Source organism: Nitrosarchaeum sp., assembly GCF_025699065.1.
Lineage (GTDB): Archaea > Thermoproteota > Nitrososphaeria > Nitrososphaerales > Nitrosopumilaceae > Nitrosarchaeum.
This window is the reverse complement of record NZ_JAILWF010000009.1, coordinates 1-57,671: the sequence shown is the minus strand read 5'-3', so window position 1 is coordinate 57,671 and position 57,671 is coordinate 1. Positions and strand designations below refer to the sequence as shown.

At 33.4% G+C, this 57,671-nt stretch carries 63 protein-coding genes (1 of these 63 running past the window's edge); 25 read left to right on the top strand and 38 right to left on the bottom strand.

From position 1 onward, the window contains the following. From K5782_RS09560 to K5782_RS09515, 10 genes are all read right to left on the bottom strand, one after another. Nucleotides 1-152 carry the 5' end (the start) of a hypothetical protein gene (locus tag K5782_RS09560; RefSeq protein WP_297466066.1) on the bottom strand. It extends 367 nt beyond the left edge of the window, so only the first 152 of its 519 coding nucleotides appear in the window; it begins with the start codon at nt 150-152; its stop codon lies off the left edge, out of view. Between the two features lie 3 nt (nt 153-155). Next, nucleotides 156-1,118, bottom strand: a complete 963-nt coding sequence (locus K5782_RS09555; RefSeq protein WP_297466065.1) for a hypothetical protein — start codon at nt 1,116-1,118, stop codon at nt 156-158. A gap of 184 nt (nt 1,119-1,302) precedes the next feature. Continuing rightward, nucleotides 1,303-2,349 carry a hypothetical protein gene (locus K5782_RS09550; protein ID WP_297466064.1) on the bottom strand — a complete coding sequence of 349 codons (1,047 nt, stop codon included), beginning with the start codon at nt 2,347-2,349 and terminating at the stop codon, nt 1,303-1,305. After that, complete coding sequence (locus tag K5782_RS09545) at nt 2,339-3,262, bottom strand: hypothetical protein (protein ID WP_297466062.1); 924 nt, start codon at nt 3,260-3,262, stop codon at nt 2,339-2,341. Before K5782_RS09545 ends, K5782_RS09550 begins: the two co-directional genes overlap by 11 nt. Nucleotides 3,263-3,509: 247 nt before the next feature. Further along, nucleotides 3,510-3,698: a hypothetical protein gene (locus tag K5782_RS09540; protein ID WP_297466061.1), complete on the bottom strand. Its 189-nt coding sequence runs from the start codon at nt 3,696-3,698 to the stop codon at nt 3,510-3,512. A gap of 3 nt (nt 3,699-3,701) precedes the next feature. Further along, nucleotides 3,702-4,757 carry a PEFG-CTERM sorting domain-containing protein gene (locus K5782_RS09535; RefSeq protein WP_297466060.1) on the bottom strand — a complete coding sequence of 352 codons (1,056 nt, stop codon included), beginning with the start codon at nt 4,755-4,757 and terminating at the stop codon, nt 3,702-3,704. Nucleotides 4,758-4,948: 191 nt separating this feature from the next. Further along, complete coding sequence (locus K5782_RS09530) at nt 4,949-6,442, bottom strand: HAMP domain-containing sensor histidine kinase (protein ID WP_297466059.1); 1,494 nt, start codon at nt 6,440-6,442, stop codon at nt 4,949-4,951. A gap of 277 nt (nt 6,443-6,719) precedes the next feature. Continuing rightward, nucleotides 6,720-7,085, bottom strand: coding sequence for a hypothetical protein (locus K5782_RS09525; RefSeq protein WP_297466058.1), 366 nt, complete (start codon nt 7,083-7,085; stop codon nt 6,720-6,722). Between the two features lie 83 nt (nt 7,086-7,168). After that, nucleotides 7,169-8,173 (bottom strand): matrixin family metalloprotease, encoded by a 1,005-nt coding sequence (locus K5782_RS09520; protein ID WP_297466057.1) that lies wholly within the window; start codon nt 8,171-8,173, stop codon nt 7,169-7,171. Between the two features lie 143 nt (nt 8,174-8,316). After that, nucleotides 8,317-8,688 (bottom strand): response regulator, encoded by a 372-nt coding sequence (locus tag K5782_RS09515; RefSeq protein WP_297466055.1) that lies wholly within the window; start codon nt 8,686-8,688, stop codon nt 8,317-8,319. A 126-nt stretch (nt 8,689-8,814) separates the two neighbouring features. Between K5782_RS09515 and K5782_RS09510 the strand changes: the two genes are divergently transcribed. From K5782_RS09510 to K5782_RS09485, 6 genes are all read left to right on the top strand, one after another. Continuing rightward, nucleotides 8,815-10,479 (top strand): sensor histidine kinase, encoded by a 1,665-nt coding sequence (locus tag K5782_RS09510; protein WP_297466054.1) that lies wholly within the window; start codon nt 8,815-8,817, stop codon nt 10,477-10,479. Nucleotides 10,480-10,806: 327 nt separating this feature from the next. Beyond that, nucleotides 10,807-11,832 (top strand): hypothetical protein, encoded by a 1,026-nt coding sequence (locus K5782_RS09505; RefSeq protein WP_297466053.1) that lies wholly within the window; start codon nt 10,807-10,809, stop codon nt 11,830-11,832. Next, nucleotides 11,822-12,547 carry a hypothetical protein gene (locus tag K5782_RS09500; RefSeq protein WP_297466052.1) on the top strand — a complete coding sequence of 242 codons (726 nt, stop codon included), beginning with the start codon at nt 11,822-11,824 and terminating at the stop codon, nt 12,545-12,547. Before K5782_RS09505 ends, K5782_RS09500 begins: the two co-directional genes overlap by 11 nt. Before the next feature lie 541 nt (nt 12,548-13,088). Then, nucleotides 13,089-13,496, top strand: coding sequence for a helix-turn-helix domain-containing protein (locus K5782_RS09495; protein WP_297466051.1), 408 nt, complete (start codon nt 13,089-13,091; stop codon nt 13,494-13,496). A 122-nt stretch (nt 13,497-13,618) separates the two neighbouring features. Further along, nucleotides 13,619-14,878: a cation:proton antiporter gene (locus tag K5782_RS09490; RefSeq protein ID WP_297466050.1), complete on the top strand. Its 1,260-nt coding sequence runs from the start codon at nt 13,619-13,621 to the stop codon at nt 14,876-14,878. A gap of 408 nt (nt 14,879-15,286) precedes the next feature. Then, nucleotides 15,287-16,615 (top strand): multicopper oxidase domain-containing protein, encoded by a 1,329-nt coding sequence (locus K5782_RS09485; protein ID WP_297466078.1) that lies wholly within the window; start codon nt 15,287-15,289, stop codon nt 16,613-16,615. On the opposite strand, the gene K5782_RS09480 is transcribed toward K5782_RS09485, so the two are convergent. From K5782_RS09480 to K5782_RS09470, 3 genes are all read right to left on the bottom strand, one after another. Beyond that, nucleotides 16,616-17,149, bottom strand: coding sequence for a hypothetical protein (locus K5782_RS09480; protein WP_007551190.1), 534 nt, complete (start codon nt 17,147-17,149; stop codon nt 16,616-16,618). Nucleotides 17,150-17,307: 158 nt separating this feature from the next. Next, complete coding sequence (locus K5782_RS09475) at nt 17,308-17,694, bottom strand: hypothetical protein (protein ID WP_297466048.1); 387 nt, start codon at nt 17,692-17,694, stop codon at nt 17,308-17,310. Between the two features lie 462 nt (nt 17,695-18,156). Then, entirely contained in the window at nt 18,157-18,306 is a 150-nt protein-coding gene (locus K5782_RS09470; RefSeq protein WP_297466047.1) for a hypothetical protein, read from the bottom strand. A gap of 546 nt (nt 18,307-18,852) precedes the next feature. On the opposite strand from K5782_RS09470, the gene K5782_RS09465 reads away from it, so the two are divergent. After that, the gene (locus K5782_RS09465; protein ID WP_297466046.1) at nt 18,853-19,020 is read left to right on the top strand and encodes a hypothetical protein; all 168 of its coding nucleotides are present in this window, start codon (nt 18,853-18,855) and stop codon (nt 19,018-19,020) included. 331 nt (nt 19,021-19,351) lie between these two features. On the opposite strand, the gene K5782_RS09460 is transcribed toward K5782_RS09465, so the two are convergent. From K5782_RS09460 to K5782_RS09440, 5 genes are all read right to left on the bottom strand, one after another. Next, the gene (locus tag K5782_RS09460) at nt 19,352-20,158 is read right to left on the bottom strand and encodes a transcriptional regulator (RefSeq protein WP_048109966.1); all 807 of its coding nucleotides are present in this window, start codon (nt 20,156-20,158) and stop codon (nt 19,352-19,354) included. A gap of 37 nt (nt 20,159-20,195) precedes the next feature. Then, nucleotides 20,196-20,642, bottom strand: coding sequence for a hypothetical protein (locus tag K5782_RS09455; protein WP_297466045.1), 447 nt, complete (start codon nt 20,640-20,642; stop codon nt 20,196-20,198). Between the two features lie 282 nt (nt 20,643-20,924). Further along, nucleotides 20,925-21,065 (bottom strand): ester cyclase, encoded by a 141-nt coding sequence (locus K5782_RS09450; protein WP_297466044.1) that lies wholly within the window; start codon nt 21,063-21,065, stop codon nt 20,925-20,927. 351 nt (nt 21,066-21,416) lie between these two features. After that, entirely contained in the window at nt 21,417-22,247 is an 831-nt protein-coding gene (locus K5782_RS09445) for an SDR family oxidoreductase (RefSeq protein ID WP_297466043.1), read from the bottom strand. A 41-nt stretch (nt 22,248-22,288) separates the two neighbouring features. Continuing rightward, nucleotides 22,289-24,799, bottom strand: a complete 2,511-nt coding sequence (locus K5782_RS09440; RefSeq protein WP_297466041.1) for a DEAD/DEAH box helicase — start codon at nt 24,797-24,799, stop codon at nt 22,289-22,291. A 106-nt stretch (nt 24,800-24,905) separates the two neighbouring features. On the opposite strand from K5782_RS09440, the gene K5782_RS09435 reads away from it, so the two are divergent. Continuing rightward, nucleotides 24,906-25,679, top strand: coding sequence for a site-specific DNA-methyltransferase (locus tag K5782_RS09435; RefSeq protein ID WP_297466040.1), 774 nt, complete (start codon nt 24,906-24,908; stop codon nt 25,677-25,679). Here K5782_RS09435 and K5782_RS09430 read toward each other — a convergent pair whose 3' ends face one another. Next, nucleotides 25,680-26,027 carry a twin-arginine translocase TatA/TatE family subunit gene (locus K5782_RS09430; protein WP_297466039.1) on the bottom strand — a complete coding sequence of 116 codons (348 nt, stop codon included), beginning with the start codon at nt 26,025-26,027 and terminating at the stop codon, nt 25,680-25,682. A gap of 137 nt (nt 26,028-26,164) precedes the next feature. Here K5782_RS09430 and K5782_RS09425 point away from each other — a divergent pair, with 137 nt between their 5' ends. Beyond that, nucleotides 26,165-26,479, top strand: a complete 315-nt coding sequence (locus K5782_RS09425) for a P-II family nitrogen regulator (RefSeq protein WP_297466038.1) — start codon at nt 26,165-26,167, stop codon at nt 26,477-26,479. 19 nt (nt 26,480-26,498) lie between these two features. On the opposite strand, the gene K5782_RS09420 is transcribed toward K5782_RS09425, so the two are convergent. The 3 genes from K5782_RS09420 to K5782_RS09410 are packed head-to-tail and all read right to left on the bottom strand — an operon-like array spanning nt 26,499 to nt 29,120. After that, complete coding sequence (locus tag K5782_RS09420) at nt 26,499-27,656, bottom strand: MFS transporter (RefSeq protein ID WP_297466037.1); 1,158 nt, start codon at nt 27,654-27,656, stop codon at nt 26,499-26,501. Continuing rightward, on the bottom strand, nt 27,653-28,342 hold the full coding sequence (locus K5782_RS09415; protein ID WP_297466036.1) for a class I SAM-dependent methyltransferase: 690 nt from the start codon (nt 28,340-28,342) through the stop codon (nt 27,653-27,655). The genes K5782_RS09420 and K5782_RS09415 overlap by 4 nt, the downstream gene beginning before the upstream one ends. Before the next feature lie 52 nt (nt 28,343-28,394). Further along, complete coding sequence (locus K5782_RS09410) at nt 28,395-29,120, bottom strand: archaeal proteasome endopeptidase complex subunit alpha (RefSeq protein ID WP_297466034.1); 726 nt, start codon at nt 29,118-29,120, stop codon at nt 28,395-28,397. A gap of 121 nt (nt 29,121-29,241) precedes the next feature. Here K5782_RS09410 and K5782_RS09405 point away from each other — a divergent pair, with 121 nt between their 5' ends. Together K5782_RS09405 and K5782_RS09400 are read left to right on the top strand one after the other, a co-directional pair. Beyond that, nucleotides 29,242-29,628, top strand: a complete 387-nt coding sequence (locus K5782_RS09405) for a winged helix-turn-helix domain-containing protein (protein ID WP_297466033.1) — start codon at nt 29,242-29,244, stop codon at nt 29,626-29,628. A gap of 74 nt (nt 29,629-29,702) precedes the next feature. Then, nucleotides 29,703-30,977 (top strand): Glu/Leu/Phe/Val dehydrogenase, encoded by a 1,275-nt coding sequence (locus tag K5782_RS09400; RefSeq protein ID WP_297466032.1) that lies wholly within the window; start codon nt 29,703-29,705, stop codon nt 30,975-30,977. 2 nt (nt 30,978-30,979) lie between these two features. On the opposite strand, the gene K5782_RS09395 is transcribed toward K5782_RS09400, so the two are convergent. Then, on the bottom strand, nt 30,980-31,357 hold the full coding sequence (locus tag K5782_RS09395; RefSeq protein WP_297466031.1) for a toprim domain-containing protein: 378 nt from the start codon (nt 31,355-31,357) through the stop codon (nt 30,980-30,982). A 49-nt stretch (nt 31,358-31,406) separates the two neighbouring features. On the opposite strand from K5782_RS09395, the gene K5782_RS09390 reads away from it, so the two are divergent. From K5782_RS09390 to K5782_RS09365, 6 genes are all read left to right on the top strand, one after another. Further along, nucleotides 31,407-32,090: a type 1 glutamine amidotransferase gene (locus K5782_RS09390; protein ID WP_297466030.1), complete on the top strand. Its 684-nt coding sequence runs from the start codon at nt 31,407-31,409 to the stop codon at nt 32,088-32,090. A gap of 42 nt (nt 32,091-32,132) precedes the next feature. Beyond that, the gene (locus tag K5782_RS09385) at nt 32,133-34,250 is read left to right on the top strand and encodes a 3-hydroxypropionate--CoA ligase (protein ID WP_297466029.1); all 2,118 of its coding nucleotides are present in this window, start codon (nt 32,133-32,135) and stop codon (nt 34,248-34,250) included. Nucleotides 34,251-34,286: 36 nt separating this feature from the next. Next, nucleotides 34,287-35,048: an enoyl-CoA hydratase-related protein gene (locus tag K5782_RS09380; RefSeq protein ID WP_007551148.1), complete on the top strand. Its 762-nt coding sequence runs from the start codon at nt 34,287-34,289 to the stop codon at nt 35,046-35,048. A gap of 91 nt (nt 35,049-35,139) precedes the next feature. After that, nucleotides 35,140-35,490 carry an iron-sulfur cluster insertion protein ErpA gene (erpA, locus tag K5782_RS09375; RefSeq protein WP_007402159.1) on the top strand — a complete coding sequence of 117 codons (351 nt, stop codon included), beginning with the start codon at nt 35,140-35,142 and terminating at the stop codon, nt 35,488-35,490. 153 nt (nt 35,491-35,643) lie between these two features. Further along, nucleotides 35,644-36,789, top strand: a complete 1,146-nt coding sequence (gene dnaG / locus K5782_RS09370) for a DNA primase DnaG (protein WP_007551147.1) — start codon at nt 35,644-35,646, stop codon at nt 36,787-36,789. Between the two features lie 9 nt (nt 36,790-36,798). Beyond that, on the top strand, nt 36,799-37,482 hold the full coding sequence (locus K5782_RS09365; protein ID WP_297466027.1) for a DUF120 domain-containing protein: 684 nt from the start codon (nt 36,799-36,801) through the stop codon (nt 37,480-37,482). Nucleotides 37,483-37,494: 12 nt separating this feature from the next. Here the strand turns inward: K5782_RS09365 and K5782_RS09360 are convergent, their stop codons facing one another. The 13 genes from K5782_RS09360 to K5782_RS09300 all read right to left on the bottom strand — a co-directional run bounded on the left by K5782_RS09360 (nt 37,495) and on the right by K5782_RS09300 (nt 48,325). After that, entirely contained in the window at nt 37,495-38,112 is a 618-nt protein-coding gene (locus tag K5782_RS09360) for an FAD synthase (protein WP_297466026.1), read from the bottom strand. A 45-nt stretch (nt 38,113-38,157) separates the two neighbouring features. Beyond that, nucleotides 38,158-39,195, bottom strand: a complete 1,038-nt coding sequence (dph5, locus tag K5782_RS09355; protein WP_297466025.1) for a diphthine synthase — start codon at nt 39,193-39,195, stop codon at nt 38,158-38,160. Next, nucleotides 39,195-40,322 (bottom strand): M20/M25/M40 family metallo-hydrolase, encoded by a 1,128-nt coding sequence (locus tag K5782_RS09350; RefSeq protein WP_007551141.1) that lies wholly within the window; start codon nt 40,320-40,322, stop codon nt 39,195-39,197. Before K5782_RS09350 ends, dph5 begins: the two co-directional genes overlap by 1 nt. 3 nt (nt 40,323-40,325) lie before the next feature. Further along, nucleotides 40,326-41,174: a lysine biosynthesis protein LysX gene (gene lysX, locus K5782_RS09345; protein WP_297466023.1), complete on the bottom strand. Its 849-nt coding sequence runs from the start codon at nt 41,172-41,174 to the stop codon at nt 40,326-40,328. Continuing rightward, a complete protein-coding gene (locus tag K5782_RS09340; RefSeq protein ID WP_007551139.1) occupies nt 41,171-41,338 on the bottom strand; it encodes an alpha-aminoadipate/glutamate carrier protein LysW in 168 nt (55 codons plus the stop codon). The genes lysX (K5782_RS09345) and K5782_RS09340 overlap by 4 nt, the downstream gene beginning before the upstream one ends. Nucleotides 41,339-41,360: 22 nt before the next feature. After that, the gene (locus tag K5782_RS09335; RefSeq protein WP_297466022.1) at nt 41,361-42,527 is read right to left on the bottom strand and encodes a 2-isopropylmalate synthase; all 1,167 of its coding nucleotides are present in this window, start codon (nt 42,525-42,527) and stop codon (nt 41,361-41,363) included. Between the two features lie 116 nt (nt 42,528-42,643). Further along, on the bottom strand, nt 42,644-43,063 hold the full coding sequence (lysM, locus tag K5782_RS09330) for an HTH-type transcriptional regulator LysM (RefSeq protein ID WP_297466021.1): 420 nt from the start codon (nt 43,061-43,063) through the stop codon (nt 42,644-42,646). Then, on the bottom strand, nt 43,056-44,231 hold the full coding sequence (locus K5782_RS09325; protein ID WP_297466020.1) for an acetylornithine/succinylornithine family transaminase: 1,176 nt from the start codon (nt 44,229-44,231) through the stop codon (nt 43,056-43,058). The genes lysM and K5782_RS09325 overlap by 8 nt, the downstream gene beginning before the upstream one ends. Next, nucleotides 44,224-45,027 carry a [LysW]-aminoadipate/[LysW]-glutamate kinase gene (locus K5782_RS09320; protein WP_297466019.1) on the bottom strand — a complete coding sequence of 268 codons (804 nt, stop codon included), beginning with the start codon at nt 45,025-45,027 and terminating at the stop codon, nt 44,224-44,226. The genes K5782_RS09325 and K5782_RS09320 overlap by 8 nt, the downstream gene beginning before the upstream one ends. Nucleotides 45,028-45,029: 2 nt before the next feature. Then, nucleotides 45,030-46,076: an N-acetyl-gamma-glutamyl-phosphate reductase gene (gene argC / locus K5782_RS09315; RefSeq protein WP_297466077.1), complete on the bottom strand. Its 1,047-nt coding sequence runs from the start codon at nt 46,074-46,076 to the stop codon at nt 45,030-45,032. Nucleotides 46,077-46,104: 28 nt separating this feature from the next. After that, on the bottom strand, nt 46,105-46,962 hold the full coding sequence (lysX, locus tag K5782_RS09310) for a lysine biosynthesis protein LysX (protein ID WP_297466018.1): 858 nt from the start codon (nt 46,960-46,962) through the stop codon (nt 46,105-46,107). Continuing rightward, a complete protein-coding gene (locus K5782_RS09305; RefSeq protein ID WP_007551129.1) occupies nt 46,962-47,129 on the bottom strand; it encodes an alpha-aminoadipate/glutamate carrier protein LysW in 168 nt (55 codons plus the stop codon). The genes lysX (K5782_RS09310) and K5782_RS09305 overlap by 1 nt, the downstream gene beginning before the upstream one ends. Further along, entirely contained in the window at nt 47,126-48,325 is a 1,200-nt protein-coding gene (locus K5782_RS09300) for an argininosuccinate synthase (RefSeq protein WP_007551128.1), read from the bottom strand. Before K5782_RS09300 ends, K5782_RS09305 begins: the two co-directional genes overlap by 4 nt. A 165-nt stretch (nt 48,326-48,490) precedes the next feature. Between K5782_RS09300 and K5782_RS09295 the strand changes: the two genes are divergently transcribed. The 3 genes from K5782_RS09295 to K5782_RS09285 are packed head-to-tail and all read left to right on the top strand — an operon-like array spanning nt 48,491 to nt 51,005. Further along, entirely contained in the window at nt 48,491-49,492 is a 1,002-nt protein-coding gene (locus tag K5782_RS09295; protein ID WP_297466017.1) for an ABC transporter substrate-binding protein, read from the top strand. After that, nucleotides 49,479-50,237: an ABC transporter ATP-binding protein gene (locus K5782_RS09290; protein WP_297466016.1), complete on the top strand. Its 759-nt coding sequence runs from the start codon at nt 49,479-49,481 to the stop codon at nt 50,235-50,237. Before K5782_RS09295 ends, K5782_RS09290 begins: the two co-directional genes overlap by 14 nt. A 9-nt stretch (nt 50,238-50,246) precedes the next feature. Beyond that, nucleotides 50,247-51,005 carry an ABC transporter permease gene (locus K5782_RS09285; protein ID WP_297466015.1) on the top strand — a complete coding sequence of 253 codons (759 nt, stop codon included), beginning with the start codon at nt 50,247-50,249 and terminating at the stop codon, nt 51,003-51,005. On the opposite strand, the gene K5782_RS09280 is transcribed toward K5782_RS09285, so the two are convergent. Beyond that, the gene (locus tag K5782_RS09280; RefSeq protein WP_297466014.1) at nt 50,986-52,110 is read right to left on the bottom strand and encodes an MFS transporter; all 1,125 of its coding nucleotides are present in this window, start codon (nt 52,108-52,110) and stop codon (nt 50,986-50,988) included. The two genes, K5782_RS09285 and K5782_RS09280, sit on opposite strands and share 20 nt — an antisense overlap. Before the next feature lie 110 nt (nt 52,111-52,220). Between K5782_RS09280 and K5782_RS09275 the strand changes: the two genes are divergently transcribed. After that, on the top strand, nt 52,221-53,183 hold the full coding sequence (locus K5782_RS09275) for a homocysteine S-methyltransferase family protein (RefSeq protein WP_007551121.1): 963 nt from the start codon (nt 52,221-52,223) through the stop codon (nt 53,181-53,183). 32 nt (nt 53,184-53,215) lie between these two features. Continuing rightward, a complete protein-coding gene (locus K5782_RS09270; protein ID WP_297466013.1) occupies nt 53,216-55,717 on the top strand; it encodes a dihydropteroate synthase in 2,502 nt (833 codons plus the stop codon). On the opposite strand, the gene K5782_RS09265 is transcribed toward K5782_RS09270, so the two are convergent. Continuing rightward, nucleotides 55,714-56,463, bottom strand: coding sequence for a methylenetetrahydrofolate reductase (locus K5782_RS09265; RefSeq protein WP_297466012.1), 750 nt, complete (start codon nt 56,461-56,463; stop codon nt 55,714-55,716). The two genes, K5782_RS09270 and K5782_RS09265, sit on opposite strands and share 4 nt — an antisense overlap. 74 nt (nt 56,464-56,537) lie before the next feature. On the opposite strand from K5782_RS09265, the gene K5782_RS09260 reads away from it, so the two are divergent. The 3 genes from K5782_RS09260 to K5782_RS09250 form a co-directional block, all read left to right on the top strand. Next, nucleotides 56,538-57,086: a CoA pyrophosphatase gene (locus tag K5782_RS09260; protein ID WP_297466011.1), complete on the top strand. Its 549-nt coding sequence runs from the start codon at nt 56,538-56,540 to the stop codon at nt 57,084-57,086. A gap of 36 nt (nt 57,087-57,122) precedes the next feature. Further along, nucleotides 57,123-57,281, top strand: coding sequence for a hypothetical protein (locus K5782_RS09255; protein ID WP_007551116.1), 159 nt, complete (start codon nt 57,123-57,125; stop codon nt 57,279-57,281). Beyond that, on the top strand, nt 57,282-57,671 hold a 390-nt coding region (locus tag K5782_RS09250; protein ID WP_297466009.1), incomplete at its 3' end, for a 50S ribosomal protein L31e.

Genomic DNA, 57,671 nt, shown 5'->3' with positions numbered 1-57,671 from the left:
ATTTTTGTAACAGTTCCCTGAAATGCAGAACTTGATTCTATTAAAGTTCGTAAATAGTCAGGATATACATTACAAGAACAAGCATATGCATTATTAGGAATAAATGAACCCAATAACAAAAAACCAAATATCATAAAAAGTCTAGTTTTCATTTTCTAACCAGATATTGGGTACATTGGAATTATTTGTACCAGTTTAGACATTGCAGTAATTGGAATTACCAGAGTATTAGATGAAATGCTAGGCCTGTCATTTCTAAAAGCAACTTCCAATCCATCTACTAACACTATAAAATCACCATCCCATCCAAGTTTTTTTTCACCAATTATCTCTTTTGAGACAATAATGAAAAGATGACCGTCATGAGATGATTTTAATTTAATATTCAAATATCCTGCATCTTTTTCTTTTTGAATTGAATTTATGACTGCTCCGTATATTGAATACCATGTAGGATATTTTGAGTTGTTATGAGTTACAAGAAAAGATGAAGAACTTTTAATTTCGGATTCTATTGGAATAATTTTTGTCCATCCTCTTTGAATTAATTTTGAAACCGTGTCTGGATTTACACAAGACACACTCATGGCACTATATTTGAAAATTCTAGTCTTTGTGTCATTGCATGCTATGTTTGAAAATGGAACACCTGATTGGATCTGTTTTAGCGGCGGTGCAAACTTTGACTCATATCCATGAGAAGAACCACAATACTGTGTTGGGAGTGGGTATACTAGTTGACTAGATCCTATAATTTCTAGTTTTACTGCTCCCTTTGGTAAATTTACATCAATAATGCGGTGAGTAGAAGTGTCAGTTACATTGGCATTTGGCTCAACATTGTTGATTAACATAAGAAGTGTATCAGACTCACAGTTTCCCAATAATGCATCAATGATTTTTCTTGGAACCTGAATCGATGCTGTACCCTCACTTGATGTGGTTGTGGTACCCATGAGAATGTTTGAATCACTTACTTTACAAAATTGAATTAAAACATCATCAATTACAGTATACGATATTTCAACTGGAATGCATTCTTGTTCATTTGCTTGAGCATCATTTGTAGAAACGAGTGCAATACTGCCTAGCAATAATAAAATGAAGACGTATTTCATATCTACTTTTCAGAAGCGGTAAGAGATTCATAAAGTGTTCTAGCATTTTGTTCTCGACATCAAGGGTAAAATCATTTCTTTTCTTTACATCATAACGGTAGTTGCAAAAAAACAGGTACAGTCCTATCCAAAATCCAAGAATTAATGATAATGTTTTCCAATGTCTAAATAACCATTTTTTCATTCAGGGTTTTTCAATGATTATTGGGATGTCAAATGGTATTAGTTGTTCAGCCCTTGCTTTGTAATACTCTCTTGCATTTGGCAGTGCATCAAATATTGCTCTGTTAAAGTCAATCATAATTCCATCATTGTTTGACCACATACCACCCCAAGGTATTTCAGAGTTTTGTAAAATGGCAATTCCAATGTTTTCCTTGTCTTGAAAAGTTAGTTTACCCATATCATCAGGTATGATATGGATTACACCGCCACCCATATGATCAGATGCTATACTTCCAGGAACTGGTAATGTTCGAGAGTGCCACTCATAAACACCATAATTTTCAAAATTCATCGTTGCAGTAGTTAGAGGTAAAACTGTTGGACCATACCAGTTTGGATTTTGCCAGTCACCATCACCTTGAATTCTAATTGGCACTAGTGCATTGTTTTGAAAATTAACAGCAATCTCAGAGTTTCCACTAATAAGAAAATTTCTCGGATTTACTTCAGGCTCATTATTTCTTCCATAAATGATAATTGTGTTGTTTTGACTCAATATTGATTCTAGTGGTAGTTCTTTACTTGTATCAAAGAATTGTAATTTAGTTATGTGTATAGGCTCATTTACTGTTGCCCTCATAGTCATACCCGATAATCGATATGTATTGCCATCAGTACTATTGACAAATGCCTCAAAGCCTACATGTGGAGGCAACGAAGTTAACATCATCCCACTATGGACTTTAAAATCAGAATTTGTGAGGTGGATGTTGTGTTTTTCTAGGTGATGAATCATTTCATTTTTAATAACAAGGGCTCCGAGATTTACAAAAAATGAATCTCCATGTATGGCATGGTATGACATTAAACTATCATTGCTTTCCTTTTGCCATTGTGAAATATTTTTACCAAGATAGGTGTCATCGATTATTTGCACAGTATCCTGATAGTTAAAACGACCACCAGATTCATTATTTAATTCAACATATCTGTTAGATATCAGTGCAAGTATTATAATTACTAAAAGTACAATTGCAATTAATATTATTTTGTATCTAGTTTTCATTTTTTGACTCGGCGTATTCTTTACAATTGTATTTTTCTAATTTTGTTGCTAGATCCTCTTGTGCAAGTTCTAACTGGTGAATTTTTTGATAATAACAGTGAAACTCAATATGATCAAGATTGTGTTTATCATCAAAAAATAACTTCATTCGAACTTTAAATCCATCATCACTTCCTGCAACATAGGAGATATGATCATCTCTTACCTCTTCTATTGTATCAGGATATGTTGCATAAAATGCCACAACTTCAGGTTGGTTTTTGTAACGCACTGACAGAGATTCTTTCATATCCGAATCCAAAAACATCACATTGGAGTCAATTGGTTTCAAGTCTAGTTTTTTTGCAGTGTTCAAATCAATACAAGCTAATTTGTCATTATTTCGTTTAACCAAATAGTGAGTTGAAATTTTACAGATTATATCATCAAGTGGAATGGCGTCTTTAATTTGCTGTTTTAATGAGGGTCTATCCATTACAACAAAGTCATACTGGTGAGTAATGACTTCAATCAGAGGGTTATCAAGAGCAGTAAATGTTGCAGTTATTTTAAACTGACCTGGATATTCGGGAGTCCATGTAAAACCATCTTCCATCCCATTAAATATTCCAGTAGATGGTTCTAAAATTGAATTTCCTTCAATTTTTTTCAGAATATTATTCTCAGGTTTATTTTTGTCAATCATTTGCAAAAATAATTTAATATCTTGGGGTATGTCTAATGCGTTTTTGTATTCAATATAGAACCAATATTTTTCACCTACATACAGCTGATCAACCAAATTTCCACCTTCCTCTGTATCAAACAATCCAAATGTAACAATCTCAACAGCCTTTGAACCTTCAAGCATTGAATAACTTGTAGGAATTAGAAATAATGTAAAGATAATTGCAAATATTGCAAGATATTTCATATTCTCGGTAACACGTCCTGATCTTTTTTGTTTCTAGTAGAATGTCTCACCAGTGTATTACAACATGGACATCTGATAATCCATTCTTCAAAATAATAGTCACAATTTCTACAAAAACTACCTCCATCTTGGTATATGGTACTCTTACTTCCATGTGAGTATTTCTTACAGATATTCTTGCATTGATTCACATATGATTTCAAAAATCACAAGTTCATAAGTTCTTCTAATGTTTTGCATCTAGATCTCATTTTCTTTTCCATTTCTTGAATTTTAATATTATAAAAGAACTTACAATTACAATCGACATTGCTAAAACAAAGTATCCAAACAGATTTGGCTCATCAGGATTTTGTGTCAAAAGTTGATCCTGTGCATGTATTGGCACTACAAAACCCATTACAATTAACCATACAACTAAAAGTCTAGTTTTCATTTTCTATTTTAAAAGAGATTTATTTCTTGTAAGAACAATTGGTAGAATAGAAACAGCTAAAATCACCAATACTATTGATTCAAACTCTGGAATTGCAGATGTGCCTATTATCTGAACTGTGTGATTTCCAGCAGGTAATAAGAAAAAAGTTGAAGAATAACCTAGGATGTGTTTTTGTTCAATATCTGTCCTAATATTTCCATCTACTATTGTAGTCATGTTGCCATCTAGAAATTCATGAGGTATTTTTATATCAAAACGAACATTGTCTTCAGCTGGATTCTCAACAAACGCAGTCAATGATTTGCCTTGCTGGTCAAAAACCATATTATGAATTGAAAACTCTATACCTTCTCTAGTAGGATGACCAAAAGTTATCTCAAAATCTTTTCCTTCAGCAGTGATTATTTTTTTAGTGTCATGATTTAACGGAAATATGTGTACGTTTCTTCTTTTTTGATCTTCTACTACTAATTTGTAAAATCCTTTTTCAGTGATGGTAAATAAATCCGTAAATTGACCCAACTCATTTGCGGTAACTTGTTTTTGAAAAACTTGAATACCGTGTGGATTTATCAAAGTAAGGGTTAATTTTGAATACGGTTCAATTGGATTATCCCACCTATTAGATTCAGTAAAAAGTTGAATGGTATCTCCAGATGTTGCATCCTGTAAATTTGGAACGCTCGAAAATCGAATTAGATCAGTTGGGTATGTGTCCCCAATTCTAAATATCGTTCCTGCTACATTTAATGGGTTATTTTCTACCATCATTGCAACTCGATAAAACGATAACGAGTCTTCATTTTTTGGACTCGTGTACTCTACTAGAACAATTCCCTCGTCATTAGGAGTGTAAATCTTATCATGCACTATGGAATCATCATAATAGAAAATTTTGATATGTAATTTTTCACTTGGTTGAATTTGAACTTTGAGCCAATATGTCTCACCTGGATTCACATATTTGGTTCCATCCCATGACGACTCAAGAATACATATCGAGACACAGTTTGTATCGCCATAAGCAATTCCAACAAATCCAATCAAAATTATCAAGATTATAAAAAATTTCATAATATAATTAACAGATTCACAGGAAGTTCATAAATTGTTCTAGACTTTGGTACGAATCTGTATAGGCTTGAACCATTTTTGTAGATAGAAAAAGATTTGATTCTACTTCACAGGAATTCGTCTGCCATTTTGGTAATAAAAAAAAGATGCAGATAGACGTGAAAATTAAATTCTCATATGGAAGGTATCTGAATGTGAATTTCTGACCCTTTGTCTATTCCATTTGAATCTGCCCAAATTTTGCCATTATGTTTTTCTATAATAAGTTTGGATAGTGACAAACCTATGCCTGTTCCTCCATGTTCCCTAGTTGATGTGGTGTCTACTTGGTAATATTTTACAAATATTTTGTTTATGTTTTCTTTTGAAATACCTATTCCGTTGTCTTTGATAATAATGTGAATGTTGTTTCTAATCCTATTTGTTATTACCTCAATTCTGCCTTCTTGCTTTGGACAAAAATCAATTGCGTTGCTTAGTACGTTGATTATGACCTGATTTATTCTATCTTTATCACAATTACACATAAGATTTTTCTCCAATGACTCTACAATTGTAATTTTCTTTTTATCAAATTCATCTTTTAATTGCTCTATGCCATCTTTGACAATTAATGATATGTCATTTATTTCCATATTGAATTTCAATTGATTTGTCCCTATTCCATTAATGTCTAGAATATCAGTGACTAGATTTTGCATCTTTATGCAGCTATTCTTTATTCTCAATAGTCGATCTATTTGATTTTGATTCAAATCTCCAAAGTGTTTTGATAAAAGTAAATCTACATATCCGATTATTGGAACTAGTGGTGTTTTTAACTCATGTGTGATCATGGCTGAAAAATCATTTTTCATGATGTCAATCTTGTTCAATTCTATTACCATCGTCTTAAAGTCATGTATCAATTCCTTGATCTCATCTGGTCCATGCGCTGCAATGTTTACATCAAAATTCCCTGCGGCAATCTGTTTTACCGATTTTTTTAAATCATTTATCGGCGTTGCTAGTCTTTTTGAAAAAAATATCCCTAGAAAAATAGACAGAAACACCAAAATTGGAAAAATAATCTCTAATACTATCGTACCTTCTTTTGTCACTCTATCTATGTTTGAAGAAAGTAACAATGATGTATTTTCTAGTGATTTTATACCATCGTCATATTCTAAATTGTTATTTTCTGCATGAAGCTTTAATGAATCAATGTATAGTGATTTTTGCTCGGTATACTCATCGCTTTCCAAAATTGATATGGCTTGTTCGTATTTTCCTTCATCTGTTAATTGTATTGCCTCTTTTTCCATGTTGACAAGTTGAATATTTATTTCATTTAATTCCAAAAAAATACTGTTGTTTGCATTTCCATATGGCTCTTTGATTAGTTTATCTAACATTGGTTCAATTTGAAAATATCTTAATTTCCATTTTTCATCATGAGTAAAAGCATAATTCCTTGCGGACTGTGTTAAAACTTCGTCATAATATATTATCAGTCTATCACTTTCTAAAATCGACGCTTTAGTTTTAAAATCATCAATTGATTCTGGTACTGTAGTTTTGAGTGAATCTATAATTGTAACAAACTGATATAGTGAAATTACTCCAATGACTCCTGATATTGCAGTAATTATAAGAAATCCTAGAATTAGACTTTGTGAAAATTGCATATCGTATTATTTTCATATTCATTGATGAAACAATCAATGTAAAATTATGATTTAATTGGTTAACGATAGTATACTTCTAAAATTATTGGATTTGAACCTTTTTTGGGTACAAAAATGACCTCGTGAGAATTTGTCTATTAAATGGAGATAGAAATAGATGAAATCCTATATGCCAAGAATTGTTGACTGGAAGTTATTGTTTCTCTAGTGCATCATGTTGTCCATTGGAAACTTAAACCCAAATCTAGAATAATTTTGAGTATTTTACGTATACCTATCACCTGTGAAAGTGTTTTTGTATTTCATTTAATGCTCGGCTGATCATGTCATCATTATCTATGTCGATCTCAGTACTTATGCAAACCAATCCATCTTTTATCGGAAGTGTGAATCTTTTTGTTTTTTCATACATGGCCATTGCATAAAATGGATCACCAAGTTTTGAAACATATTTTTTTCTAATTTCCCATCTTTTCATTGCATCTGTCAAAGCTTCTTCTGTTTCTTCTTTAGTGAGGTAAGATGTCGTACCTTGTTTCATTTTATAGTGACTGACTTTATCGTCCACAATTCCTACAAAACGTATTTTTTTATCTATTGAAAATATTCTGTCTACAAGCTCATCAAATTCCTGCTCATTCAACTCTTTTTGTATGTAATGTGACTTAATAAAATTTGAGCATAGTTAATAACATATGAAAAACATTCCACCAATCTATATCCCAATCATATGTCACATGTAACTTCGCTTTTTTCCCCACCATCATACAGTAATGTTATGGCATCAATATCGCAGCTAGAGATGTATGGGTAATCTGTTTCAATTTTGGGATGCATCAAGTCTTCAGGTGCAGTAGAGTGTGCCAATCCTAAAGCATGCCCAAGCTCATGTCTCAATATGGTTTCAAACTGGGCATTTGATAACTTGTCTACTTCAAATATTGTGATCTCTGATTTCAGTATCTGATTTTGTGTGTCATCTGCAATTGATTTAGTATATCCAGAATACCCATCACCATTTCGCTGAGAGGTTAGTTTTATTGTAATGTCTCCTTCTCCTTTGATTGATTCTATCAAGTTGAATTTTTTAGGAATATGAAATTCAGTAGGATTGTTTATGCTCCCAAGTGCTCCTGCCCAGCCAATATAATATGTGGATGTAGTACCTTTGACCCCTTTATGCAGTAACGAATTGTCAATTTCAATTGATTCTTCTGAAAGAAGTACGGTTCTTACAATTTCCACTTTATCAGGGTACTTTATGCCATCGATCAGATTAACATCTATTGTGGCTCCATCAACTAGTCTCCATGAAAGCCACGTATCTATTGTATCGCCTCTAAGATTCTGTATCACATAACCAGATCTCACATCACCAAGATTTGTCATGCGGTACTCACTTCCTATCAAATCTGCCACAAGCAAAGAGTAACCAAGAGAAACTATGGAAGTGATCATTACTGCGCCAATGATTATGGATATGTTTCTTTTTGTTAGTTTTGCATTTTTTTGTTCTTCTTTCATAATCGATTTTTCTAGAATTTTTTTTGTTTGTTCAAGTTCTCTAGTATTGTGATTTAATGTATTTAGTTCTTTTTTTAGGTGTTCTTTTTCTTTTAGAGAAATTTTTGATTTTCTTTCGATAATATTGTTAATTTCTTTTAGAATTGCTTTTTCTTGTTCTAGATCTTTAATCTTGTCTTCTAATTGATCTTTGGTATCATCAGTCATAGATACCCCTCAAAAATTCACTACAATTGCAATCTTTATCTGGTTGTTATTTGTGTAAATAATTTTAGATTTTGGTTCTATGTTTGATAAAAATAGCTTTTTTGGTAATACCTTCTCAACATATAACCTGATTATGAACATGCTCAAGAGTTTTTAATCTCAATATTCTCAATATATGATACTAATTCATCAGGATCTATAGGCTTGGTAAGACATGAATGTACTCCCATTTTAATTAGTTCTGTAAAATCATTATTTGGTTTTGATGATGCAGTAAAAATAATAATTTTTTGATTGTGTATTGTATTTTTTTCAACTAGTGCATTGATCACGTCAATTCCAGAAAAATTAGGCATTGCCAAATCCAATAATACTGCGTCATAATGTTGGTTCTCAATCATGTTTAATCCATTTCTGGCATCATTTGACGTGTGACATTCATGGTTACTTAGTCTTAAATATTTTGAAAGCAGTTCTGTTATATCTTTATTGTCATCTATAAGTAAAATTTTCATAACTTAATATTGTAAGTACGAATATAAGTATTTATGAAATATCGTGAAATATTATATATTTAACTTAACATCAATTTTACAACAATGATCGTTTTTATCTATTAGTCAATTCATGATACATTGAAAATGAAAATTCCACCCATAATTTTTGTTCTTATTATAATTGAGATTGCAATATTGATTACTGCATTTTATTTTGGAACGCAAATAATAGAACTCCAAAAATCAAACGCCGTTTCTAGATTCTCCAATCAAGCTGCACTATCAATAAAAAATATTGAAACTCAGATAAAAAGCGACATCAATGTAATTGAAGTAACTCGAAATTTACCAATCGTGAAAAACACTGAATATTCAAATCACATATCTGAGGAATACAAGGGAATTCCTGATACCTATGATCTAAAGAAAAGAGAACTTGCTAATCAAATTCTCAAAACTTATCCTGAATTTGAGTTTATAACATTTCATATGCCAAACGGTGACTTTTACATAATGGAACCATATTCAGATCAGCTAAATGTAACACGATTGAACTTTGCAGATAGAGATTGGTACAAGGGAGTAATGGATACAAAATCAACATATGTAAGCGACGTATACAACTCTACAACCCTTAAACGAAACGTGGTTGCAATCAGGACACCTGTATATGACGATGCAAATACATTGATTGGCATCTGGGGAGGTTCGTTAAAGTTACAATTCCTTCAAGACACAATTTCCAATTTAATATCCCAAAATAACTTACAAGTTATCTTTTATGACCAATACAAGAAAAAAATACTAGACACATCTTCAACACAAAATTATGATGAATCTTTTTTCAATTCATACATAGATCATGCAATATCTGGTCAAAAAAACACAATACTTGAAAACGGTCTGATAATATCATACAGTCCAATCAGAGTAGGATCTGTTAATTGGGGTATGATAATTGTGCAGCCACAGCAGGATTTGTTTTTCTCTGCAATTGTTACTCAGGGACTTGTTGTATCCATGGTGGTGATATTTAGCATAATTCTTGCAGTTTCAGGCTATTTTGCATATACAATGACCCAAAAAAATAGTAGACTATTAATCGAATTAGAACAGGTGTCTTTACACAAAGATGAATTCTCTGCAATGATCTCACATGAACTAAAAACACCACTTGTACCAATAATCGGGTATTGTAAAATGCTCTCCAAAAAAGATATGATTGGTAATCTCAACAAAGATCAGCTAGAAGCTGTTGAAACAATTTCAAGAAATGCAAAGAGACTGGAAAAATTAATTCGAGATATTTTGGATGCAAGAAAACTAGACATAAATAAAATGACATTTACAAACAAAGATTTTTCAATACGTGAATTTTTGATAAAAATTGAATCCAGTTACAAAAACATATTGAGTGAAAAAGGAATAAACTTTGAAATTAATTCAACAATTGAAGAAACAACACTTAATTTAGATGAACATAGGTTACGTCAAGTATTTGATAATATCATTGAAAACGCAATAAAATTTGTTCCTGAACACAATGGAAAGATATCGGTTAGTGCAAGAAGAGAAAATTATGTCATATTATTTTCTGTTACAGATAATGGTACTGGAATACCACCTGAAAAACAATCAGGCCTGTTTCGTAAATTTTATCAAGTTGATACTAGTGAAACAAGAAATTTTCAGGGCAGTGGGCTTGGATTATCAATATGTAAGGGAATAATAGAATCTATGAATGGTAGCATATGGGTTGAAAGTGACGGCAAAAATGGAACAACATTTTACATTGAATTTCCATTGTAATTGAGTATATTGCGAATCTATTTTTTTATAAATTTTTAAAATATCTATAATCAAGTAATTTCTTCCTGTAATCGTACAAAAAGTGTACGATAGGATCGGGTTTTTTCAAATCAGTTAAACATACTATATTTTGTTCACATCAAATCTTTTATTTTATGTCAATTATGATGTGACTACAATTTGGGTTCAAATTAGCTTTACCGCATATGGCGCGGGAGTTATAGACAGAGCCCTAGAAATGTCACAAATCGGACTAGCAATAGATTAGAAGAACTTTTCAAGGATTAGTAACGAGTTTCATACAGTATGAAGTATTTTGTGATTCTCTTGTTTTTACTGATTATAATTATTCCAACTGCTCTAGCTGTTCCTCAAATAATATCCGAAGAATCAACCCTCAAATTCATTGATTTTTCATATGCCCATACAGTTGGAGTACCAATACAATTTATTTTAGAAAAGGCGATAAATGCTGATTGTAATTCCTACAATGCAAAAATAACCGATGAGAATGGAAATTTCATTTTGGGTTGGGGTGAAGAAATATCCTGTGATCCTGATTCTGTTCCAAATCCAGTACAAACCAAAATTGGATACAAAGAAAATAAACCCATAATCATTAACGAATCTGGAAAATATTATCTTGAAGTAGAATTTGTTGATGCATTCACTAAGCAAGAATTTGTAGTCAGGCAAAACCATGGAGGAGTAAATATTGCCAATACAGATTATTCAGATTCACAAAAATTTCCTCCGCCCCTAAAACAAGTCAAAGATGGAGTACCAATCAATTTAATCAAATGCAACGAATCATTACAGCTAGAATGGAAACTAGATTTACAACCCATTTGTGTTACAAGTGAAATTGCAGGAGAATTAATCAAAAGAGGAGCAATCAAACTTCGACTTGGAATGCCTGCTGAAGAGATAACCCAAGAAAGACTATGCGTCTGGTATCCTGAAAATCCCCTAATCCAAAGACACTGTGATTGGGAAACTAACATCCTGTTTACATTCAAAGATGAAGGATTAGTTCCTGCATATGATGAAATACTACGTTTGTATGCAATGGAGAAAAGACAACTATTTCGAGATTTCCAATTTGATACTCAAGAAAAATACGGTTCTGAACATATGTGGGAATTATTGCCATCCCATTATAGAGGATATGATTATCATCGAGACGCTTTAGAGTTTGGAATACATCATGAAGTATTTGATGAAGAATCTGCTCCAAAATATGTTAAATTTATCCGAAGTATTGTTGGAGAAAATGTGAATCTTACTGTCAGACCTGCTTACCCTATAATACCTCAATCTTTTACTACTGGAGAATTAGAAAATGAGAACTAGGTTTTTGATAATTTTTGGAGTTATTCTGACCTCATTTATTTTTCCTAATGTTGATGCTAGTTGTGAAAAAAATGTGGGCTCAGCTGATGAATCATGTACTCCTGCTGAATTATTAGAAATTTGTGACACTATGTGGAGTCCAAGATATGACGGAAGTCCAACGTCGGGTAATGTTTTTTGTGGGGTGGTTTATGATTTAGATTTAAATGAAGATGACATTAGAAAACTAGGAATTCATCTAGATTGGGAAAACTATGTAATGGAATCTGCAAAAGATTTCATAGATGATTGGGGGTTTTATCAAGATCATGCAATCCCCGATACCTTGCTAATTTATCCCTCTATTAGTATGAGGGATTCTTTGCCTCCAGATATGAAAGTTCAGATTTCATTTGATTATGTTGTTGATGAATCTGAAATCAAAAGATTTGATGAATCTATGAATGTGTACATAAAGTATAATCGTGAAATAATTCCACTACCTGAAAATACTTGGGTGATAATGCCATCCCATGAATCTGAATCACCTCCCACTAATCAATTAGATGAAATGTGTAGAAATAGTCAAGTGCTTTGTCAACCTAGAAACATAATACACGGTCCAAATATTTTGACACCTAAAAATAATTTAGAGGATATACTTTTGGCTTTGCTTGTTGGGAGTATCGGCATATCTTTTATTCTTGGAATTATCTATTGGTGGAAAAGAAAATGAAAACTAGAACATTGACTATCTTTGCATTACTGCGTCTATTTTATTGCCCAAAATGATGATAGAGTCCTATGATGTGGAATTAGAATGATTTCATAATAAATAAAACAAAAAATCACTGACACTGGAATCACTTGGATTGATACATGTGGAAAAAATTGAACTAATTAACCATCAAAAAAGTAAATTCTATAGGAGTAATATTCGTGAAGCTTAGATCTGTATTAAAAAATTTGAACCCATTATCCATCTGGTACAAAACAACTCCATTACTAAATAATCATTTTTTACACATATCTCCGTCATTTCCATTATTCATTTGATATAATCCTAAAATTACTTGAAAAAAAAATAAAAATGATAATGATTACTCATTTGAACAATCACAACCACTCTTACTGTCACAAGAACAGTTACAAGTGCATACGCACTTACATTCATTTGTCATATTATCACCTCCAATCATTTTATCATAGTAGATATAGAAAGTTAAGTTAATAAGTTAGAAAGTAATCAAAACTGTAGTAGGTTAGGTTTTGTTAAGTTGCCAAGAATAATTGATTTTCTTTCTGATGAATGTAAGTGTGAACCAATCGATAATACCTTCAGGATTATAGGAAAAAAATTCACAATCCACATTTTGAGAAATATGGTTGTTTTAAATCAACATCGATTCAATGAGCTACTGAATTCTATTGAAGGAATTAATCCAAACACTCTATCTACTAGATTACATGAAATGGAAAAAGGCAATTTGATAGAAAAAAAAATTTTCAATGATAAACCAATTAGAATTGAATATACGTTGACTAAGAAAGGCAAGGCTTTACAACCTATCTTAGAAGAAATGGCTAAATTTTCAATAAAATTTTGTTGTGATGATATATTCAAAGATGCAAAACCACGTACTGTTCGTCAGGTTTATGGGAAAAACTTACCCATTATACAATAAAAGAAAATATTAGAAAAAATTCACACAAGAAAATCTTTTTTTACTTATTTTCAAGTATTAATTTTAGATACTATGTCTGATATCTGATATTAGTTTAATTAACATCATATTCATAGATTAGCGTGGAATTTGATATTATTTCCATTCTTGGATCAATAGCAAATAAGATTCTTGCAGAGCCTACTCATTCTGAATTGATTGTTCAAGATTTTGCAGTCATAATGATAATTGCATCTGTCATGGCACTCATTTCATTTAAGCTAAAACAACCAATGGTAATTGCATATATCGCTGCAGGAATGATAATTGGTCCATACACCCCTCCTTTTAGCTTAATTACAAATCTGGAGATCCTCAATGTTTTTGCAGAAATTGGAATTATTGTATTGCTATTTGTAATTGGAATGGGATTTCCTATAGAAAAACTGAAAAACATTGGAAAAAAGGCAACAATTATCGCATCTGCGGAAGCTTTAGGAACTTTTGCGTTAGGTTATTTCGCTGCTCAGGCAATGGGCTTTTCTTCATTTGATAGCATGTTTGTAGCACTTGCCATTTCTGTAACAAGCACTGTGATTGTGATGCGCGTTTTAGAAGAAATGGGATTAGTTGATGATAAATCATTTAATCTTATTGTGGGTGTTTCGATAATTGAAGATATAATTATAATTTCTATGTTAGCTGTTATACAATCCGTTGTAGCTACCGAACAGTTATCTTATACTGAAGTCGGTGTGGCGATTGGATTTGTTCTTGCATTCATAATTGGAGCAATAGTGGTAGGAACTAGAACTGTTCCATATTATGCAAGAATTGTAAGAAAAACCGGACATAATGAATTCATACTTGTAGCGATGCTTGGTCTTGCGTTTGGATTATCAGTGCTTGCCTTTAAGCTTGGAATATCCGTTGCTACTGGTGCTTTTTTTGCAGGTGTTCTTGTAGCTGGAACTAAAATAGGAATTCCTACAAAAGCAATGGCTATACCAATCAGAGATATGTTTGCAGCTTTATTTTTCATATCTGTAGGTGCACTCATGGATGTTAAACAACTACCATTGTTTATTCTACCAGCTATTGCACTTATTCTAGTATCAATATCTTCTAAATTTTTTACTGTTTGGATTTCTGCTAAACTGTTAGGATTTAATAAAAAAATATCTTTTCGTTCAGGAGTTGGATTGTCTTCATCAGGGGGAGAGTTAGCGTTAGTTGCTGCAAAAGGTGGTGCCGATGTTTCTGTAACTAGCTCAATGTTATTGCCGCTTGTTGGTACTATGACGATAATTACAACATTTCTTTCACCCTATATTATCAAATATGGATGGAAGTTTTCTGAAAGATTTGGAAAAGATGAATCGGCAGAAAAAGTGTCAAGCTAATTAGTTTCATGTGTAGGGAAATTAAAACTAGATTTTGATTTTCATGCTTATCTGCACCTAACATACATTAAAATCAACAGGTGTATTTCTATTCAAAAATTTTTAACAATTCTATGTTTTGCCCTAACCCGTAATTTTGTATTACAACAAATACAACGAATAAACTCTGTTTGCAAAAAACGGGCACAAATTGAGCACCATTTTAGTCCATTTTGATACTTTAATCCTCCGTCAAATCGTTTTGTTTTAAAATCTACACATTGTCCCTTACATCTTGGTGCCAAGATAAATCTACAAAATCTATTCCAGATAAGATTGATGTATACAATTACTAGCAAATGTTTGCACAATAAACGTCTTCATTAAAAGTAATGTTGAACCATTTGTTTTGTGGACAGAACTATTACCATGATGATTGTAGTTGCATGCTTTGGTGTTGCCCTTGGTATGGTTTTTTTCGTAATGGATACTCCATTACAGTCGTTTGCAGAAAATCAATCTGTCCACAATTCCCCCATAACACGAACCTATACTGTTATAGCTGAAGATACTACACTTGAGATTGCTCCTGATACTAGAGTTGAAGCTTGGACATACAATGGAACTATCCCTGGTCCAACATTAAGAGCAACAGAGGGAGACAGAGTGATTATTAATTTTATCAACAATGGAAAATTACCGCACACAATGCATTTTCATGGTGATCATAATGAAAAAAATGACGGCGTATTTCAAGAAGTTCTTCCAGGAGAATCATACACTTATGACTTTATTGCAGAACCAGCTGGTGCTTTTATGTATCACTGCCATGTAATGCCAGTATCATCTCATATCAGAAATGGATTGTATGGTGCATTCATTGTAGATCCAAAAGAAGGAGTGGAACCTGCCAGAGAATATGTTCTAGTCAAAGGAGAGTATGATTTAGAAGACCAAGAGACATGGACACCAGATTATGTTTTCTTTAATGGATACGCTGATCAATATTGGTTTAACCCATTACCTGCAGTTACAAATGAGTTAGTTAGATTATACTATATTGACATGGGTGCAATACCTGCATATGGATTTCATATTCATGGAACAATATTTGATACTATAATATCTGGTATTTGGGAAAATGAACCAATTAAAACTCAAACATGGGAGGTAAGTCCTGGAAATGCTGCAATATTTGAGGCTAAATGGAAGGAGCCTGGAAGGTATCTATTTCATTTACACGGAACTCCTGAGGAACGAGGCACAATGGCATACTTTGATGTAAAAAATCCACCGCCAAATGCAATTGACGGCATAGATGTTTCCAAAACAAAATCAATTGATATGTGGAATTGGCAAAAACAAATCTTGACTGATTTACAACAAGCAGATTCTGATGCAAAGATTACGCAAACAACTACAGTTACATCTGGACATGAACAACATAGTATTCTAGCTCAAATTCAAGTTGAGTCTGAAATAATTGAGACAAATATTTGTGATATTGAAAAAGACTCTGCTGTAAAGACATCCAATAAATCATATTATCCTAAACTAACTCAGATAAAATCTGGAGATACTATTTCTTGGACAAACAAAGACGTATCGGTTCATACTGTAACAAGTAAAGACGATTTATTTGATTCTGGAATGATGATGCCAGGCGATACATTTAAGCAAAAATTTGCTGAAGTTGGATTGTATGACTATTATTGTATGCTTCATCCATGGATGACTGGAACAATAAAGTCAGTATGATTATTTTTCAAATACAATTTTCATCATATTGTCATTTATTTCAGAATCTATCTTTTTTTCTAAAACATCATTGAAAATTAATTGTAGTACTGTTTTGTGATACAATGACCAATTGTATCCTAAATCATGTTTTATGATATAGGTATGTTTTCTATTTTCTTCTGTATGATTCATTTCAAAATCTGAAATCTTCATTCTTGTTACAAACCATGATACAAACGAATCAATATCCATAGTTCCTTTCATAAAAGTTGCAATATCTGATACTATGCTATGTCCAATTTTTTCTGCCAATTCAACAGTTTCTTTCTCAGTTAATTTTTTAAACAATGCACTTACAATTGGTTTTGCAATTGGTACCATGCCTACTTTAGGCTCAAACATATCCCATTCTGTATATCTTGAAAAAATCCTATTGGCTAAAACATTCAAGCTTATTCCTTGAGATTCTGATTCTTTCCTAATCTTATCTAAAATATTACTGTCTAGTCTAAATGACATAGTTTCTGTCTTCTTTTTTTGTTCATCAGTCAAGTGTTATCTTGCAATCATTGTTCATTAATAATGTGTTTTGATCTCTAATCGTAATTACAAAAATAATGTTACTAGCCAAGCCGCTAGCATCAAAATAAGCTCTTAGGTGAGTCTCTACGGAGTTGAATCTAGGATTGAAGGATTGATAGGATTCATCTTTATTCCACTCTTTTGTAAATCACTCTAAATTCTTGAGCAATACTATAAGCCAAATTCAAAAATTGAGTTAATTGATTCATCGATGTTTTTCCTTTACTAAATTGTTTTAATATTATAAATGACTTGAGATAGAAATTTTGAGGTGGCTCTACATCACCTTTCCATATGGAAAAACATTCTTCTACATCAAGACACATGTGAAGAATAAACTCACTCCATTCAGATAAAATGATTTGTCCAGGTATGTGGTTTAACACTGACTCTGCTATGGTTCTTAATTCGTGACGTCTATTAATCAAAAGTAATTCCATTGCCTTTTCTACTTTTATGTTGTCTGAATATCCATATCTTCGTAAAAAATCTTGATTATTTTGTACTACTTGCATATTGTGTTATACATTATGATTTTGTATTAATGGTATTAACAGATTCAGCTGATTCATCATAACCTTTGTTGAGTATCATCTATCATTAAGAATTACATAATGTATTGTATGAATAATAATGTAGAAAAATTTGCCAGCCCATGGAGCACACTGATTCATGTACCGTCCAAAAAAGTGGTGAAACATGATCTTTTTTTGTTGGGGATTGGAGCAATAATCTGGATTGGGTTCGAAGTTTTGGTTTACGGAAAGGTAATTGGAATATGAACATGAGAATCATGAAAAAGATTTGCATTATGTGTGGAAGGTTTCATAGCTCTGATGTGTCAAGTAGTACGCAGTATGACTATTGCTCAAAGAGTTGCAAGCTTGACATTTGATCATTTTTTACATGTTAAAATGGTCTTTAGAATTTAGTGAATGACAAATGAATTATGCCATCACAAGTAAATAATAAAAATATTAAGGGGAACCAGCAATTAGGTAAACGCCTATTCCTATTCCTATAACAATGCCAATTCCGATACATAATAGATCAAATGCAACTACTTTTCTAAAAGATGCATGAACCATTTTATCCCACGAACTTTCTTTTTTAGTCTCATCAGGCATAATCTGTATTCAGAATATGTTGTGTATTATAGTTAGCGTATTCAAACCATCACTAATGAGACAATTTGAATGAGATACCGCTCTAAGCTGAATTTATGATGATACAGCTGTTTTTGATACTAACTATCATTAATCTTGGTGAGCATTAGGAATAATGAAAATGAATCCAAGATGCAATCACAAAAATACTGTGCATGACACAAGTACACGAGAAATATTGTGTGTTGCCTGTGGAATAGTTACAAATGGTTTTAAGAAATTTGTAAACAGGAATCCTACCAAAACAAGAAAAATATACGTTAGAACATTCCACAAAAAAACAATAAAAGGATAAATCGACATTAATCAGATATATTTTTGATTAAAAGTTTCTATCATCATAGCAAATAGTTAGAAATCTGTCAAAATTTCCTATTTATCCCAACATTTTTTTGAAAATTAGCATGTTGTATATTACAATGTAATTTTGTAAATTAACAGATACAGCTTAATCATCATAACATTTGATGAGTACAGTCTATCATATACTAGTGTGTATTACATAATATGAACAACAATATTCAAACACAAAAATCAATTAGCACTTGGGACATGATGGTACATGCTCCAATCAAAAAGGTTGTAAAATTCGGTCTTATCTGCACTGGAATTGGTGTAGTGATTGGGATTGGATTGGGGGCATTTATCGTGCTAGAAATGCCAGGAGTGCTATGAAAAAATGATCGATTTAGTACAGGAAATAAAACATAAGAAAAGACAAAGTCTGAAAAGAATGCCAAGACACAAAACATCTTATTATTTATTTCACATAGTTGCAGTGGTTTCAATTATTTTACTCACCATCATGTTGTGAGGAAGAATAATTGTCTCACAAAACTCACAATCATCAAAAAACAGAATCAATGATAAAAAATGTAAAAAAGAGAACTGTGGAGACAACATGTTTTGTGTGTGGAATTGAAATCATTCAATATTATAGTGATAGTTACAAAGGAGAACGAGGATGGTGCCTTGGATGTGGATCAGATTTTCCACTGGAGTGAATCTATTCTTCTTTTAGTTTGCTTTCCCTGAATGTACCTGAATTGTGCCAACTATATCTGAAATAGTCAAGACACCACTCATGAAATCTAACATCGTTTCCATAAAACGCATACCCGATGTTTGATTCACCTTTTCTGTCAGGAAATGAGACACATGCCTCTTTTTCATTTAAGGCAACTACTACCAAAACTTGTTTTGACATTTTTCTTTCAACTATTCCATTTTCTAAGAGACTACTAAAACCAAATTTCTCCAGCGTCTTTTTTCTTCCCCTTGGAACGATACAATCTTCTGACAAAATGTAGTTTATCTTTACTTTATCATCTTTAGCTTTTTTTATCAAAGGTTCTATAAGATCATTTGAAACCTCTGAATGCATCTCATAGATGTATTCGTTAGCGTTTTTGTAAATTGATTTCCACTGTTCAATCACTTTGGTAAAACCCTTGATGTAAGTTCCAGTTGACAGTGCGCCTATGCGTTCGATAAATTTTACAGGAAGATCTCCAAAGTCATGTTCCTGGAAATACTTTCTGTTATTTGAGAAAAACATCATTGTAGGAATCTGAGTGCACATTGTAGTTCCATAAATTGTAAGATGATAGTAACCCTCATTATCTTTTTCAATAAATCCTGATTTTGCCAATCTCTCAAAGTTTCTGTGGACTTCCTGTACGGTAGAATCAAGTGTCTTTGCCATTGGGGATACTTTTGATTTTTCTTGCATCAAGTGAAACAAAATATCAAGTCGCTGCTCGCTTGCAAGATCCAGAAAGTCACTACTTGCACTCTTGTAGTTATTTCCCATTTTATTATTTACAGGCGTACAGAATCTAAACCTTGCTTCAACAAGGGTCTAGAATCTGTGCAAAACAACTATCGTCTGTCACCTGAAATATTTTTTTAACCAATTCTTTTGAATCTGTCTTGTTGGAAGATATGACAAGCACAGTTCCATAAATGGTGGGAATTGTTAGCGTTGTGATTTTCTCTCTTTCGGTGATGCAATGACCAAATCTGCCAAGATTCTTATCATGATCGCTTTGCATTGATATGTATAGCCTGGCTTGCATACATATCATATCCAAATCTATATTTTCTAGATTTTGTATCATCTTGTTTTGCTTTTTGGCAAAGTCAACCAATCTTCCGTGGTCATTGATTATTCCAACAAATAAGACATTCTGATCCAAACGCAAGATAGATTTGCACAAGTTTAGATAACTTGTCTTATCAAGATGAGAAATCATTTTCATTTCATTTCTCATTGCATTTTGCTCATAAAAAGTCAATTGCGGAATAACTCCATAAAGTTACAATCTAGGCAAATTTTTGCCTGAACTTTTTTCCATGGTTGTTCTACATTTACTGCTACGTTTGTGTTGCTAACAATAATTTGGTTTGAACACTTTGGGCATTTTTCCATGTCTATGTTATGTTTTGGTTATTCATTAGTTCAGGTAACAAAATTAGCTGTATTTTCACAGTTACAGCTGAACAAAACAATCTCAAAGGTTATTGAAATTAAACTGAGATTCCACTGACAAATTTGTATTTTTAATAATTAGAAATTGTTACTGTTTCATTATCTCTGCATTGTCCCAGAATAGGTGTTCTTCAGCTATTCGACCATCTTCCCACTTTGCAACCGTGGCCATTGTTACCTTGAATGATTTTCCAGTAGGTGGGATTGAATTGCCATCTTGTAAAGGCATTGGTTGTGAGAATTGGTGTATGTTTTTCTTTTATGCGTGAATAATCATTGAAAACCTCTCGGGTTCATGCGTGAAAAAAATTAAAAATGAATCTGAATTGATGATAAAATTGGTTTTCACTAGTTATCATGCGTGAATCATCATTAATGTTATCATTGTTCATTCACAATAAAATTCTCTAGTTGACACAAGCGCCATCATAATTCACGCATACGATTCATAAGTGCATATTATTTTGACATGAAAAAACACTACCGTACACCTTATCGTACACTTTTTGTCCGATTATACGCATAAAGTGTACTATATCTTATTTTTTAAAATTAAAAGAATTAAACAAGCTAAATTTTATCATGTTGAAAATAATTCTTTTTTGAGATAATTTTCAAATTCTGTATCTGTTTTAGCCCTTTTTGCTTCTAAAAACATCTGTGCATCATTTCCTACCACATACCTTGGCTTTGGTTCTTTTTCGTTAATTGCCTTCAATATTGTAGTGGCCACTTCTGATGGGGGAGTTCCAAGCTCTGCCATCATTTTTACTCCCATGATCACCTTTTCAGTGATCTCTTTGTATGGTGAATCTGGTTTAGGTTCTGCAATCTTCATAGATGAGAAAAAGTTTGACTTTATTACACCGGGTTCAATAATGACTACTTTGACTCCAAATTGTCCCAATTCATATCTTAATGATTCAGATAACCCTTCTAATGCAAATTTTGAGCTAATATATGCAGGTGATCCTGGAAACCCAATTTTTCCTGCAACTGAGCTAATGTTTACAATTACACCTGATTTCTGTTTTCTCATAACTGGTGCAATTTTTTGAATTATACTTATTATTCCAAAGAAATTTGTTTCAAATTGTGCTCTAAAGTCTTTTACTAGTACATCTTCAACGCTTCCAAACAATCCCCATCCAGCGTTATTTACTAAAACATCAATCTGTTGTTTTTTTGAAAGAATTTTTTGAACTGCAGTACTAATTGATTTTTCATCATCAACATCTAACTCAATAATTTCTATCTTTAGGTTTTCTTTTTTTGCAATTTGTACTATTTTTTCTGCTTTTTTTACATCTCTAACTGTAGCAAATGTGTAAAATCCATCTCTTGCAAGAGACAGACAAGTTTCATATCCAATTCCAGAAGTTGTTCCAGTTACAATTGCTACTTTTTCCATATTGTTTATAGAAATTTGTTATATTTATCCCATTTTGATTTTTAGACTAGTGGTTTGTCTCCTTCTGTTGGTTCTTCTAGTTTAGTTTTTTCGCCATTGTTGATTCTTTGAAGAATTTCTAATGCAGAATATTTGTGAAGATATTCATTGTTATTTCCACATCTATAAGAGAATGTACAACGTGGACAACCTGCCTCACTTTGACATGGACACTCTTTTACAATAAACATACTTCGCTCAAGTGCTTTCTCAAATCTATCAAATAGTGCCTTACTTGCCCCATTTCCACCAATTGCTCCATCGTAGATGAAAATCAAGCCTGAAGTCCCCAATGATATGCCTCCTAAATCTTGAGATACTCCTCCAGTTATCATGTTACTGCCTTCAATCACAACATGTTCTGTTGCATGATACCCACTTGCTTCAGTATATTCTTCATCTTCTGCTTTTTTAATTTCATTTATCGGTCTTGGAGCATGAAACACAATTCCTTTTGTGATAAAATCATATTCTAAAGGAGAATCTAGTAAGACTTTTTGACCTTGAGTGATCTCTTGTCCCAATTCTATGTTGACATAACCATAGACTTTCTTTTGAATGTGTAATTTGCAAAATGCAACTTCTATTCCATATGCTTTTCTTGTCTCAAAAATTGTTTCAATTGTAGGCCACTCTTCTGTTAATGCTTTGGTATAATACGGATAGTCTCTGGATATTTTTTCTAGCTTTGCAAAATTTCTTTGAGGATATCCGCATTCTTTTACTCTGTATCTTACTCCTGCAAGAAAGTAAATTGCATCTTTATGAAGTTCTTCTAATGCAATTGGAAGTACTCTGTCTCCGACTTTTTTTTCATTTAGGAAAATATCTAATGATTTTCCAATTCCTCTTATGCTGTAATCGTTTAACAAAGAAGAGATCTTGTCAAAATTTGGTATGATTCTGTTATTGTGCACTATTAGATTTTCATTTTCTATGTGTTGTCTGATAATTCCTTCATGTTCTTTTAGTTCGTGTTTTGAAATTGGTCTGTCACACGCCATTGCCAATACTTGAAACTCTTCTACAAATGGATTCTTTGGATCAATGTATGTTTTTTCAACATCTTCAAAATAATCATCTGGATGATTCTTGTAATATTGTGAAATTGGATCGTTACCAAGTGCTAAAAATGCATAACCCCTTTGTCCTTTTCGTGCCGCTCTGCCGATTCTTTGGATCAATCTGTTTACTGGAATTGTGGATGAAATCACACAATCCACGTTTCCAACATCTATCCCAAGCTCAAGCGTAGGCGTGCATGAAATGGCCTGGAGTTTATCGCTCTTGAACTCTTGTTCTACTGACTTTCTATAATTTGCCATTAGGCCAGCCCTGTGAACTTTGATGTTGATTTTTTGTTTTCTTGCTTGAATTGCCAAAAGTTCTGAATTAAGATGTGAATTATTGAATACCATTGTCTTGTGATTTTTTTCAGTCATCTTTTTTGTCAAATCAATCATCAGTAACCGCTGAGTTCTAAGTGATGGAAATAACATTACAAAATCTGTCTGTCCTTTTTTTCCAGAACCGTGAATTATTTTCATCCTCACTCCAAACAACTGTTCGCAAAAATTTTTAGCATCTTCTAGAGTTGCAGATGCTGCAACAAATTGTATTTTATTGCTACAAATTCTTTTCAGTCTTTTAATTATGTAATGGACATTTGAGCCAAAAATTCCTGAGTACACATGTGTCTCATCTACCACCAATACTTTGATAGTTGAAAGCAAAGATGAAAATTTTGTTTGATGCCAAAGATGGTAATGTACTACATCAAAATTTGTAACAAGTATGTGTGGCGGGCTATCTAAAATTTCTCTTCGCTCTACTTGTTCAGTATCTCCATCAAAAACTTTAACTTTAATTCCAATTTTTTCTGCAAACTTTAAGATTTTTGGATATTGATCCCTTGAAAGAGCTTTTGTAGGGTAAACAAATACTGCAAAAACTCCTTTAACATTATTTGATTCTTTTTTTATTTTTTGAATTACTGGAATCAAAAATGCCTCTGTTTTTCCAGATGCTGTAGGCGCTTCAATGATTACATTTTCTCCAAATGCTACCTCTTGAATTGATTCTTCTTGAAATTTGTAAAACTGATTAATTCCAATATCTTTTAGGTGATTGCTTATTGATTCATCCAACCCCAAGTCTTCAACATCGCTGCCCATTTTAGGCTCAGGATTAGTCAGAACCTTGTACTGTGAAATGAAATCTCTTTTTGAAAAAAGAATATCTTCGGTAGTCTTGTCTGGATTGTTATTTCCAATCATCTCCTTGATCTCTTTTTCGTCTCTGATGATCCCTTCGTTTTTTAGACCTTCTGAAATCCCTTTTTTTGTAACTAATCCCTCATCAAATCTTGAAAGAAATTCTAAAAATACCTCATCAATGTTTTTTGAAAATTCAAGTAAATCCTCTATTCCGCAACTACATGAAATGTGAATTTTTTTGTTGAATGTTTTTTGTATCTCTAGTTTGGATTTACAATTTGGACAGGAAAATTTCAAGCTAAACTTGATTTAATCTACTCAAGATTTATTGGTTGACTGTTAATATTGGCAAAAACAGTATTCCACGACATTATTAAACGAGGATACCTCCTTGATTTTAAAAATGGAGAAAATCGAAATTAACAAAATTTACAATATGAATTGTATTGAAGGGATGGGACTAATTCCTAAAAATAAAATTGATTTGATTATCACTGATCCTCCATTTGCTATTAATTTTAAGGCTACAAAGGCAAATTATAATCGAACTTCTTCTAGAGTGATGCAAGGTTACAACGAGATAAAGTCTGTCGATTATTATGATTTTACATATAATTGGATGAAAGAAGCATTTCGGATTCTTAAAGATACAGGAAGCATGTATGTTTTTTCTGGATGGAATAATCTGAAAGATATTCTAAATGCATTAGATGACGTGGGTTTTATCACAATTAACCACATTATTTGGAAATACCAATTTGGTGTTGTAACCAAAAGAAAATTTGTTACTTCTCACTATCACTGTCTTTATGTTTGCAAAAATGATAAACAAAGAAAATTTTATCCATTTTCTAGATTTAAAAAAGATTCTAAAACTAATGAAGGCCGTAGTCTACATTATCGGGATAAAGAAGATGTGTGGGAAATTAAACGTGAATATTGGACAGGTGATGACAAAACACCCACTAAATTACCTGCTGAGTTAATTGAAAAATTATTACATTATTCTAGTGAGAAAAAAGATATTGTGTTTGATCCATTTCTAGGGTCTGGACAAGTTGCAGTAGTTAGCAAATCCTTGAATAGACAATATCTTGGATTTGAAATTGTACCTGAATATTATAAATTTGCAAAAAAAAGACTAGATAAAAATCTCTATCGAATTAAATCTAATTAACTACACTTTATTTTCTGAATTATCTGTTTTTTTTGGCCCCATTTTATCTGAAATTATTTTCCGGAGTTCATCATCTGATTTTTCTTTAGAGTTTACTCCAAATGATTTTGCAATCATCTCTAGTTTTTGTCTTTCTGTCTCCATGGGTTCTGATGTATCCAGATTTGTATCTGAAACACTTTTCATCTGACTTTGAACTTCGTTTTTAGCTCTGTTAAATTCATTTACAGCTTTTCCTAATTTTCTTGCAGCGCTTGGAAGCTGGTTGGTTCCTAAAATCAACACTAAAGCCACAAAAATTATGATTATCCATTCGCTACCCATTATGTTTAATGAATAATCAAACATAGAATAAAATCGACTTATTTGAAATTAAATGTAATGTTTTTGAAATTTTAAATCTCTATTTTCACAAGTTCATCTCTGAAAATCAACTTCGAAAATGTCCCTATTGTTTTAAAAAACAACTATTCTTATGTTGATTAATGAAAAAAATAGAAGTAATTGTTAGACCTGAACTTAAAGACAAAACTATAGCTGCAATTAAAAAAATTGGCGTTGGAGGAGTGACTGTCTGTCATGTTCAGGGTCAAGGATCAGATGATCCACCACTAGTTGGGCAATATTTCTCTAAAGATTTGATAATTTGTGTTGTAGATGATCCAAAATTAAATGACATCTTAAATGCAATTGCAAAAGTTGCATGTACTAAAACAAAAGGCGATGGTAAAGTCTTTGTCACTGCAGTAGAAGATGCACTTGATATTTGTACACAAAAACGGGGAACTATCTCAATCTAGTTTAATTTCAATTATTTGATTAGATCTTTTGTATTTTTTTTGGTTCTAGTTTATTTCTACATGTGATAGCTAAAATTGTAATTGCAATTCCGATTATAAAAAATACAATATATGGTGATTGATTTCCAAATGACTGTGCTATTGGTCCTCCTACTGTAGGTCCAATTACCCAACCTATTCCAAAAACTGTCTCATATGCCCCAATTATTTTTCCTGATATTGCATTACTTGTTTTACTAAGAATTATTTCTAGAGTCAATGGGAAAAATATGCTAAATCCAAATCCCATCAATACAAGGGCTGCTGCAAACATGATAATGGAATCTGAAACTGCAGAAATTAACAATCCAATAGAAACTGCAATTGTAGCTGCAATCAATGTCTGACTGGTTCTTTTTGCAAATTTGCCTGTTAGTGCAAGCGAAATAACTCTTGAAATTCCAAACGCAAAATACAATAACAAAATGTCTATATCTGACATTCCATTATCATTTAAGAACGCTGGATAGATTGAAAGAATTATTCCAAACGATGAGGTACAAAAAATTAATAAAATTATGACTTCAGGAAATCTTTTCATCTCTTTAATTGATAAAAATGAAAATTTCTCATGATGATTTGTAACACTCTTCCTAGAAATAACAAGTGCAAAAATTATGGCACTAGCCAAAATAAATGCAGTTATTTGAAATAGAATTCTATATGTGATGTCTAGTCCTTCAAGAAACACTGTGCCTAGTAATGGGCCTATCATAAATCCCATCACAAAAAACATTGTAAACAATGAGATGTTTCTGACTCTAGTTTTTTCATTGCTTTCATTTGCAATAATGGATTGACACGGTGGCCAAAAAAATGCATGAGCTATTCCTGTCATTACTCTGAATCCCATTATCTCTGGAACCGTTTGTGCTATTGATAGAAGATAGATTGATGCTGAATTGATTGCTGTACCTATTGCTAAGATGTAACCGTTATTGAATTTGTCAAGAAGAATTCCTACAAATATTGGAATGAACATGTATGGAATGAAATTTGCTAGTCCGATAAAACCAAGTTCAGAGTATGATGCCCCGATAATATTTTTTGCAAATACTGGTAATATTGGACCGTGTAATCCATAAGAGATTCCTATGATTAAGCCTGTGAGATTTACAAGTACTAGTGTTCTGTTCATTTGTATGCGGCAACCATTATTGCTCCGCCCATAAGATCTTTCTCAAATTCTACTTTGGAAAATTTTTCGAGCAATAGTTTTTCAAGCTTTTTGTTTTGTGGCCATCTTTTGTATGTTCCATAAAGAGTACCAAATTTCAAACCTAGTCTTCCTCCTGCAATCAATGCTAGTACTGGAAGAATAAACTTGAGATAAAATGAGACGCCAGCTCTTATCATTGCTCCGTCTGGCTTTCCTAAATCTACAATTACAAATCTACCTTCATTTTTTAGCACTCGATGAATCTCTGATATTGCAATTCTCAAATTAATGGCATCTCTTAGAGAATATCCGCACAAGACTGCATCAAATTCTTCATTTTTAAATGGAATGTGTTCAAAAACACCATTAACTAAATCAGGTACTTTCTCAAAATGAGTTCCAGTATTTTTTAACATTGGTACAAGAGGATCGTAAAGTGTGATTGAAATTTTTCCATCGCATATCTTTAAGGCAGTTTTGGACATGTTTCCAAAACCTGATCCTGCATCGAGAATTTTATTTCCTGGAAGTACCCTTCCTGTAATTCCTCTGTTCCTATGTTCTACATCTTTTCCAAGAGATATGTATGAATTTACTTTATCATAAATTGGTATAATTTCACGAAGTACTTCGATGACTTCTCCCCAATAACTTCCTAATCCCATGTTTATCGTTCTTACAGACTAGTTTGAATAGTTTTCAAATCTAAATTCAAACTTAGGATATTGTAAATTTAGATGCATTTTTAGAATAATTAAGTAAATCTGTCTCTGATACTTTCTCAAATATTTTTTTCTCAGTAGTGACTTTGGCCATTTTAATGTGATTCAAACTTTCTTTTTGTTCTGCTTTTAGATTAATTGCTGCGATTGCAAGTGCTGCGGCATCACTCAATGACATGTTTTTATTGTAATGTTTTTCTAAAAATGCATTAACGTCATCAGACCCTGATCCTATTGCAACTGCTGCATATTGGACATAGGTTCCACTAGGATCAGTCACGTAGATTGATTCTCCTTTTTGATCAACTCCGGCAATTATCAGGGCAACTCCGTTAGGCCTTACTCCTGAATATTGTGTAAATTGATGAGATTGATCAGCTAAGTGTTTGGCAACAGTTGCAACCTCTACAGATTCATCATAAGTCATTTTATTACCCTGTGAAAAGAATCTTGCATTATCTACTTGAACACGTGCGTCAGGAATGTATCCTGCAGCTGCTACTCCTATGTGATAATCTACTTGAAAAATTTTCTGTGTAACGTTTAATGTTTGTAAGGCTCTTGGTTTTTCCTCGACTGCCATGATGACTCCTTCTTTACTGCAAACACCTATTGCTAGTGTGCCTCTTTTTACTGTCTCAATGGCATATTCTACTTGATAAATTCGCCCGTCAGGGGAATACATTGTAGGGGTCATATCGTACCCACGTGATGCCATCATGTTGTATCGATTCCCTTCTTAGTCAATTTAAGGGTAATTGTCATTCGTTAATTTGTATTAGATTTGGATAAGATCTGGAAATAGTGTTTTAAGCAATTTTCTCACATAATACGCAAGGAACATGACAAGTACTCAATTATTAGAATTCAAAGAACTCTTGAGATCTAAAACCAAAACTGAACAAAGAAAAGTCGATAAACAGACAAGTAAACTGCTATTTTATTTATTCACCAGCACTAGAGGTGGATTTACAAGATTAAGAATAATCATGCTCTTACTTGAAAGATCATATAATACACATCAATTAGCACAGGAACTTGATCTGGATTACAAAGCTGTTCAGCATCACATGAAAGTACTTGAAAAAAATAACATGATCTTAAAACTTGGTGATAAATATGGCGCAATTTTTCATTTATCTACATTTTTAGAAGTTAACATCAGTGCGCTTGATATGGCAATAGATAAACTAGATCGGAAAATAAATCACAAAAAGGTTTACCTTTAATCAAATCCATATGATATGCGATCTGACACTTTGAACTAAACTTAATATAATATGCTGTTTCAAAGTCGATCGTCTTGGTAAGTCTAGATCCATTTGCAAATGCAACAAAACAAGTAAACGATGCATGTGATGTTCTTGGAATTAAGGATAAAGGTTTGCGAGAATATTTAGCAACACCAAATAAAGTTCTTAGAATAAAAATTCCAGTCCGAATGGATAATGGGCAAATTAGAAATTTTATTGGTTTTAGAAGTCAGCATAATAACGATCGAGGTCCATACAAAGGTGGAATTCGATACTTTAACCCTGAAGGTGGAGTTGAATACATGGAACGTGAAGTCATGGCTTTATCTTCTTGGATGACTTGGAAGTGTGCAATTGTGGATATTCCATTGGGAGGAGGTAAAGGTGGAATCTATGTTAATCCAAAAACTGAAAAACTAAGTGATGGTGAAATGGAAAGACTCACCAGAGGATTTGCATATAAAATATTTGAAATAATTGGACCAGGTAAGGATATTCCTGCACCAGATGTCTACACAACTGGTCGAGAGATGACTCAGATTATGGATACGTTTAGCAAATTAAATGGAAATGTGTATGCTCCTGGTGTAATTACTGGAAAACCAATTTCGATGGGCGGTTCACTTGCAAGAAACGTTGCAACCGGTTTAGGTGTTGCATACTGTGTAAGAGAAGCAGCAAAAGCAATCAAGCTTAATTTGAAAGGAGCCAAAGTTGTTTTACAAGGCTTTGGAAACGCATCTACATTTGCTGGAGAATATTTAGAAAAGATGGGTGCTAAAGTAATCGCTGCAAGTGATTCTAAAGGTTCAATCTCAATTCCAAATGGAGCAAAGGTCAGCAAGTTGCTTGAATTTAAAGAAAAGAATAAGACCGTAGTTGGATTCCCTGGTAGCAAGAAAATCTCAACTGAGGAATTGTTAACAACAAAATGTGATGTTCTAGTTCCAGGTGCATTAGAGAATCAAATCAATGCAAAGATTGCAAATAATCTCAAATGTAAAATTATTGCAGAAGCTGCGAACGGTCCAACATTACCTGAAGCAGACCCTATAATTTTCAAAAAGAATATTTTAGTAATTCCAGATATTTTGGCAAACTCTGGTGGTGTATGCATTTCATATTTGGAGTGGGTTCAAAACAACATGGGTTACTATTGGTCTTTTGATGAAGTTGCAAACAAGATGGAAGGTAACATCACAAAAGGTTTCAAAGATGCGTACGCATTAGCAAAAAAGCATAAAATTGACATGAGACGAGCTACTATGGCTTTGGCAGTAGGTAGAGTTGTGGAAGCCTTTAACCAAAAAGGCATTTGGCCATAATCTTAGACTAGATACGATTCATAACAAACTAGCTGTTCAACAAATCTTATTTTTCCCTTGGTAATTGTTGTAAGCCTTCTTTTAAAAGAAAGATCAATTTTGATTCTACGTTCTAAAAGATGAATTGTTTTTCCTGTAAGATGTCTGCCTTTTCGATCTCTGTCAAATAAAATTATTAATTTTTCATAATGAGCAACAGAATCTGCAAAGTTTACAATTCCTCCAAATTTATGAAACTCGATTATTTTGCCAGAAAATCCTATGTTTTTTAAAGCGGTAGCATCATTTTTTCCTTCTACTACAACAACACTATCTTTCATTAAATTTAGTTGAAATACAAATTTTTTAAGATCTTGAATTTCTTGCTCTGTAACAAGCACAGCATTATACTTGCTTTAACATATTAATCGCTTTTGCTAAAAAATAATTATGTCTGATGTTTTGATTGTTCACAATACCAGAATTGAAGGTTCAGGGTATTTGGGTGAACTTTTACAAAAAGACGGGTTTCTTATTGATTCTGTAAATGCAAAACATGAAAAACTTCCAGAAAAAAATTATTCACTTGTAGTGATCCTAGGCGCTCCTGAAAGTGCTAATGATAACTTTGATTATCTAAAAGCAGAACAACGACTAATTAAAAAAACTGTAGAGAGTAACGTACCGCTACTTGGAATTTGTTTAGGTTCACAATTGATTGCAAAAACTTTTGGTGGAAAAGTTTATCCTGGTACACAAAAAGAAATTGGATTTTACCATGATTTGAGAATTGATAATAATTCTAAATTGTTTTCTGGATTTACAAATCCGTTTACTGTGTTTCATTGGCATGGTGATACTTTTGATTTACCTGAAAAAGCAATTAGATTGGTTCATTCTAAAAATTATTCTAATCAAGCTTTTCAAATTGGCAGTGCTGTTGGATTGCAATTCCATATGGAAGTTGATGAGGAAATGATTAATCTTTGGCTTGATAAGACTCAGGAAAAACTAGAACTAATTCCATACATCGATCCTAAGAAAATACGTTCTGATATCGATGAAAATATTTCAATTGTTAAAAACAATATGGACAATTTTTACACTAATTTCAAATCAATGTTTCATCTTTGACCAAAGTTTAATATACAGAGTTTCTGTTTCATCGATCTAACCATGAATTCTGTGACAAAAGTTTTCGAGGAAGTAATTCAAACAAGTCATAAAGTTATCACAGAAGAATCATCAAAATCTATACTCAAAACATATGGTGTCAAAGTTCCTCCTTTTGCACTTGTTACCACTGCTGAAGATGCAGCCAAACAAGCAAAAAAGATTGGATTTCCTCTTGTTATGAAAGTTGTATCTCCACAAATTTTACATAAAACTGATGTTGGTGGTGTCAAAGTTGGACTAGATAACGTCAATGATGTCAAAAAAACATTCAAGGACATGTATGGTAGATTATCTAAAAAGAAAGGAGTAGAAGTTAAAGGAATTCTTCTTGAAAAGATGGTTCCAAAAGGTGTTGAACTAATTGTTGGTATTCAAAATGATCCTCAATTTGGTCCTGTAATTATGGTTGGTTTAGGTGGCATTATGACTGAAGTCATGAAGGATGTTGCATTTCGCATGTTACCTATTACAACTTCAGATGCAAAATCTATGATTAATGAACTCAAAGGTTCAGCACTGCTCAAAGGATTCAGAGGAAGTGAACCAATTGATACAAACATGGTTGCAAATATGCTTGTACAAATCGGAAAACTAGGAGTAGATAATGCTGATTATATCAACAGCATTGATTTCAACCCTGTAATTGTTTATCCAAAATCCCATTTTGTAGTTGACGCAAAAATTATTTTAAATAAAGAAATCAAAAAGAATTCAATCTCAAAAGCTAAACCAAACATCGAGTCCATGGAGTCATTTTTTACTCCAGAATCTGTTGCACTGGTTGGTGCATCTTCTACACCTGGAAAGATTGGCAATTCAGTATTGATTGCACTTGGTAAACAAGATTACAAGGGTAAAGTATTTCCAATTAATCCTAAACAAGAATCAATTCTTGGAATCAAGTGTTATCCAACACTAGATGCAATTACTGAAAAGGTTGACTTGGTTGTTGTTTGTATTGATCTTGCAGAATGTGGTCCTATCATGGAGACATGTGCAAAGAAAGGAATTCATAATGTTGTAATTGTTTCTGGTGGAGGCAAAGAGCTTGGTGGTGATAGAGCCACAATGGAAGCTCGAGTAAAAGAATTATCTCTAGAACACAAAATTCGTGTAATCGGTCCAAACTGCATTGGAATGTTTAACGCTGCAAATCGTCTTGATTGTGCATTCCAAGGACAAGAGAGAATGGTCCGTTCAAAATTAGGAAATGTTGCATTTTTCTCACAAAGTGGAACTATGGGAATTAGTATGCTGGAAAGTGCTGATGTATTTGGATTATCTAAAATGATTAGCTTTGGTAATCGTTCTGATGTTGATGAAGCAGATATGATTTGGTATGCCGCAAATGATCCTCAAACCAAAGTAATTGGCTTATATGTTGAAGGATTTGGCGACGGTAGAAAATTCATCAATACTGCTAAACGTGTAATGAAAGAGACAAAGAAACCTATTGTAATTTGGAAGAGTGGAAGAACTGCAGCCGGTGCAAAACAAGCTGCATCACATACTGGTTCTCTTGGTGGTTCCAATGCAATCATCATGGGAGCATTCAAACAAGCAGGAATAATTTCAGTTGATAGCTATCAAGAACTTGTTGGAGTCTTAAAGGCACTAGCATGGCAACCTCCTGCAAAAGGAAATCGTGTTGCCATGACAAGTAATGGTGCAGGTCCAATGATTGGTGGAATTGATCAATTAGAAAGATTGGGTCTTACTATTGGAAAGTTGTCTCCACCATTACTCAAAAAGATGAAGGAACGCTTCCCACCTACAGTGCCAATTCATAATGGTAACCCAGCAGATGTTGGTGGCGGTGCAAACGCAGATGATTACAAGTTTGTCATTCAACAATTTCTTGACGAAAAGAATATCGATATTGCTATGCCTTGGTTTGTTTTCCAAGATGATCCACTAGAAGAAACAATAGTTGAACATCTCGCTGAATTATCAAATAAAAAAATAAAACCAATTTTGGCTGGAGGTAATGGTGGTCCATATACCGAGAAAATGAGAAAGCTAATTGAAGCAAATAAGGTTCCTGTTTATAGTGATCTTCGCACTTGGGTTGCAGCTGCATCTGCATTAGCTCAATGGGGCAAAGTACTCGGAAAATAGAGAACATTTAAGTTTCACATATCTTGGAAAATTAACATGTCATTAGTTACCACATCAACTTCTAATGGTATTTGTACTGTCAAAATCAACAGACCTGACAAACTTAATGCCATGAATAGTGATGTTGCAAAAGAACTCATCAAAACTTTTGAAAACCTGGACAAAGATGATAATGTCAAAGTAATCATCTTAACTGGTGAAGGAGAAAAAGCATTCTCCGCTGGTGCAGATATTGAATACATGTCAAAAATCTCTCCAGATGAATCAGTTGCATATGCAAAAACAGGACAACTTGTAACAGCTACAGTTGAACTTGTAAAACAACCGACAATTGCAGCCATCAACGGTTTTGCACTTGGTGGTGGCTGTGAACTTGCCATGTCATGTGACATTAGAATTGCAGCAGACACAGCAAGACTTGGTCAGCCTGAAGTTACAATTGGAATTCCTCCTGGATGGGGTGGAACTCAAAGATTGATGAGAATTGTAGGAATAGCAAAAGCAAAAGAACTTGTCTATACAGGTAAAATGATCAAAGCAGACGAAGCAAAGGAAATTGGTTTAGTAAATCAAGTAGTACCACTTGCTTCCCTTCAAGAAGAAGCTTTGAAAATGGCGCAACAAATTGCTGCCAATTCTGTAATGGGAGTTCAAATGTCAAAGGTTGCTATTAACAAAGGAAGAAATGCAGATCTTGATACTGGACTTGCAGTAGAACTACTTGCTTGGAGAAATTGTTTTACTCATCCTGATAGAGAAGAACGCATGACAGCTTTTGTAAATAAATCTAAAAAATAAGCTATACCTAACTTCTTTTCTTATTTTATTGAATTACTAGTAGGCTCAGGGTGAAAAGCTTATTATAATTTGAATCGTCAATTGTAACATTATGGCATCTGAACAAACACAGAAAATGATCACTGTTTCACCTAAAGCAGCTGAAAAGATCAAAGAATTCATGAAAGAAGAAGCCGATAACCCACAATACCTTAGAGTATATGTTCAAGGTGGCGGTTGTTCTGGCCTGTCTTATGGCATGGGTTTTGAAAAAGCACCAGAAGAAGATGACTTGGTCATGGAAGAAACTGGTATCAAGCTGCTTGTAGATAGTTACAGCGTTGATCATCTAAAAGGTGCAAATGTAGACTATATTGAAAGCCTAATGGGATCTGGATTTAAAATCAATAATCCAAATGTTACAAAATCCTGTTCATGTGGTCATTCCTTTAGCACTGAATAAACAAACAACATTTTTCATTTTTTGATTAACTAGTGTAAACTGTACTTGGAATATTTTTTATAAAATTACATTTCTTTCTTGAAAATCCTTGCGATACCCTCATATATCGAGAATAGACACCAAAATTATGATAATTAAGGAGATGAAGAAAGTATGTCCAATAAATCAGGAATTGTCAAATATCATGTTAAACTTTCCTTTGAAGTTGACGGACTTGTTGAACGAGCAGATATAATCGGGGCTATCTTCGGTCAAACCGAAGGATTACTAGGCCCAGAGATGAATCTGAACGAACTACAACGAGTTTCAAAAGTAGGTCGCATAGAAGTAAACACAAAATCTACTTCTAATACTACAAATGGTGATGCTCTTATTCCAATGAGTACTGATATTGATACTTGTGCATTAATTGCTGCAGGAATTGAAAGCATTGATAAAGTTGGTCCATTTGATTGTGTCTTCAAATTAGAAGCAATCGATGACGTAAGAGCAGCAAAAAAAGATGACATTGTAAGACGTGCTAAAGAAATCAAACAACGTTGGGCTACAAAAACAGTTAGTGAAGGCGAAAGTATGTTAAAAGATGTTCATGAGGGTGATTCTAAAAGACTATCGACTTATGGTCCATCTAAATTAACATGTAGTTCTGGAGTGTTTGATTCTAAATGGATAATTTTAGTTGAAGGTAGAGCTGATGTCATTAATCTTCTAAGAGCTGGTTATGATAATGCAATTGCAATTGAAGGTGCAAAAATTGATGAATCAATTAAAGAGTTATGTGCCTCAAAAGACACTGTAGTTGCATTTATTGATGGAGATCGAGCTGGTGGTTTTATTCTAAAAGAACTAACATCAGTTGTAAAGATTGACTATGAATTAAGAGCAGATACTGGAGTAGAAGTTGAAGAATTAACTCCACAAAGAATAGATGAAATTCTAAGACCAATTGCTGATGAAATTAAACATGGAAAACCTGTAGCTGTTTTGAAAAGCTCAGATGATAAACCTGTAGCTGAAATAGCATCTAGGATTTTTCCAAATCTAAATGAGACACTTGAAGCTGTAGCATTAGACGAGAATGAAAAAGAAATTTTCAAAGTTCCAATCAGTGAAGTAGTTAGCAAACTCTCAACACAATCTGGCATCAAATATCTTTTATTGGATGGTATTATCACACAGAGACTTTTAGAAGGCGCCAAAAACGCTGGAATTCAATGTGTTATTGGACACAGAGTTGCAAAATTAACAAACTCTGATGGGCTAAATCTAAAAACATTCGGTGACCTAGGCGTAGCATAGGGTTACTTGATGACTGAACTAAAAATTCAGCACATACTCACCCTCACTTATCTTCTTTCTAAAGGTGCAAAGAATAATTTTGTTACAATTACTACTAATTCCTTAGGTAAAAATATAAAAAAATCACAACAGGCTGCATCAAAACACTTGCTTGAATTAGAAGATAATCAATTCATTGAAAGAATAATCAATGGAAGAAACATTTCTGTAAAAATTACTTCAAAGGGATTTTCTGAAATGGTAAAACTATCTACTGCACTCCAAAAAAGTCTTCATTCATCACCATCATCTGTTGAGCTTAAAGGAACTATAGTTTCTGGAATGGGTGAAGGAGCATACTATATGTCGCTAAAAGGATATACAAAACAATTCAAATCTAAAATTGGTTACATCCCATATCCTGGGACTCTTAATGTGAAATTGAATAAAAAAGTGCATCAAGAAGCTATAAAGCAATTTGAAAGTCTAGATGGAATTAAAATTGATAGTTTTTCAGATGGGAAAAGAACCTATGGATGGGTTAATTGCTTTCATGCAAAAATTAATCAATCTATTAACTGTGAATTGATAATTCTTGAGAGAACACATCATGATGATTCTATAATTGAATTAATTTCTGATGTCTGTATTAGAAAAACTGGAAAACTTGAAGATGGTTCACCAGTTACTGTAACCATTCCAATTAATTCATAATTTTATTATCTTCTAAATTCCGTGAATAGACTCACCATATTCTTTTTGAATTTTTGAGCTCGAACTCTCAGGAATTGGTGATTGTAGTCTTGCAACTTTTGCATCAAGATTTATTTTTTTACATCCTTCTATGATGAATTTCTCTTGATGTACCTGATCATATCCTAATGCAATTATCTGTGGTTTTACAAGATTTACAGTCTTGAAAATATCATCTTCTTGGCCTATGAGACAAAGATCTACCATGGAGAGTGAATTGACCAACTCTTGTCTTTGTTCTTTACTGTGCAGTGGTTGTCTTTTTTTCATTTTTATTGCTGTGTTATCTGTGGCTACAACTACTACCAAAACATCACCCAATATTTTTGCGGCATTAAGAGTATGAATGTGTCCTGGATGAATTATATCAAAAACTCCTCCGGCTAAAACAACTCTGAGTGAAGACCTACCTAATTCAGTTAAAGCGCTTTTATCTTCAGTAATTAATTTATTTTTTACCAGTTCATCAATTTTTGAATTAATAGTATTTTCAGTGAATCCTTTTTTTGTTTTAAGATTATCTTTGTATGATTTACCAGTTATTCCTGATAGGTAGATCTGTGTCAAAATTATTTTTTCAATTAATTCCAATGTTCTTTTTTAAAACTACTCTCACTTTAATTCATCGATAAAATATCACATTTTTGGTTCTAGACCTTTTGCCAATCTGAGTGCATCTACCAAACCGTCTGCATAACCTATACTCAAAATTGCAACTTCATCTTGACCTTCTTCAAGAAATTTCTCTGCATCTTGAATGTATAATTCAGCATTTTCAAGAATCACACTAAATTCTTTCTGATCTTTATAGTATGGTGTAATTTCTTCTAGTGCTTCTCTTACCATTGGAACATATTTTTTCATCATTTGAATGGAAATTTTCTTTGTTTCTTCAGAGTTGTCTTTTGGTTCATCTAAACATTTTCCTAGTATTTTTAACGCATCAGATTCTGTAAAATGAAGTCTTCCAGTTATGATAATTGTGTGTGGTGGCTTGCCAAAATCTATTTTTTTTAGACTAGAAATTTTTCCTGATATGATTGATTGATCTTTAAATCCAATTCGTGATGCGACTATTGCGTATGTTGATAAATTTATCACATTTCTTTTTTGTCCTTTTTCAGTTTCTATTAATCCCATCAACGCATCTTTTGGGTCCATAAAGAAATTTTTGTCTTGATTATACTCTAATAGTAATATTGTATGATTCCCTTCTATGATGTTTTTGTAAATTACATAGTATGGAGTTGTTAGTGATTTCATTTCGCTCATTATTGTTGCAATTCTTCCAACTTTGTAAAAGTGAAGCCCACACTCTCCTATCATTGAGGTTAAAGATGAAGATGCATGAATTGAGTGGGTCTTTATCTTTTCTTGAATGGCTCTGGTTCTTAATTCAATATGTGTAGTGGCAATGTAAGGATCTCCATAGGATAACAGTACTACTTTTTTTGATTTTGCATGTTTTAAAATTTCAGTTCCGTCTTCAACTAGCCATCTTTTACCTTCTCTGATTTCACCATTTGTCATTTTTTTGATTTTTAACAAGTCTGATTTTCCAATTGGACTGGTAAATTGTTCAAGGTAAATGATGTCTGCTTTTGATAAAACTTCTAGAGCTTCAACAGGAATTGATTTGGATCCTGAAATTCCTAAACCAACAAACCAAAGCATTACTGCATGTTTTTATCATGTAGTCTTTTTAAATGGTGTATCATTCTCTTTAAAACTTCAATTCCTCTTAGGTATTCGTCAATGGATACTTTTTCGTCTATCGTGTGAGCTTCATGTGGATCTCCTGGACCATAGGTGACTACAGGAATGCTCCATTGGTTTCCTATTACATTCATGTCTCCAGTTCCAGTTTTTCTAATTAAAGTTGGTCTTGTATGTTCCACATCCATGACTCCTAAAGTAAATGCTCTGACTATGGCAGAGTTGTGAGGCGCCTCAAAAGGTTCTGTCTCATCAATAATTGAATAATATGCTTCAACCTGTCTTTTTTTTGCTATTTCGTTTACAAGTACAGAAATTTTTTGTTCAACTAGCTTACAATTAGTATCTACTGGAATTCTGATATCAAAAGTGGACACACATTCTTTTGGTGTAACGTTGTGGCTAGTTCCACCATTTATTTCAGTTAATGTTGCAGTAAGCAACATTCCTTTACTTTTTTTATCTTGATCTGCTTCTAAACCTTTTTTGAGTTCTTTTGAAAAGATCATTGTTTCTTCAATTGCATTTTTTGAAAGCCATGGTGCACTTGCATGTGCACTGTCATTGACGCTTACTTTGAGATTGATTGCTAATCTTCCTTTGTATGCAATAGTGACTTGTTTAATTCCACTTGGTTCGCCAAATACTGCATAATCTATATCCATGTGATTTTTTACTAGGTTCTTCACTCCAGTTGCATTTCCTTCTTCATCTACGGTACCTACAAAAATCACAGTACCGTTATTGTTTTGCACTGATGCTGCGGCAAACAACATTGCCATTAGTGGAGCCTTTGCATCTGAAGCACCACGACCATAAAGTGAATCTCCTTCTTTTCTAACTTTGACTTTTCCTGGAACTACATCCATGTGTCCACATAGTAATATTTTTGGTGATCCTGTACCTTTTTTTGCAATTATGTTTCCTACCTCATCTATGTGAATGTCTTCAAATCCTAGATCATCACATTTGTCTGCAAGAAATTCTGCCATTGCTTTTTCGTTAAGTGAAGGTGTGTACAGTCTAAGTGCTTTTTCTAGCATCTTTACTGCAAATCTTGGTGTTACTGTAAATGTTGTTTCCAATTCTCACTTTTTATTTTTTATTACGTAGTCAATCATCAGGGAAGGTATGTCTACTCCGCATACTCTTACCGTGTTTTTATATTCAGTTGTATTGTTAACCTCATGAACTACTAATCCTCGTTCTTTACTTTCCATTAAATCCACTCCAACTATATCGCCTTGAACTGCGTTTTTAGCTTTTATGCACATCTCTTCCATTTCCGGTGTAACTTTACATGGTTCTGCGGTTCCTCCAAGTGCCATGTTTGTTTTCCAATTTCCATTGCCTGAAGTTCTATAAATGGCTGCAACAATCTTGTCTCCAACCATGATGGCTCGAATATCTCTTGGTGGTCTATTTACAAATTCTTCTAAATAATGAACTTGATATATTGGATACATGCTTTCTCTACTTTCAATAATTCCTTCTGCTGAATCTTTATCATTTAATTTTGAAATTAATCTTCCCCAGCTGCCTACAGTTGGTTTGATTACTTTTGGATATCCATGTGATTCTAAATGTTCTACTGCTGCATCTTTTGAAAATGCTACAGATGCATATGGTGTTGGAACTCCATATTTTTTTAATAACATGTGTGTAAATAATTTATTTCCTGCAAAAATTCCGGTGTTTAGACAATTGACAACATTTACACCCATTCCTTCAAGTGCTGCAGTTGAATGTAAATTTCGATAGTAACTAACACATCTTTGAATTACGGGACCATAATCTTCTGGTTTTTTATCTAAATCCAAAGCTAAATTCTTACAATCTACCATCTCTATGTTGATGTTCTTTTTTTTACCTGCTTCTAGCAGAGCTTTTTCTTCCCAACGGATGGTATCATAAAGAATTGTAATGTCAGGACTCACTGCCCCCAATCCTCGCCAACCGATTGGGCAGGCTTTAATTGGAAACCTTCTGAGCCTTTTGCTAATTCAAAACTTGCGCCACATTCCGGACATGTTACAATTTCTCCTTCCATAGCATCCTTTGGAATGGAAATATCTGCATCACATTCTTCACATTTTGACATGCTATCTCTCAACTTTCCCTCTTTATTTATCATTAATTATCTTTTTTTCGAGTCTATCTGCCAGTGGTATCTCGATTAAATCACCCATTCTGAGTTCTTTTAGACCTGTTGCAACTGCTTTGGCTCCTTCATCATCTTTTTCAAGGCCTAAAATGGACATCAAATAGGCAGCTCCAGTTTTTCCAGCTAACTCTCCAAATACAATTCTTCGAGTGTTTCCAACGGCTCTAGGTGGGATTGGTTCGTAGGCTGCAGGGTTTCGTAGAATTGCTGCAAGATGTGTTCCTGCCTTGTGTTTGTAAGCTGAAGAACCTACTATTGGTTTTGAGTCATATGGTTTAATCGAAGTGTAATCTTCAATTAATCTTGATAAATCTAACAGCATGTCTAATCTGAAATCGTTTGGTGATTTGTAAAGATAGGTCAATGCAACTGCAACTTCAGCAAGAGGTGGAATTCCAGTTCGTTCTCCAATTCCGTCAATTGTGGTATGTATCTGATCTACTCCAGCATCACATGCAGAAAATGCATTAGCTACTGCAAATCCAATATCATTATGGACATGTGCATCAAGTGGAACATCAATTACTTCTTTTACAGTTTTAACAAAATTATACATGCCAATCGGTCTCATAATCCCTACCGTATCTGGAAGACTTATTCTATCCACTCCTGCTTCTTCGATTGCTTTGCATACTTTGAGTAAAAATTCTGGTTCTGCTCTACTTCCATCTTCTACAGTGAATCTGATTTTTAACCCATGTGATTTTGCATACTCTACTGTTTCAACTGCTCTGTCTAGTGCCTCTTCTCTTGTTATTCGTAATTTGTCTTTAAGGTGAATATCTGATATTCCAAGATATGCAGCACACCACTTTGCATCACAACTCAATGAAATGTCAATGTCTTCTTTGAGAGCTCGTCCATGAGATACAATATCTGCTTTTAATCCTTGTTTGATAATTGTCTTAGTTGCTTCTTTGTGATCAGCTGAAACAACTGGCGAAATTTCTATTTGATCTACTCCAAAATAATCTAGCATCCATGCAATTTGTATACGCTGTTTGTTTGTAAATGAAACGCCAGGGTGTTGTTCTCCTTCTCTAAGAGTACTGTCTAACACTCTAATCTTCCTTGGATTTTTTTCATATGCATTGTAAATGTCTGCATAGTGATTCGGATCTTTCATTACAGAAAACGTTGACATTAATTGAGAATATAAACATAATCGTACTAACTTCGCTGAAAATTACTTGCAATGATCCTAATTTAGTTAAGTATGGAAATTATGTGCCGAAAGTCGTTTTATGCTACTTTTCTTAAAATAATCACAGTGTTGGTGTCAATTACTCCAGGTATTTTTCTTAAAGCATCTATGCTACTGTTAATCTCAGAGATATTTGTTGCACTAATTATTGTGATTATATCATACTGGCCTGTAATCTCATAAACTACTTTTACACCTTCTAGCTTTGCAAGTTTCTCTGAAACTTTTGAAGTTTCAGTTGTAGAATCTACTGATATCAATACAATGGCACTTGTTGCATTTTCTTCTCCTACCTCAACTGTGAATCTTTTGATTGTTCCACTATCTACTAGGTTTTTTACTCTTCTTCTAACTGCAGATTCTGATAATTTTAGTTTTTTTCCAATATCTACAAATGATTCTCTTGAATCTTCTTTGAGAAAGTTGATTATCTTTTCATCTACTTTATCTTTATACATTATTTTTTTGCTCCTCTATAGTTAGTACCCCATCTAGGGTTTCTAAGACTTTCGCTACGTCTTCTTTAGAAATTACAAGTGGAGGAAGGATTCTGAGAATGTTTCTACCTGAATAAAGCATAAGAACTCCTTCCTTCATAAGATTCATCAAAACATCTTTTACCTCAAATTTCAATTCAACTCCTATCATTAACCCTTTTCCTCTTATCTCTCTGATTATGGAGTGTTTTTCTTTTAATTTCTCTAATCCTTCTCTGAATAGTTTTCCCATCTTTTCAGAATTCTCAATGAGATTATCTTGGGTAAGTGCTTGTAGTGTTGCAATTCCTGCAGCGCAAGAAAGTGGATTTCCGCCAAACGTTGAAGAATGTTCGCCTTTACTCATTGATGCAAGAATGTCTGGTCTTACTAGAGTTGCACCCATTGGTACTCCTCCTGCAATTCCTTTTGCCAGACATAAAATATCTGGTGATGTGTTCCAATGGTTACATGCCCAAAGTCGTCCTGTTCTGCCTAATCCAGCTTGTATTTCGTCAAAAATTAGAAGAATTCCTTTTTCATCACAAAGTTTTCTTACTTCTTGTAAAAATCCATCTGGTGCAACGTTGATTCCGCTTTCACCTTGTATTGGTTCTAAAATAACAAATGCTGTGTCATCATCAATTGTAGAGCGGAGAGATTCTATATCTCCAAATGATGCAAAAGAAACTTTTTCAACTAATGGTTCAAATGCTTTTTTGTATTTTGGATTAAATGTTAATGATAATGCTCCGAGTGATTTTCCATGATATGATCCTTTCATTGCAACCATTCCTTTTTTACCTGTAAACTTTCTTGCAAATTTTATTGCAGCTTCAATTGCTTCTGCTCCGCTATTGTTTAGATGAACTTGTGTCAAGCCTTTTGGTGCAAGACTGATTAATGTTTTAAGAAATTCTTCTCTTGTTTTGTTGTACAGTGAACTGTGTACAGTAATTATTTTGTCTACTTGTTCTTTGATTGCATTTACAACTCTTTTATTTTGATGTCCAACAATTGCTACACCATATCCGCCCATGCAATCGATGTATTCTTTTCCATTAATGTCCCAAACATGAGCTCCTACTCCCTTTTCAATTGTAACTGGAAACCTCTGATACAAACCACCCATAAAGTCATCTTCAGTCATTTTGAATCACCGTACAATTGTCATGTGAAATGGCTGATGATATAGGATTTTCCTTTTGACCATTTCCAATGAGTGCTTCTTTTACTCCCATGTCTAAAGCTTCAGTAGCTGCTAGTATCTTCTTTTCCATACCTGGGCCTATTTTTGGTCTAATTTCTTTTGCCTGTACTAATGTTAGATTTGTTACCAGTTTATCGTCCATCAAGAGTCCATCTACATTTGTTATGAATAATATCTTGTCACAACCTACATTTCCTGCTACATATGCTGCTGCTCTGTCTCCGTCTACATTGAGAAACTCTGACTCTTCGCTAATTGCAATAGGTGAAATTACAGGTGTTAGACCCTGAGCTAAAAGTGATTTAATGAATTCCGCATTGATTTTTGTAATTTTGCCTGTATATCCTCCATCAATTGCTTGTTTTCGACCTTTCTCATTGATAATTAATAATGTCTTTTTTCTTTCAGCTTCGATAATTCTTGCATCCACCCCTGATAATCCAATTGCATTTATTCCATTTTTTTGAAGCATCTGAACAATTGTCTTGTTTATTCTTCCTGAGATTACCATTGTAAAAATCTCTGCGGTTTCTTTGTCAGTGTATCTGCTTTTAATTCCACTAGGTGATGTTACAAATTTTGGTTCTTTTCCAAGTTGTTCACATACTTTTGTGACTTCTTTTCCTCCCCCATGCACTATGATTAATCCTTCTGTCTCTGCAACTTTTTTCATGTCTGCAATAGTTGATGGATGTAAATTATCTACTACACTTCCGCCGATTTTAATTGTGATCATTTCTATACTGGAGTGAGTGGGGTATACTTCAAACCATCCATTTCATCAAAGCCGCACATCACATTCATGTTTTGTATTGCAGAACCTGCTGCGCCTTTCATTAGGTTGTCGGATGCTGACATTACAATCAATCTATGATTCTCTTCATCTATGTCAAAACCTATATCGCAAAAGTTTGAACCAACTACAAATTTTGGATCTGGAAATTTATACAATCCTTTTTTATCTCTAATCAATCGAACAAATCTCTCTTGACCATAAGACTCACGAAATATTTTCCATAATTCTTTTTCTTCAATATCTTTTTTCATAAATGTATGATTTGTACATAAAATTCCACGAACTACATCTACTGCATGTGGACTCATTGAAACATGAATTTTTTTACCTGCTATTTCACTTAGTTCTTGTTCTATCTCTCCAGTGTGTCTGTGTTTTGCTGGTTTGTATGGTCTGATTACTCCTGCTCTCATTGCATGAGCAGTTCCTGAACCAGAACCTGCGCCTGATGATCCAATCTTTGAATCTACAATGATGTGTTCTGTATCAATTAAGTCATGTCGAATTAGTGGTGCAAGGGCTAATGTGGAAGTTACTGCCATACATCCTGGACAAGAAACTAGCTGAGCTTTCTTGATTGCCTCTCTATGTAATTCTGGTACTCCGAATACTGATTTTGGTAAGTAGTCTGGATGTGGATGTTCCCATCCATACCATTTATCGTAATCGGTAGCAGTGTGTAATCTATAATCTGCACTTAAATCTATAACTTTGAGACCTCGATCATACAACGCTTTTACAATTTCAGTTGCAGTTCCATGTGGAACTGCAGTAAATACAATATCACATTTATCTGTCATTTTATCATAATCTAATTCTGAAAAAGTTAGATCGGTAAATCCTTTCAAACTTGGTTGAATTCTATGTAGATATTCTCCAACATGTTGTCTTGAGGTAACCGTTGTGATCTCAACATCTGGATGATTTACTAGAAGACGAAGTGTTTCTCCTCCGACATAACCTGATGCTCCTACAACGCCAACTTTTATCATAACTCTCCCGATAATGAACTATAATTTATTTCCTAACATAGTTTAAAGCAAATTCTACCATTTCTTTTGGAATATTTCGCTTTGAAACTTTTGATAGTCCTTTAAACTCTACAGTATTATTAACTTCATGTACGACAAATCCACGTTTTTCATCTTCCATAATATCAATACCTAAAATTCCTCCACCCATAGCTTTTGAGGCTTTAATCGCTACATCTTCGATCTCTTTTGTGATCTCGCATAATTCAGGATCTGCCCCTAATGCTATGTTTGTCTTAAAACCGCCTGATGATTTTCTATACATTGCTGCAATTGGTTCGTCCCCAATTGTTATGACTCGAATATCTCTTGGTGGTCTCTTTATCACCTCTTGAAGATAGAAAATTCTATCATGTGGACTATCTGTAATATCTCTAATCTCAAATAGTGCATCGGCAGTATCTTTGTCTTTAATTTGCATAACTCCTCTACCCCAACTTCCAATAACTGGTTTGATTACTAGTGGATATCCAATTTTTTCTATATTTTCTAATGCACTTTCACTTGAAAATGAAAAATATGTTTTTGGTGTTGGTACATTGTATTTTTTTAGCATTAGAGTCATGAACATTTTATTTCCGCATTGATAGGCAACAAAAAATTTGTTGAGTACTGGTACATCCATAAATTCAAGACTGGCAGTAAAATGAAGCCCTCTAAAATAACTAACACATCTTTCTAAAACCACATCTCCAAAATCAAAATCGCTTTTTTGGCTATCTGTATTGATTTGGGTAATCTTAGCATCTAGCATCACTGCCTCATGACCTAGATTCAATGCCTCTTTCTCGAGCATCTTCTCTTCTGATCTTAGGCGGTCAAATACAATACAGATTTTTGACATTACTCTCCCCAGTCTTCGCCTACACTTTCTGCTTGTTTTAGCTCAACAGTAGATCCATTTTTTTTTGCGATCTCAAAGTCAGCGCCACAATCAGGACAGGAGATTATCTCTCCAACAGAGGCATCGTCTGGGATGTTAAGAGTTGCATCACATTCTTGACAGTTCATGTTTTTGTTGACCTTTTCTTTTGTAATTTATTAGCTTCTGTTGATTGAATTCCCCACAATTCTACAAATCCTTTTGCTAATCTTTGATCAAAAGTTGATTCAGTACCATATGTGGCGATCTTGTGATTGTATAATGAATAGTCTGATTTTCGTCCAACAACACGAATGCTTCCTTTGAAGAGCTTTAGCTTTACAGTTCCAGATACTGGTTTTTGTGATGCCTGAATGAATGCGTCAAGATCCTGTTTTAATGGGTCTTGCCATAATCCTGAATAGGCAAGGTATGCCCATTCATCATCGATAATTGATTTGAATTTATTTTCATGTTTTGTATGGACCATTTTTTCTAAATCTGAATGAGCTTCAATAAGACATAATGCTCCTGGTGTTTCATAAACTTCACGGGATTTAATTCCTACAACTCTGTCTTCTATATGATCAACAATTCCGACTCCTGCATCTCCTGCTTTTTTGTTTACATATTCAATTAATTTTATTGGTTCAAGAATTTTTCCATCCACTGAAACTGGTATTCCTTTCTCAAATTTTATCTCCAAGTATGTTGGCTTATCTGGCAAATTTTTTGTTTTTACCCAAATGAATGCATCTTCTGGAGGTTCATTGTATGGATCTTCTAGTACTCCGCCTTCAATTGCACGTCCCCACAAATTTTGATCAATGCTGAATCTCTTTGCAACTGAGTCAATTTCGATTCCATGTTTTTTTGCAAACTCTAATTCAGTCACTCTGTCTAAATTTTTATCTCTAATTGGTGCAATGATTGGTAAATCAGAACCAGAACGTAATGTAATGTCGAATCTAACTTGATCATTTCCTTTACCTGAACAACCATGAGCTAATGATGTTACTTTTTCTTTTTTTGCAATTTCTAAAACTTTTTCTGCAATTAATGGTCTAGCTAATGCAGTTGCTAAGCAATATTTTTTTTGATAGAGTGCATTTGCTTTAATTGACGGAAAAATGAAATTTTCAACAAACTCTTTTCTGGCATCGATATTGTAGTGTTTTATTACTCCGAGTTTTTTGGCTTTAGCTTCAATTTTTTTCTGATCATCGCCTTGACCTACATCAACAGTTACTGTGATAACATCCATGTTGTATTCTTCTTGAAGGTATTTTATCACAACTGATGTGTCTAATCCACCAGAAAATGCAAGAATTCCTTTTTCAGCCATAAAACACATTCCCCGTCGTAATTTGGAATTTATCTTTTGTGTTACGCTGAAAAAATCAAAAAATTCTCAAACTAGCTTGAGCTAAAATTCGATGATTATTTAACAGCCAGAATATAACGCTGTTTTATGAAATTTCAGATCTATATTTTGATCGGTGTTGTTGTATTGACTCTGATCTCTGTAGGAATTGTGACAAATCAGGATCAAAATACGCATGAAAACAAGATTAGAGTAGCATACTTTCCCAACATATCTCATGCAATACCAATTGTTGGAATTGAAAAAGGATTTTTTTCAAATCACATTGGAAGTGATATTGATATTCAACCGATCTTGTTTGATTCTGGCCCTCAGGTAATTGAATCAATTTTTGCCGGCTCTGTTGATATTGCATATGTTGGTCCTGGACCTGCAATCAATGCATTTTTGAAATCTGAACAACATGATGTGAAAATTTTATCTGGTGCTGCAAGTGGAGGTGTTAGTTTTATTGTTCATCCAAAATCTGAAATTAAATCTGTTGCTGATTTTGCTGGAAAAAGAATCGCTGCTCCTCAAATTGGAAACACACAGGATATTTCTCTTCGAACATTTCTTTCTGATAATGGGTTAAAGCCTGCAGAAAAGGGTGGTTCTGTAATTGTTTTGAATACTGGTAACTCTGATATTTACATATTATTTGCAAAAGGAGATATTGATGGTGCATGGGTTCCAGAACCTACTGCTACAATATTGGTTCAACAATTAGGTGGAACAAGATTGTTTAATGAAAATGAACTTTGGCCTGAAAACAAGTTTGCAACAGTGGTGTTGATTGCTAAAGAAGAATATGTGAATTCACATCCTGAAATTATACAGAAATGGCTTGAAGCACATCAGCAAACAGCAGATTGGATTAATTCCAATAAAGAAGAAACTAGAACTATCTTCATTGATTTTATGAAAAATGAAATGGGTAAATCATTACCCGTTGAATTAATTGATGAATCATTATCTAATTTAGAAATTACTTCTGATCCAATTGTAAGCTCAATTGACACAATCGCTAAAAGAGCGGACTCACTTGGTTATCTAGGAAGACATGGGTATAACTTAGATGGACTTTTCTTTGACAAAAATTCAAATTCCCAATCACAGGAGGTTTTAGTAAATAATGACCAAACTTGAGGCTAAAAATATTATAAAATATTTCAAACATGACAGTCATCGTCTCAAGGCATTAGGTGGCGTGAATTTACAAATTGAAGATGGTGAATTTGTATGCCTGGTTGGTCCATCTGGATGTGGTAAATCTACATTTTTACGAATAGTGGCAGGTTTGGAAACTCCTGATGAGGGTGAAATTTTCTTTGATGGAAAACCAGTAACATCAACTGGACCTGAAAGAATTATTGTTTTTCAAGAGGGTGCATTGTTTCCTTGGTTGAAAGTTCAAGATAACGTAGAATTTGGATTAAAGATGGCAGGAATTCCAAAAGAAGAGCGTGCTCAGATATCCAAAAGATATCTGGATATGATGCAGTTGACAAAATTTGCTGATTCGTATACATACCAACTTTCAACTGGAATGAAACAAAGAGTAGCGATAGCTAGAGCACTTGTTATGGACCCTGATGTATTATTAATGGATGAACCATTTGCAGCACTTGATGCACAAACAAGAGATTTGTTACTCGTTGAAATGCAGTTGATTTGGGAGAAAACAAAAAAAACAATTTTATTTGTAACTCACAATGTAACTGAAGCTACAGTACTTGGAACTAAAGTTGCAGTATTTAGCAATAGACCCTCCACAATTAAAAAAGTCATTAACATTGATTACAAACGACCACGATTAGTTGAGGATCAAAATTTATTTCCGCTTCAACAAGAAATTTTATCAGAATTACGACCTGAGGTTAAGAAAAATTAGTGATGTATGATGAAAAAACCTTCTCTAGTTAAACAAATTATTTTCTATATTGCTATTGTTGTAATTTGGCAACTTGTTGCAATGTCTAGTATATGGCCAAATAATCTATTTCCGTCACCTTATGAAGTTGCTGAAGATCTAGTTTATACTGCATCAGATGGTAGCTTATTCTTTGGAATTGGAACTAGTCTTTTACGATTATTGATTGGATTGACTATTGCAATAGTTGGCGGAATGTTGCTTGGAATTTTAATGGCTAGAATAGAAACTGTAAATCAAACTATTGGTTCTTTGGTATTGGGATTGCAATCAATTCCTTCTGTTGCTTGGGTTCCATTAGCTATACTGTGGTTTGGTTTAACTGATGGTGGAATTATTTTTGTCACGGCAGTTAGTTCGATGTTTGCAATAACAATCTCTACCTATACTGGAGTGAAAACTATCAACCCACACTATATTGAGGCTGCACGAAATATGGGGGCAAAAGGCACTCAATTAGCCACGTACGTCTTAATTCCTGCAGCATTTCCTCATTTGATTTCAGGTTTCAAACAAGGTTGGGCTTTTGCATGGCGAGGTGTAATTGGAGCAGAATTACTATTTTCATTTCTAGGATTAGGCTTTTTACTTAATGTAGGACGACAACTAAATGACATCTCTCAAGTATTTGCAATAATGTTAGTAATTATGATGATTGGTATTGTTATTGATGGAATTATCTTTAAGCGAATTGAAAATAAGGTAATGTCTAGATGGGGACTTCGTTAATCTTTTCAGCTTTTATTTTTAGAGACACTACAAATCCAACAATGATTACTGCTATGGCAAAATACATCACTGCAATATAGTCAAATACGAATGCAATACTTCCTCCAATTACAGGACCTATTACTGTAGCAATTGATATTGTTGAACTGAATATTCCAGTTGATGTAGAACGAGGATTGTTATCCATAAGATGAAAGTTTCCTCCAATAAATAAAAATGCCCAAGTACCTCCAACAAGTGCCATAAATGGCATTGCCATCCACCATTCTGTAATTATTGATAATCCTACAAATACAAATGTTGTACAGCCTATGCCCATCTTAAATTTAGTTACATTTGAAATTTTGATTTTACTTGCCATTAAATTCATCAGGATAAATGCAGTCAATGTGTTTGCAACATATACAATTGATACTTGATAAAGTTCTGCTCCTAATTTTTCCATTAACATTATTGGAAATATAGTCCATACTGCAGCAGCTCCAACATGTCTTAGTAATAATGATGTAAACAGAAATTTATTTTTTGAAATAACTTTTTTTGCTGTACCTGGTTCTATTTCCTTTTCTTGCATCGGATTTGGCATCTTAAATGTAAAGATTAATCCAATTGTAAACGATGCAGCACTCATCATGAAAAGTAACTTTAGATCACTTGCAAGACCTGCGGCTGCAATTCCTGCAAGCCATCCTAATGCATGAAATGAGATTACAGTTGCTGCTCTCTTTTTTTCAATATTTGCCTCATAGGTATAGGCAATCATGGCTGGAATCATAATGCCGCTTGCAACACCTGCAGCAATTCTTACTAGAAATAGCAATGTTATATCGTCTGCAAAATAGTGTAGGCCAAAGGTAATGGCGCATCCAATAAAGCCAATTCTGATAAATTTGAGCCTAGTTCCTTTCTTATCTGAATGTCTGCCAAAATAAATTTCTGATAATATTTGTGCAAAGCTAAATGATGCTATGATCAAACCAATCTCAAAAATAGAACTTGTGACTCCTTTTGCAATCAATGGCATGAATACAAAGACCATCGAGATTCCTGCATGTTGAAAAAATGTCGCACTACGAACTAGATTGTTTAATTGAATATTTTGCATAAATGTATTAGAAACTTCATTTCACCTAATTTCAATATACGGATTAACCCCCTATTCTTTGAGGGTTTTTCTCAAAAGAGTTAAACTGTACTTGGACATTTTAAAAATAATTGGTACAAAAAGAACCGTTTCTTACTGCATTACAAAATAGAATATTGCTTTTTGATGGGGCAATGGGAACAGAGATTCAAAAATATAATCCTAAACCTGAAGATTTTCCAAATAATCAAGATGGGTTTAACGATGGTTTAGTTATCACTCATCCTGATTGGATAAAAAAAATTCATAAAAATTATTTGGATGCAGGTTCTGATTGCATTGAAACTAATTCATTTGGTTCAAACAAAATTAAATTAGATGAATATGGTTTTGGTGATCAAACAATAGAGTTTAATAAAAAAATAGCACAACTAGCAGTTGAAGTTTGTTCAGAATATACTGACAAACCTCGATATGTAATTGGTTCAATGGGTCCATCTGGTTATCTTCCAAGCTCAAACGATCCTGATTTAGGACAAAAACCTCTAGGTGAAATTAGAAATGCATTTGAATTACAAGCAGAAGGTTTGATTCTTGGAGGAGTTGATGCTCTCTTAATTGAAACAAGTCAAGATATTTTGGAAGTTAAACTTGTAATTGAGGCATGTCATAATGCAATGAAGAAAACTGGAAAAAAAGTTCCGATTATTGCAAATACTACTTTAGATCAATATGGAAAAATGTTACTTGGAACAAATATTCAAGCTGCATATACCACCGTATCTGATATGGGGATTGATGTTTTTGGTTTGAATTGTTCTACTGGCCCAGCTGAAATGACTCCAAGTGTTAGATGGCTTGATGAGCAAAATGAGCATAATTTACTGGTGGTGCCAAATGCTGGTATGCCTGAAAATCAAGGTGGACAAGCAGTTTACAAAATGACTCCTCAAAAGATGGGTGAATTGTTAGGTGATTTTCTTAAACAATACAAAAAGGTTCGAATTATTGGGGGTTGTTGCGGGACAAATCCTGAGCATATTGCTGTACTACGGAAAGTAATTGACGAAAAAGCTTATTCTGTCAAGGGTTAAGTATTTAGAAAAACTGAGGAGAATTTATCATATTGACTATTCCTAGAGTTAGCTCAGCACAAAAAGCAGTTGATTTGAAGCAATTACCTCCACCTCTAATAATTGGTGAGAGAATCAATACTCAAGGTTCTAGAAAAGCAAAACAGCTTGTACTCAATGATGATTATGATGGATTAATTGACTTGGCAAGAACGCAAGTAGAAGATGGTGCACACTGTCTTGATATTTGTGTTGCAACTACTGAACGAGCTGATGAAAAACAATTCATGTTAAATCTTGTTAAAAAATTAAGTTTAGAAATTGATGCTCCATTAGTTATTGATTCGACAGATCCTGATGTGATAGAAGCATCTGTGGAACAAATTCCTGGACGACCAATAATTAATTCAATTAATCTTGAAGGTAATGGGAGTAGATTTGAACGTCTTGCTCCAATTATGGCAAAGTATGGTTTACCTGCAATTGCATTGTGTATTGGGCCAAAAGGCATGGCAAAAACTCCTCAAGAGAAAGTTGAAACTGCAGAATTACTTTATGAAACAGGAAAAAAATATGGATTAAAAATTGAACAATTTATTTTTGATGTTCTTACATTTACACTTGCTACTGGGGAGGATGAATTCTTGGATGCAGGAAAAAATACTCTGGAGGGAATAAAACTTGTCAAAGCAAAATTTCCAAATTCTTTTACTACTTTGGGATTAAGTAATATTAGTTTTGGATTAGTACCATATGCTCGAAAAATTCTCAATTCTGTATTTTTGTATCATGCAGTAAAATATGGACTTGACACAGCTATAGTAAATGCAAAAGAGATAATTCCTTATGGGGAAATTAATGAAAAAGAAAAGAAACTTGCTGAAGATTTAATTTTTAATACTCATCCAAATGCCCTTTCTGAATTAATTATTCACTTTGAGAATGCAGGTTCACGAACAAGTGATGCTTCTAACAAAGAGGATGTAGATCCATCATGGCCCGCTGGAAAACGTGCAAACTTTAGAATTGTAAATAGACTAAAAGATGGAATACAAAATGATGTGGTCTCTGCTATTGCAGAAAAGATAGGTAAAAGTGACATTATTGAAGAACATGATGGGATTCTTTCTTTGAATGCGCCTCCTGAAGTTACTCATGATGGTGCAATCAAAACACTAAACGAGGATTTACTCTCTGCTATGAAGGAGGTTGGTGATAAATTTGGTTCAGGAGAATTAATTCTCCCATTTGTTCTCAAATCTGCTGAATGTATGAAGGCAGCAGTAGGAGAGTTAGAAAAATATCTGATTAGAGAAGAAGGTACATCAAAAGGTAAACTGGTTCTTGGAACCGTTTATGGTGACGTTCATGATATTGGAAAGAATTTAGTTAAAACAATCTTCCAAAATAATGGTTATACTGTTTATGATCTTGGAAAACAAGTTCCATTGCAGAAATTCTTGGAAAAAATTGATGAAGTAAATCCAGACGCTATAGGATTATCTGCACTTTTGGTTTCTACATCAAAGCAGATGCAATATTTTGTAGAACATGCAAGAAAAAATAAAATGAAAATTCCAATTTTATGCGGTGGTGCCGCCATCAATAGTAACTATATCAATAGAATTGCAAAAGAAGATGGCATTTACGAATCGGGGGTATTTTACTGTAATACGATGTTTGAAGGTTTGAAAACTATGGATACTCTAGTTTCAAATGAAAAACCGAAGTTCATATCTCAATGGAAGGAGAAACTTGAAAATTGGAAAGATAGATCAACTACAGTTGTTGATACGTCATCTCTTCCAAAAAGTGATACTAAACCTGTGATACCACATACTCCATCAATTATTGGAACTCCGATACGATTGAAATCTGATCAAATCAAAATGAATGAAGTTTGGGAATTGATTGACAAAAAATCATTATTCAAATTATCATGGGGATTACGTGGTAAGGCTGGGTCTGACTCTGAGGCTGATCATGAAATATTGCTAAATGAGTGGAAAATTCGAATAATTAGAGAAAAGTTATTTGAACCAGAAATTGTTTATGGATTTTTCAAATGTCACAATAAAGATGGAAAACTTGTAGTTGATGATCCAAAAGGCGATAGTGTTGTATTTGATTTTCCACGTTCTTCAAAATCTAGCCATCTATGTCTTACTGATTATTTTGGAGAAGATGATATTGTTGCATTTCAAGCAGTTACAGTTGGAACCAAAGTTTCGGATGTTATAGAGAAATGGAACAAAGAAGACAAGTATGCTGATGCGTACTATTTGCATGGTTTGGCAGTTGAAGTTGCTGAGGCACTAGCAGAGTGGATAAATCGTAAAATAAAATCTGAATTCAAACTGGGAGAAAAAGGAGGTCTTAGATACAGTTGGGGATTTCCAAGTTGTCCTGATGTAATGCAGCATGAACTAGTTTGGAAACTGCTTGAACCAGAAAAATCTGGAATGACACTAACTGAATCTGGGCAAATAATTCCTGAGCAATCTACAGCAGCAATTGTGGTACATCATCCAGAATCACAATATTTTGTGCTTTAGATTTTCATTAGTGTCTCTTTTGCAAATGTAAAATCATTTGGTGATGTAACTAATACATCTCCTGAAATATTGTGAATTTGTTTAATAAAATTAGATGGATCTTCTTTGTAATTTGACCAATCTAATTCCAAAAACTTTGCTGAATTATTGTTTTTATCTGAGGGTAATAACACACATGGAATAATTCTCAACCCTTTTGGTCTTAATTCGTTTGAAATTCTTTGAACTTGTTCTGTAGAATGAATTACTTGTGTCATGAAACCTTTTGGTTTGGCGGCAATTTTTTTCTGAATTTTTTCAAAGTTAGGATTACTAGGTAATGACAAGAAAAAGTCAATTTTATTTCCATAGCCTAACTCGTTTAATTCCTTTACAACTTGACTTGGAATTAGACCAGAATCTGTTGGATTTTCTTTGGATGGATCTCCTTTTAAAATTAAAATTCCATCTAATTTCAATTCTATTGATTCTTGGGTGAGATGTTTAATCAAGTTCATGTCTTTGTCTCTAACTCTCATGCTGATGGTAATTTGCAAATTAGGATGAATGCTCTTTAATAATCTCCCAATAGATAATGCTGAAACTCGTTTAGTGCCTAATACAGAATCTGTTACGTGTATGCCATCACAAAAATTACTAATATCTGAAACTCTTTGTAGGAGTTTTTCAACTGATGAATTTATTTCATCATCTGATATTTCTCCATCAGGTATTTTTGGTGGATTTATTTCGTAGATTATTGCCACAAAGAATCTCCAATTTAACTTGGTTAAAACCTTTAAACAAAAACTCCATAAAATAGATAATTCAAATATCTGTGATGGATCTGAAAACTTTGAAATCATTACTCTCAAGTAAAATCAATCCTGTTTTAGAGAACAATGGAACAAACAAACTAGCATCTGTTCTTGTTGTGATTTATGGAAAAGAACCGATTGTAGTTATGACTGAAAAACCAAAGCATTTGAATTTTCATGCTGGGGAAATTTCATTTCCAGGAGGAAAATTTGATTCTAGCGATTCTGATCTTTTAGACACTGCATTACGTGAGACTGAAGAAGAAATTGGTTTGAGAATTTCAAAAGAACAAGTAACAGGACAACTGGAACCAGTTGTAACTCTTAATTCTCGTTTTACTATCTTGCCATTTGTTTCAATAGTTGATGAAATCCCATCGCTTTCAGCAAACAACGAAGTAGAAAAAATTTTTCATATTCCTTTAGATTCTTTTTTGAAAACAATGGCCAAAGATCCTGATCCAAGTCATAACCGAATTCAAGAAATGTTTACCTTTGAGTATCAAAATAAAATTGTCTGGGGAGCTTCTGCAAGAATACTAAAACAAATTACACATCGCCTAAATTCCTGAGATTCATTTAAAAAGAGCTCTTCGTGCCTGAAAAATATGGCTGCACGCAAGTCATCTCCAAGAAAAATTCGTCTGTTAAAAAAGACTAGACAGACTTCAGCTGTCCCAGCTTGGATTATTCTTAGGACTAAAAGAGATGTTAGATCAAATCCAAAGCGTAGAGCTTGGAGATCAACAGATGTGGAGGTTGGCTAGATGTCTCAAGAATTAGAAAGAGTGTATACTATCAATTTAGGTAAAGTTTTACTTTCAGTGGATACACATCGTGCACCACGAGCTATTAACATGATTAAAGAATTTGCTCGACATCACATGAAGACATCTGAAATCAAAATTGAAGAAGATCTTGCTCATATTATTTGGTCAAAAGGAGTACGTAGTCCTCCACGAAAAATTAGAGTTAGAATGAGTAAAACAGATGAAGGTTACATTTTGGTTTCCCCATTTACTGATGAACCAGAAACTCCAGCTAAAGAAGTAAAGAAAGAAACACCAAAAGAAACTCCAGCTAAAGAAGTAAAGAAAGAAACACCAAAAGAAACTCCAGCTAAAGAAGTAAAGAAAGAAACACCAAAAGAAACTCCA

Coding starts and splice junctions, on each gene's coding strand:
- K5782_RS09555 (WP_297466065.1), bottom strand. CDS start 1,118: ATGAAATACGTCTTCATTTTATTATTGCTAGGCAGTATTGCACTCGTT.
- K5782_RS09550 (WP_297466064.1), bottom strand. CDS start 2,349: ATGAAAACTAGATACAAAATAATATTAATTGCAATTGTACTTTTAGTA.
- K5782_RS09545 (WP_297466062.1), bottom strand. CDS start 3,262: ATGAAATATCTTGCAATATTTGCAATTATCTTTACATTATTTCTAATT.
- K5782_RS09540 (WP_297466061.1), bottom strand. CDS start 3,698: ATGAAAACTAGACTTTTAGTTGTATGGTTAATTGTAATGGGTTTTGTA.
- K5782_RS09530 (WP_297466059.1), bottom strand. CDS start 6,442: ATGCAATTTTCACAAAGTCTAATTCTAGGATTTCTTATAATTACTGCA.
- K5782_RS09520 (WP_297466057.1), bottom strand. CDS start 8,173: ATGACTGATGATACCAAAGATCAATTAGAAGACAAGATTAAAGATCTA.
- K5782_RS09515 (WP_297466055.1), bottom strand. CDS start 8,688: ATGAAAATTTTACTTATAGATGACAATAAAGATATAACAGAACTGCTT.
- K5782_RS09510 (WP_297466054.1), top strand. CDS start 8,815: ATGAAAATTCCACCCATAATTTTTGTTCTTATTATAATTGAGATTGCA.
- K5782_RS09500 (WP_297466052.1), top strand. CDS start 11,822: ATGAGAACTAGGTTTTTGATAATTTTTGGAGTTATTCTGACCTCATTT.
- K5782_RS09485 (WP_297466078.1), top strand. CDS start 15,287: ATGATGATTGTAGTTGCATGCTTTGGTGTTGCCCTTGGTATGGTTTTT.
- K5782_RS09475 (WP_297466048.1), bottom strand. CDS start 17,694: ATGCAAGTAGTACAAAATAATCAAGATTTTTTACGAAGATATGGATAT.
- K5782_RS09470 (WP_297466047.1), bottom strand. CDS start 18,306: ATGCCTGATGAGACTAAAAAAGAAAGTTCGTGGGATAAAATGGTTCAT.
- K5782_RS09465 (WP_297466046.1), top strand. CDS start 18,853: ATGAACAACAATATTCAAACACAAAAATCAATTAGCACTTGGGACATG.
- K5782_RS09460 (WP_048109966.1), bottom strand. CDS start 20,158: ATGGGAAATAACTACAAGAGTGCAAGTAGTGACTTTCTGGATCTTGCA.
- K5782_RS09450 (WP_297466044.1), bottom strand. CDS start 21,065: ATGCCTTTACAAGATGGCAATTCAATCCCACCTACTGGAAAATCATTC.
- K5782_RS09445 (WP_297466043.1), bottom strand. CDS start 22,247: ATGGAAAAAGTAGCAATTGTAACTGGAACAACTTCTGGAATTGGATAT.
- K5782_RS09435 (WP_297466040.1), top strand. CDS start 24,906: ATGGAGAAAATCGAAATTAACAAAATTTACAATATGAATTGTATTGAA.
- K5782_RS09430 (WP_297466039.1), bottom strand. CDS start 26,027: ATGTTTGATTATTCATTAAACATAATGGGTAGCGAATGGATAATCATA.
- K5782_RS09425 (WP_297466038.1), top strand. CDS start 26,165: ATGAAAAAAATAGAAGTAATTGTTAGACCTGAACTTAAAGACAAAACT.
- K5782_RS09420 (WP_297466037.1), bottom strand. CDS start 27,656: ATGAACAGAACACTAGTACTTGTAAATCTCACAGGCTTAATCATAGGA.
- K5782_RS09415 (WP_297466036.1), bottom strand. CDS start 28,342: ATGGGATTAGGAAGTTATTGGGGAGAAGTCATCGAAGTACTTCGTGAA.
- K5782_RS09410 (WP_297466034.1), bottom strand. CDS start 29,120: ATGATGGCATCACGTGGGTACGATATGACCCCTACAATGTATTCCCCT.
- K5782_RS09405 (WP_297466033.1), top strand. CDS start 29,242: ATGACAAGTACTCAATTATTAGAATTCAAAGAACTCTTGAGATCTAAA.
- K5782_RS09390 (WP_297466030.1), top strand. CDS start 31,407: ATGTCTGATGTTTTGATTGTTCACAATACCAGAATTGAAGGTTCAGGG.
- K5782_RS09385 (WP_297466029.1), top strand. CDS start 32,133: ATGAATTCTGTGACAAAAGTTTTCGAGGAAGTAATTCAAACAAGTCAT.
- K5782_RS09380 (WP_007551148.1), top strand. CDS start 34,287: ATGTCATTAGTTACCACATCAACTTCTAATGGTATTTGTACTGTCAAA.
- erpA (WP_007402159.1), top strand. CDS start 35,140: ATGGCATCTGAACAAACACAGAAAATGATCACTGTTTCACCTAAAGCA.
- dnaG (WP_007551147.1), top strand. CDS start 35,644: ATGTCCAATAAATCAGGAATTGTCAAATATCATGTTAAACTTTCCTTT.
- K5782_RS09365 (WP_297466027.1), top strand. CDS start 36,799: ATGACTGAACTAAAAATTCAGCACATACTCACCCTCACTTATCTTCTT.
- dph5 (WP_297466025.1), bottom strand. CDS start 39,195: ATGCTTTGGTTTGTTGGTTTAGGAATTTCAGGATCCAAATCAATTCCT.
- K5782_RS09340 (WP_007551139.1), bottom strand. CDS start 41,338: ATGTCAAAATGTGAAGAATGTGATGCAGATATTTCCATTCCAAAGGAT.
- K5782_RS09335 (WP_297466022.1), bottom strand. CDS start 42,527: ATGAAAGATCCGAATCACTATGCAGACATTTACAATGCATATGAAAAA.
- lysM (WP_297466021.1), bottom strand. CDS start 43,063: ATGTATAAAGATAAAGTAGATGAAAAGATAATCAACTTTCTCAAAGAA.
- K5782_RS09325 (WP_297466020.1), bottom strand. CDS start 44,231: ATGACTGAAGATGACTTTATGGGTGGTTTGTATCAGAGGTTTCCAGTT.
- K5782_RS09320 (WP_297466019.1), bottom strand. CDS start 45,027: ATGATCACAATTAAAATCGGCGGAAGTGTAGTAGATAATTTACATCCA.
- lysX (WP_297466018.1), bottom strand. CDS start 46,962: ATGTCAAAAATCTGTATTGTATTTGACCGCCTAAGATCAGAAGAGAAG.
- K5782_RS09305 (WP_007551129.1), bottom strand. CDS start 47,129: ATGAACTGTCAAGAATGTGATGCAACTCTTAACATCCCAGACGATGCC.
- K5782_RS09300 (WP_007551128.1), bottom strand. CDS start 48,325: ATGGCTGAAAAAGGAATTCTTGCATTTTCTGGTGGATTAGACACATCA.
- K5782_RS09290 (WP_297466016.1), top strand. CDS start 49,479: ATGACCAAACTTGAGGCTAAAAATATTATAAAATATTTCAAACATGAC.
- K5782_RS09285 (WP_297466015.1), top strand. CDS start 50,247: ATGAAAAAACCTTCTCTAGTTAAACAAATTATTTTCTATATTGCTATT.
- K5782_RS09280 (WP_297466014.1), bottom strand. CDS start 52,110: ATGCAAAATATTCAATTAAACAATCTAGTTCGTAGTGCGACATTTTTT.
- K5782_RS09260 (WP_297466011.1), top strand. CDS start 56,538: ATGGATCTGAAAACTTTGAAATCATTACTCTCAAGTAAAATCAATCCT.
- K5782_RS09255 (WP_007551116.1), top strand. CDS start 57,123: ATGGCTGCACGCAAGTCATCTCCAAGAAAAATTCGTCTGTTAAAAAAG.